Origin of the sequence: Tropicimonas marinistellae (assembly GCF_001509585.1) — a bacterium.
Classification (GTDB): domain Bacteria; phylum Pseudomonadota; class Alphaproteobacteria; order Rhodobacterales; family Rhodobacteraceae; genus Tropicimonas; species Tropicimonas marinistellae.
On the sequence record NZ_LNCI01000006.1, the window covers coordinates 1 to 54744 of the forward strand.

The 54744-nt window shown below is 64.1% G+C and carries 66 protein-coding genes and 2 tRNA genes (1 of these 68 only partly in view); 22 read left to right on the top strand and 46 right to left on the bottom strand.

Going from position 1 to position 54744, the window contains the following annotated elements; translation table 11 throughout:
* Positions 1-224: 224 nt before the first annotated feature.
* The gene (locus ARC39_RS13250; protein WP_068115214.1) at positions 225-689 is read left to right on the top strand and encodes a hypothetical protein; all 465 of its coding nucleotides are present in this window, start codon (positions 225-227) and stop codon (positions 687-689) included.
* A gap of 517 nt (positions 690-1206) precedes the next feature.
* On the opposite strand, the gene ARC39_RS13255 is transcribed toward ARC39_RS13250, so the two are convergent.
* From ARC39_RS13255 to ARC39_RS25865, 31 genes are all read right to left on the bottom strand, one after another.
* Positions 1207-2847, bottom strand: a complete 1641-nt coding sequence (locus ARC39_RS13255; RefSeq protein WP_068115216.1) for a hypothetical protein — start codon at positions 2845-2847, stop codon at positions 1207-1209.
* A 25-nt stretch (positions 2848-2872) separates the two neighbouring features.
* A complete protein-coding gene (locus ARC39_RS13260) occupies positions 2873-4144 on the bottom strand; it encodes a hypothetical protein (protein ID WP_068115219.1) in 1272 nt (423 codons plus the stop codon).
* A gap of 9 nt (positions 4145-4153) precedes the next feature.
* On the bottom strand, positions 4154-4432 hold the full coding sequence (locus ARC39_RS13265) for a hypothetical protein (protein ID WP_068115221.1): 279 nt from the start codon (positions 4430-4432) through the stop codon (positions 4154-4156).
* Between the two features lie 54 nt (positions 4433-4486).
* Entirely contained in the window at positions 4487-4636 is a 150-nt protein-coding gene (locus ARC39_RS25860) for a hypothetical protein (RefSeq protein WP_161470969.1), read from the bottom strand.
* A gap of 13 nt (positions 4637-4649) precedes the next feature.
* Complete coding sequence (locus ARC39_RS13270; RefSeq protein WP_068115223.1) at positions 4650-4970, bottom strand: hypothetical protein; 321 nt, start codon at positions 4968-4970, stop codon at positions 4650-4652.
* Positions 4967-5800, bottom strand: a complete 834-nt coding sequence (locus tag ARC39_RS25315) for a lysozyme (protein WP_078059248.1) — start codon at positions 5798-5800, stop codon at positions 4967-4969. Before ARC39_RS25315 ends, ARC39_RS13270 begins: the two co-directional genes overlap by 4 nt.
* A 24-nt stretch (positions 5801-5824) precedes the next feature.
* A complete protein-coding gene (locus tag ARC39_RS13280) occupies positions 5825-6484 on the bottom strand; it encodes a hypothetical protein (protein WP_068115225.1) in 660 nt (219 codons plus the stop codon).
* 39 nt (positions 6485-6523) lie between these two features.
* Positions 6524-7324: a hypothetical protein gene (locus ARC39_RS13285; RefSeq protein WP_068115226.1), complete on the bottom strand. Its 801-nt coding sequence runs from the start codon at positions 7322-7324 to the stop codon at positions 6524-6526.
* Positions 7324-10956 carry a phage tail tape measure protein gene (locus tag ARC39_RS25995; RefSeq protein ID WP_068115228.1) on the bottom strand — a complete coding sequence of 1211 codons (3633 nt, stop codon included), beginning with the start codon at positions 10954-10956 and terminating at the stop codon, positions 7324-7326. Before ARC39_RS25995 ends, ARC39_RS13285 begins: the two co-directional genes overlap by 1 nt.
* 6 nt (positions 10957-10962) lie before the next feature.
* Entirely contained in the window at positions 10963-11268 is a 306-nt protein-coding gene (locus ARC39_RS13295) for a hypothetical protein (protein WP_068115229.1), read from the bottom strand.
* Positions 11269-11312: 44 nt separating this feature from the next.
* Positions 11313-11675 carry a hypothetical protein gene (locus ARC39_RS13300; RefSeq protein ID WP_068115230.1) on the bottom strand — a complete coding sequence of 121 codons (363 nt, stop codon included), beginning with the start codon at positions 11673-11675 and terminating at the stop codon, positions 11313-11315.
* Between the two features lie 2 nt (positions 11676-11677).
* On the bottom strand, positions 11678-12112 hold the full coding sequence (locus ARC39_RS13305) for a hypothetical protein (protein ID WP_068115232.1): 435 nt from the start codon (positions 12110-12112) through the stop codon (positions 11678-11680).
* A gap of 40 nt (positions 12113-12152) precedes the next feature.
* The gene (locus ARC39_RS13310) at positions 12153-12509 is read right to left on the bottom strand and encodes a DUF3168 domain-containing protein (protein WP_068115233.1); all 357 of its coding nucleotides are present in this window, start codon (positions 12507-12509) and stop codon (positions 12153-12155) included.
* A 3-nt stretch (positions 12510-12512) separates the two neighbouring features.
* On the bottom strand, positions 12513-12695 hold the full coding sequence (locus tag ARC39_RS13315) for a hypothetical protein (protein ID WP_068115234.1): 183 nt from the start codon (positions 12693-12695) through the stop codon (positions 12513-12515).
* Between the two features lie 9 nt (positions 12696-12704).
* On the bottom strand, positions 12705-13424 hold the full coding sequence (locus tag ARC39_RS13320; protein WP_068115235.1) for a glycosyltransferase family protein: 720 nt from the start codon (positions 13422-13424) through the stop codon (positions 12705-12707).
* Positions 13414-13692 (bottom strand): hypothetical protein, encoded by a 279-nt coding sequence (locus tag ARC39_RS13325; protein WP_068115237.1) that lies wholly within the window; start codon positions 13690-13692, stop codon positions 13414-13416. The genes ARC39_RS13320 and ARC39_RS13325 overlap by 11 nt, the downstream gene beginning before the upstream one ends.
* A 5-nt stretch (positions 13693-13697) precedes the next feature.
* The gene (locus ARC39_RS13330) at positions 13698-14189 is read right to left on the bottom strand and encodes an HK97-gp10 family putative phage morphogenesis protein (protein WP_068115239.1); all 492 of its coding nucleotides are present in this window, start codon (positions 14187-14189) and stop codon (positions 13698-13700) included.
* Entirely contained in the window at positions 14186-14515 is a 330-nt protein-coding gene (locus ARC39_RS13335; protein WP_068115240.1) for a phage head closure protein, read from the bottom strand. The genes ARC39_RS13330 and ARC39_RS13335 overlap by 4 nt, the downstream gene beginning before the upstream one ends.
* The gene (locus ARC39_RS13340) at positions 14512-15084 is read right to left on the bottom strand and encodes a head-tail connector protein (RefSeq protein ID WP_068115241.1); all 573 of its coding nucleotides are present in this window, start codon (positions 15082-15084) and stop codon (positions 14512-14514) included. Before ARC39_RS13340 ends, ARC39_RS13335 begins: the two co-directional genes overlap by 4 nt.
* A gap of 5 nt (positions 15085-15089) precedes the next feature.
* Positions 15090-15530, bottom strand: coding sequence for a hypothetical protein (locus tag ARC39_RS13345; RefSeq protein WP_068115242.1), 441 nt, complete (start codon positions 15528-15530; stop codon positions 15090-15092).
* 75 nt (positions 15531-15605) lie between these two features.
* A complete protein-coding gene (locus ARC39_RS13350; protein ID WP_068115243.1) occupies positions 15606-16871 on the bottom strand; it encodes a phage major capsid protein in 1266 nt (421 codons plus the stop codon).
* Between the two features lie 11 nt (positions 16872-16882).
* Positions 16883-17746: a head maturation protease, ClpP-related gene (locus tag ARC39_RS13355; RefSeq protein WP_068115244.1), complete on the bottom strand. Its 864-nt coding sequence runs from the start codon at positions 17744-17746 to the stop codon at positions 16883-16885.
* Entirely contained in the window at positions 17743-18969 is a 1227-nt protein-coding gene (locus tag ARC39_RS13360) for a phage portal protein (protein ID WP_236545261.1), read from the bottom strand. Before ARC39_RS13360 ends, ARC39_RS13355 begins: the two co-directional genes overlap by 4 nt.
* Positions 18970-18995: 26 nt before the next feature.
* Positions 18996-20705: a terminase large subunit gene (locus ARC39_RS13365; protein ID WP_068115247.1), complete on the bottom strand. Its 1710-nt coding sequence runs from the start codon at positions 20703-20705 to the stop codon at positions 18996-18998.
* Positions 20705-21211, bottom strand: coding sequence for a resolvase (locus ARC39_RS13370; RefSeq protein ID WP_149866424.1), 507 nt, complete (start codon positions 21209-21211; stop codon positions 20705-20707). The genes ARC39_RS13365 and ARC39_RS13370 overlap by 1 nt, the downstream gene beginning before the upstream one ends.
* A 78-nt stretch (positions 21212-21289) precedes the next feature.
* Positions 21290-21676 (bottom strand): HNH endonuclease, encoded by a 387-nt coding sequence (locus ARC39_RS13375; protein ID WP_068115251.1) that lies wholly within the window; start codon positions 21674-21676, stop codon positions 21290-21292.
* A gap of 106 nt (positions 21677-21782) precedes the next feature.
* Positions 21783-22472 carry a hypothetical protein gene (locus ARC39_RS13380; RefSeq protein WP_149866425.1) on the bottom strand — a complete coding sequence of 230 codons (690 nt, stop codon included), beginning with the start codon at positions 22470-22472 and terminating at the stop codon, positions 21783-21785.
* A gap of 336 nt (positions 22473-22808) precedes the next feature.
* A complete protein-coding gene (locus ARC39_RS13385) occupies positions 22809-24626 on the bottom strand; it encodes a hypothetical protein (protein WP_068115255.1) in 1818 nt (605 codons plus the stop codon).
* Positions 24623-25069 (bottom strand): hypothetical protein, encoded by a 447-nt coding sequence (locus tag ARC39_RS25320; protein ID WP_078059250.1) that lies wholly within the window; start codon positions 25067-25069, stop codon positions 24623-24625. The genes ARC39_RS13385 and ARC39_RS25320 overlap by 4 nt, the downstream gene beginning before the upstream one ends.
* Positions 25066-25620 carry a winged helix-turn-helix domain-containing protein gene (locus ARC39_RS13395; RefSeq protein WP_068115256.1) on the bottom strand — a complete coding sequence of 185 codons (555 nt, stop codon included), beginning with the start codon at positions 25618-25620 and terminating at the stop codon, positions 25066-25068. Before ARC39_RS13395 ends, ARC39_RS25320 begins: the two co-directional genes overlap by 4 nt.
* 5 nt (positions 25621-25625) lie before the next feature.
* Positions 25626-25775 (bottom strand): hypothetical protein, encoded by a 150-nt coding sequence (locus tag ARC39_RS25865; RefSeq protein WP_161470970.1) that lies wholly within the window; start codon positions 25773-25775, stop codon positions 25626-25628.
* 335 nt (positions 25776-26110) lie between these two features.
* On the opposite strand from ARC39_RS25865, the gene ARC39_RS13400 reads away from it, so the two are divergent.
* Positions 26111-26440 carry a hypothetical protein gene (locus ARC39_RS13400; protein WP_068115257.1) on the top strand — a complete coding sequence of 110 codons (330 nt, stop codon included), beginning with the start codon at positions 26111-26113 and terminating at the stop codon, positions 26438-26440.
* Between the two features lie 9 nt (positions 26441-26449).
* Positions 26450-26902, top strand: coding sequence for a hypothetical protein (locus tag ARC39_RS13405; protein WP_068115260.1), 453 nt, complete (start codon positions 26450-26452; stop codon positions 26900-26902).
* A gap of 2 nt (positions 26903-26904) precedes the next feature.
* On the opposite strand, the gene ARC39_RS25870 is transcribed toward ARC39_RS13405, so the two are convergent.
* Complete coding sequence (locus tag ARC39_RS25870) at positions 26905-27042, bottom strand: hypothetical protein (RefSeq protein WP_161470971.1); 138 nt, start codon at positions 27040-27042, stop codon at positions 26905-26907.
* Positions 27039-27308 carry a helix-turn-helix domain-containing protein gene (locus ARC39_RS13410; RefSeq protein WP_068115262.1) on the bottom strand — a complete coding sequence of 90 codons (270 nt, stop codon included), beginning with the start codon at positions 27306-27308 and terminating at the stop codon, positions 27039-27041. Before ARC39_RS13410 ends, ARC39_RS25870 begins: the two co-directional genes overlap by 4 nt.
* Positions 27309-27719: 411 nt before the next feature.
* On the opposite strand from ARC39_RS13410, the gene ARC39_RS13415 reads away from it, so the two are divergent.
* The 12 genes from ARC39_RS13415 (at position 27720) to ARC39_RS13470 (ending at position 32931) form a co-directional block, all read left to right on the top strand.
* Positions 27720-28496: a S24 family peptidase gene (locus ARC39_RS13415; protein WP_068115264.1), complete on the top strand. Its 777-nt coding sequence runs from the start codon at positions 27720-27722 to the stop codon at positions 28494-28496.
* Between the two features lie 77 nt (positions 28497-28573).
* Entirely contained in the window at positions 28574-29053 is a 480-nt protein-coding gene (locus ARC39_RS25625; RefSeq protein WP_149866427.1) for a hypothetical protein, read from the top strand.
* A complete protein-coding gene (locus tag ARC39_RS13425) occupies positions 29040-29459 on the top strand; it encodes a helix-turn-helix domain-containing protein (protein ID WP_068115269.1) in 420 nt (139 codons plus the stop codon). The genes ARC39_RS25625 and ARC39_RS13425 overlap by 14 nt, the downstream gene beginning before the upstream one ends.
* Positions 29456-29842 (top strand): DUF6941 family protein, encoded by a 387-nt coding sequence (locus tag ARC39_RS13430; RefSeq protein WP_149866428.1) that lies wholly within the window; start codon positions 29456-29458, stop codon positions 29840-29842. Before ARC39_RS13425 ends, ARC39_RS13430 begins: the two co-directional genes overlap by 4 nt.
* Positions 29843-30009: 167 nt before the next feature.
* Complete coding sequence (locus tag ARC39_RS13435) at positions 30010-30207, top strand: hypothetical protein (protein WP_068115273.1); 198 nt, start codon at positions 30010-30012, stop codon at positions 30205-30207.
* Positions 30207-30536: a hypothetical protein gene (locus tag ARC39_RS13440; RefSeq protein ID WP_068115275.1), complete on the top strand. Its 330-nt coding sequence runs from the start codon at positions 30207-30209 to the stop codon at positions 30534-30536. Before ARC39_RS13435 ends, ARC39_RS13440 begins: the two co-directional genes overlap by 1 nt.
* Positions 30533-30712, top strand: a complete 180-nt coding sequence (locus ARC39_RS13445; RefSeq protein ID WP_068115277.1) for a hypothetical protein — start codon at positions 30533-30535, stop codon at positions 30710-30712. The genes ARC39_RS13440 and ARC39_RS13445 overlap by 4 nt, the downstream gene beginning before the upstream one ends.
* A complete protein-coding gene (locus tag ARC39_RS13450; protein WP_068115280.1) occupies positions 30709-30939 on the top strand; it encodes a hypothetical protein in 231 nt (76 codons plus the stop codon). The genes ARC39_RS13445 and ARC39_RS13450 overlap by 4 nt, the downstream gene beginning before the upstream one ends.
* Positions 30936-31259 carry a hypothetical protein gene (locus ARC39_RS13455; RefSeq protein WP_068115282.1) on the top strand — a complete coding sequence of 108 codons (324 nt, stop codon included), beginning with the start codon at positions 30936-30938 and terminating at the stop codon, positions 31257-31259. The genes ARC39_RS13450 and ARC39_RS13455 overlap by 4 nt, the downstream gene beginning before the upstream one ends.
* Positions 31256-31579: a hypothetical protein gene (locus ARC39_RS13460; RefSeq protein WP_068115284.1), complete on the top strand. Its 324-nt coding sequence runs from the start codon at positions 31256-31258 to the stop codon at positions 31577-31579. Before ARC39_RS13455 ends, ARC39_RS13460 begins: the two co-directional genes overlap by 4 nt.
* 57 nt (positions 31580-31636) lie before the next feature.
* On the top strand, positions 31637-31873 hold the full coding sequence (locus ARC39_RS13465) for a helix-turn-helix transcriptional regulator (protein ID WP_068115285.1): 237 nt from the start codon (positions 31637-31639) through the stop codon (positions 31871-31873).
* 215 nt (positions 31874-32088) lie between these two features.
* The gene (locus ARC39_RS13470) at positions 32089-32931 is read left to right on the top strand and encodes a tyrosine-type recombinase/integrase (protein ID WP_149866429.1); all 843 of its coding nucleotides are present in this window, start codon (positions 32089-32091) and stop codon (positions 32929-32931) included.
* Between the two features lie 23 nt (positions 32932-32954).
* Here ARC39_RS13470 and ARC39_RS13475 read toward each other — a convergent pair.
* The 3 genes from ARC39_RS13475 to ARC39_RS13485 form a co-directional block, all read right to left on the bottom strand.
* Positions 32955-33031: transfer RNA gene (locus ARC39_RS13475), tRNA-Arg, on the bottom strand.
* Positions 33032-33185: 154 nt separating this feature from the next.
* Positions 33186-33497 (bottom strand): ETC complex I subunit, encoded by a 312-nt coding sequence (locus ARC39_RS13480; RefSeq protein ID WP_068115289.1) that lies wholly within the window; start codon positions 33495-33497, stop codon positions 33186-33188.
* A gap of 229 nt (positions 33498-33726) precedes the next feature.
* On the bottom strand, positions 33727-34878 hold the full coding sequence (locus tag ARC39_RS13485; RefSeq protein WP_068115290.1) for a PepSY-associated TM helix domain-containing protein: 1152 nt from the start codon (positions 34876-34878) through the stop codon (positions 33727-33729).
* A gap of 144 nt (positions 34879-35022) precedes the next feature.
* Between ARC39_RS13485 and uvrB the strand changes: the two genes are divergently transcribed.
* Positions 35023-37221 carry an excinuclease ABC subunit UvrB gene (uvrB, locus tag ARC39_RS13490; protein ID WP_068115292.1) on the top strand — a complete coding sequence of 733 codons (2199 nt, stop codon included), beginning with the start codon at positions 35023-35025 and terminating at the stop codon, positions 37219-37221.
* Here the strand turns inward: uvrB and ARC39_RS13495 are convergent.
* The 6 genes from ARC39_RS13495 to ARC39_RS13525 form a co-directional block, all read right to left on the bottom strand.
* Entirely contained in the window at positions 37218-37943 is a 726-nt protein-coding gene (locus ARC39_RS13495) for a DUF2971 domain-containing protein (RefSeq protein ID WP_149866430.1), read from the bottom strand. The genes uvrB and ARC39_RS13495 overlap by 4 nt on opposite strands.
* Positions 37944-38455: 512 nt before the next feature.
* On the bottom strand, positions 38456-39418 hold the full coding sequence (gene fcl, locus ARC39_RS13500; RefSeq protein WP_068115295.1) for a GDP-L-fucose synthase: 963 nt from the start codon (positions 39416-39418) through the stop codon (positions 38456-38458).
* Between the two features lie 10 nt (positions 39419-39428).
* Positions 39429-40550, bottom strand: a complete 1122-nt coding sequence (gmd, locus tag ARC39_RS13505; protein WP_068115297.1) for a GDP-mannose 4,6-dehydratase — start codon at positions 40548-40550, stop codon at positions 39429-39431.
* Between the two features lie 718 nt (positions 40551-41268).
* Positions 41269-41344: transfer RNA gene (locus ARC39_RS13515), tRNA-Val, on the bottom strand.
* A gap of 139 nt (positions 41345-41483) precedes the next feature.
* On the bottom strand, positions 41484-42224 hold the full coding sequence (locus ARC39_RS13520) for a YebC/PmpR family DNA-binding transcriptional regulator (protein ID WP_068115301.1): 741 nt from the start codon (positions 42222-42224) through the stop codon (positions 41484-41486).
* Positions 42225-42403: 179 nt separating this feature from the next.
* The gene (locus tag ARC39_RS13525) at positions 42404-44182 is read right to left on the bottom strand and encodes an SLC13 family permease (protein WP_068115656.1); all 1779 of its coding nucleotides are present in this window, start codon (positions 44180-44182) and stop codon (positions 42404-42406) included.
* A gap of 263 nt (positions 44183-44445) precedes the next feature.
* On the opposite strand from ARC39_RS13525, the gene ARC39_RS13530 reads away from it, so the two are divergent.
* The 3 genes from ARC39_RS13530 to ARC39_RS13540 all read left to right on the top strand — a co-directional run bounded on the left by ARC39_RS13530 (position 44446) and on the right by ARC39_RS13540 (position 46271).
* Entirely contained in the window at positions 44446-44985 is a 540-nt protein-coding gene (locus ARC39_RS13530) for an adenine phosphoribosyltransferase (RefSeq protein ID WP_068115302.1), read from the top strand.
* A gap of 217 nt (positions 44986-45202) precedes the next feature.
* Positions 45203-45673 (top strand): cupin domain-containing protein, encoded by a 471-nt coding sequence (locus tag ARC39_RS13535; RefSeq protein ID WP_068115304.1) that lies wholly within the window; start codon positions 45203-45205, stop codon positions 45671-45673.
* 142 nt (positions 45674-45815) lie between these two features.
* On the top strand, positions 45816-46271 hold the full coding sequence (locus tag ARC39_RS13540; RefSeq protein ID WP_068115306.1) for a hypothetical protein: 456 nt from the start codon (positions 45816-45818) through the stop codon (positions 46269-46271).
* A 172-nt stretch (positions 46272-46443) separates the two neighbouring features.
* Here the strand turns inward: ARC39_RS13540 and ARC39_RS13545 are convergent, their stop codons facing one another.
* From ARC39_RS13545 to ARC39_RS13560, 3 genes are all read right to left on the bottom strand, one after another.
* Entirely contained in the window at positions 46444-48870 is a 2427-nt protein-coding gene (locus tag ARC39_RS13545; RefSeq protein ID WP_068115308.1) for a hybrid sensor histidine kinase/response regulator, read from the bottom strand.
* A gap of 13 nt (positions 48871-48883) precedes the next feature.
* Positions 48884-49774 carry a phosphate/phosphite/phosphonate ABC transporter substrate-binding protein gene (locus tag ARC39_RS13550; RefSeq protein WP_068115311.1) on the bottom strand — a complete coding sequence of 297 codons (891 nt, stop codon included), beginning with the start codon at positions 49772-49774 and terminating at the stop codon, positions 48884-48886.
* 672 nt (positions 49775-50446) lie between these two features.
* Complete coding sequence (locus ARC39_RS13560; RefSeq protein ID WP_078059256.1) at positions 50447-51244, bottom strand: class I SAM-dependent methyltransferase; 798 nt, start codon at positions 51242-51244, stop codon at positions 50447-50449.
* Between the two features lie 704 nt (positions 51245-51948).
* On the opposite strand from ARC39_RS13560, the gene ARC39_RS13565 reads away from it, so the two are divergent.
* From ARC39_RS13565 to ARC39_RS25330, 3 genes are all read left to right on the top strand, one after another.
* On the top strand, positions 51949-52662 hold the full coding sequence (locus ARC39_RS13565) for a hypothetical protein (RefSeq protein ID WP_068115317.1): 714 nt from the start codon (positions 51949-51951) through the stop codon (positions 52660-52662).
* Positions 52663-52772: 110 nt separating this feature from the next.
* On the top strand, positions 52773-53252 hold the full coding sequence (locus tag ARC39_RS13570; RefSeq protein ID WP_068115318.1) for a DUF1330 domain-containing protein: 480 nt from the start codon (positions 52773-52775) through the stop codon (positions 53250-53252).
* Positions 53253-53564: 312 nt separating this feature from the next.
* The gene (locus tag ARC39_RS25330; protein ID WP_078059258.1) at positions 53565-54188 is read left to right on the top strand and encodes an Lcl C-terminal domain-containing protein; all 624 of its coding nucleotides are present in this window, start codon (positions 53565-53567) and stop codon (positions 54186-54188) included.
* Positions 54189-54461: 273 nt separating this feature from the next.
* Here ARC39_RS25330 and ARC39_RS13575 read toward each other — a convergent pair whose 3' ends face one another.
* On the bottom strand, positions 54462-54744 hold the final stretch of the coding sequence (locus ARC39_RS13575) for a trans-3-hydroxy-L-proline dehydratase (protein ID WP_068115319.1). The gene runs 746 nt beyond the window's last position; 283 of the gene's 1029 nt are visible here — the last part of the coding sequence; its start codon lies off the right edge, out of view; it ends in the stop codon at positions 54462-54464.

Below are 54744 nucleotides of genomic sequence, written 5' to 3' on the forward strand. Positions count from 1 at the left end.
GGATCCGGCCGACACAGCCGCACCTGGTACAGGCCATCCGGTCGATCACCGCCTTCCGATCGAAGTTCGAGATATCGTCGACCTCGACGCTGCCGACGTGGCCACATTGACGCCAGACGTGGAGTTTGAGGGGCACGAGAGACCATCCCAAACTGAAGTGCGTCATGACGCTCTGACCGAAATGCTCTGGCAGTGCTATTGGTTTATGAAACCGGAGTGAGAAATTGAACCTACGACACGCGATCATCGCCACCGCGCCCGCGGCTCTCATGGGGCTTCTACCTGCCCCGACCATCGCTGGTAGATATGATTCTCCACCCTACGAGCTTTGCACCATCCAGTGGTCGCTCATTGCCGCTCAGCTTTTTAAGTCAGACGGGACCATCGGCGAGCTGGATGAGATGGATACAGCGTTTTACACGCGAACAGAAACGGTCGCCGTGTCTCGTCAACCGGAGGATACAATAATGATCTTTCTGGATGAAACCGACGGCGCAATAGGACCTCCGATCGTCCGGCTGGGCGATCAGGTACTCCTCGGCAACGAAGACGAGACCTGGAAGACGGAAATTTCGTGGCCTGAGCTGGACATTGTCCAAAGCACTGAAGTCGAGCTTTTCGACGACAAGAGCCTGAGATTCACAGGCCGCGCAATTGGCAAGGTAACCTGTGACGAGACGGAAGACTGAGAGGCCTGCGCGACCGCGACATCTTCGGTGTAAACGAGACGTGAACGCGGGAACCGATTGATCTAGCGAGAAATCGTGTTGCCCGCGGACGGCCGAAACAGCCGCATCTGACCGTGAACAAACAGGGAAACTGGCAACACTCTCGGCGACGTCAAACGTAGCTGGGACATTAGCTTCCCAAGCTTAAGACGAGGGTTCGATTCCCTTCACCCGCTCCAGCGCAAAGCCATTGTTTTATTGGAATTTTCAGGACGATGCGGGGGTGCCCGTGTCGGGCCAGGATGGGAAGAATCGGGAACATTCCGGCAGGTGTGGGAGAACGACTCCCACAGTTTCTCCCACAGTCATCTAACGCTCCTTTGAATCGAGATTGAAGGACGCGCGCCCTACTCGGCACCGCAGCGCGGTCGTCGGTCTACCAGGATTTCGCCCGACCCGTTCCCCGAGTGTCGCGTGTCCGCTTGCCCCGCGACAGGGCAGAGGCAGATCGTCCCGCGCGCCCATCAATCTAGATCTATTAAGGAGCCGCCGCGATCAGCACGGATGCCGAAGCCTTGCCGCCGCCGGTCGCGGAGGACGGGGAAACCGCTACGCGGATTCGGTCGCCCCGCACGACCCGGTGCGTCGCGTTGATGCTGGCGGGGGAATAGACGGCAACCGCATAGGCGCTGGCGTCCTGCCCGCTGGACAGGCTCGCAGCCATGCCGCCGGAGCCGACCGCGCTTCCGTTGATCATCGGGCGGAATGCGATAGACCCGGCCGTCACTGCCGCATCGCAGTAGACGTTGAGGCCGACAAGCCAGCCATCACACGGCGCTATCACGTCAAAGTAGTTGTTGGCCCCGTCGTAGGCGCTCTGCATCGGCGTGTAAGACGCCACGCCGGAAACGCCGTCCAGCACCCAGGGACCAAGCGCCACTGCAGAGGAATAGGTAATGTGGTCCGCGTCTGCCAGATCGTAGAGCCGCACGTCCGCGTCGCTGGTCTGCACGTCGAGCAGCGGCGGCAGGACGATCGTGCCCTGCCCGCTCGAAGCGTTCGGCTTGAACGCGAAGAAATCGCCCGTGCTGGACGCGGAGCAGTTGTTGACACTGACGGAGCCGGTGACGGCAAGCTGTGCCGCGACATCTACCTTGATGCCGAAGACATGGGCGCCCGCAGCCGTCGTGACGGTCTGGAATTCGACGTTTTCGATTGTCGCCCGACAACTGGACCCCGCGAACACGAACAGATCCTCTGCGTTCTCAAGGACGCAGCCCTCGAACCGCAGCATTCCGACGGAGAAATTCCGGCAGGACGTGATCTCGCCCACGCGGCCGAGCGCGCCGTTGATCTCGAACGAATTGACCCGAACGCCCGGTTGCGCGGTGACGACGAAACAGGGCTGCGCCGCGTTGGTGCCCTTCACATACACCTTGTCAATGATGCCCGCCGGCGCCCCGGCCGAGACGCCGGAGTTGAGGTTGAACACCCGGCCGGACGCTTGGGTCTGGTGAAAGAGAGTCCCGATCCGGTAGCCCCAGAACGGGCTCGTGTAGCCGGTGGCGGCGGGGTGCAGCCCGATCAGGTCATAGCCGTTCTCGTTGTGCAGCCCGGCAAATTGGAAGTGAAAGACGCCGTGCGAGACGTCGGCGGTGGGCTTGAACGCGACGCCGATGGAATTCGGTTCCGAGGACGTCTGGTCGTTCTCCCACTGACACCAGACCGTCTCGCCGGAGAAGCCAAAGCCGAACTTGTAATCATCGTACTCCATCACGAAGATCGGCGTGTTGTCGGTTTTCTGCGTGATCCGCGTCGGCAACGGGAAGTGCACGCACCATTCCGAGGCGTCCGGCAGGGTCAGCTCTCCGGCGATCTCCGCGTCGATCACGTCCCACACAAGCGTTCGGCCGCGCTCCCGCGCCAGCCAGTCGAGCGCCTTCTGCGCCCGGGCCGTGTCCGTCGTGGTGCCGTCGCCGGTGAAACCGAACGCGGACAGCTCCACGCAGGTTCCGATCACGTGAAACCGGACCCCGCCCTTGTTGATCACGTCGTAGTAGTTCGAGCTGGAAAAGGCCTGCCGGTACCGGAAGGCGCCCCCGAGCCAGGTTTGCTCGGGGTCACGCGCGCTGGCAACCGAGCTCAGGAAGTCCGCGACGGTGCGATACCATTTCGACATTGATTACCCCCGGGAGGCACAGCGGTCAGGCAAGCGCGGCCCCGGCGGACCCGGTTGCCGACCAGGTTTCGAGACGGTCGAGATCGATGCCGGACAGTGCCCGGCCGATGACGGTCCCGGCATAGGCGACACCCGCGACGGTGCCGGAGGGCTCGGAGAGCGTCAGCGTGCCGTCCTCGAACGTGCCGGTCTGCGTGCCCGCGCCGGTGTCCGCCTCGGTGCCGTCGACACGCAGCGAAATCGCGCCGTCCTGAATGACTGCGGTCACAACGTGCGGCACGGTCATGTCGACCCCGGTCGCCTCCGCGCTGTCACTGTCGGTCGTGATGGTGAACCCGCCCGAGGTGGCCGCCAGCTCGAAGGTCACGGTCGCCCCGTGGGCCACCAGCACGCCCGCTGCGTCGGCGGAGACAGCCAGGCAGATGGTCACCGCGTCCGTGCCGCTCAGGTCCAGCGAGCCGGAAAGGTGGTCATTCGCCCCGAGATAGAGGCCGTGGACGTCCGCGACGCCGGCTTCCGTGATGTCGTTGCGGTCAACACGCCGCTGCGCCGCGGTTCGGGTCGCGCCCTTCTCGAACTGGCCCCATTCGAGATAGACGCCGTGGTCGGAATTTCTCCCGTAGTCGGCATGTACCTGCATCGTCGCACCGGCGGTTGTGCTGGCCGTGAACGCGAAGGACGCAATCCAGCCGTCGCCATCGGCGGTATAGGTGATCGAGGGCGCATCGACGCCACCGTGCGCGAGCGTCGACGGCACGCCCTCGGCAGACCATTGCACGCGGATGTAGGCGCTCGCCCCGGCCCAGATGTAGATCACCGGAACGGCGCCCTGATCCAACATCTTGATCTTGGCAGAGACCCGGTAAGTGGTGCCGGACACGACGGACATCACCGCTGTATAGGCCCCTGCCGTGGTGGACGAACCATTGGTCAGGATTGCCCGGTAGTCGCCGTCGACGCTGCCGAAAGAGCCGCCGCTTTGCAGGATCCACGACGCCGGGGCGTGGCTGTTGTTCGCGGAGTTGCGTTCGCCGTTGGCAGGGTGCCGGACATAAGCGGGCTTGAGCCCTGCGGTCGCCTGCGTGACCGCCACGCCGTTGCCGCTCCGGTCGGCCGGATACCCCACGGCACCGCCGATGCTCGCCGCCGTGGCGCCGGCGGTGTCCTCGAAAACCTCTCCCGGCGCAAAGCCGGTCGAGAAGCCCGGGGCCTGGCCAAACACCTGCCACGGCGTCCAGGCCGGAAGGGGCGAACGCGTCATGTCCTCGGCGACGGGGCTCGTGATGCGGCGCAGCATGCTCACGGCTCAGCCCCCGTGCCGAGACCAGAGCACCATGAATTGCGCGTCGCTCGTCGGATTGATGCGCACCGCCGGCATGTTCCGCAACTCGATCACCCGCGTGGTGTCGATCGAGATTTCCTCGACAGTGGTCCAGCCGGTACCGGCCGCGTCGCGGCGCTGGATCTGGATCGTGCCGGATCCGACCTCGGTATGGATCGTCGCCGGCGGCACCCAGTGGCCGAAGTCGTCCTCGTCGTCGTTTGGAAGGATCACCGCGTCGGTGCCCCAGGAGCCAAGTCCCATTTCTCTTTCCTCTCAGGTTGGAAGGATCGTTGATGTCGTGCGGTGAGCCCGGGCTCACACCCCCTCGCCGTCGACGATCTCGGCAATCGCCTCGATCTTGCCGTTGGCCTCGGTCAGCGCCGCGCCGCGGGCCACGTAGCCTCGCGCGAGCTGCTTGGTCGTGACCGGCACATCCGGCGCCGGGTCTGCCACGGGCGTCAGCAACCCGGGCGGAATCTCAGTCCCGACAAACTCGGTCGGTCGGTTGCACGCTGCACAGAATAGCAATGACAGCAGGATCAAGTGCCGCATCTGGAATGTCCTCGTGTGAGAGCGCCGCCAACGCGGCACGGTGATCTGCAAGCTCGCGCTCCATGCGCCGGGCGTGCGCCTTGGCGACGTCGCGCGCGAGCGCGGCCTGGTCGGCGCGCCGCTGCAGGGCCTCCCTGTCGCGGTCCACAAGGGCGCGCTGCCCCTTCTCCGCCTGCCACAGGAATCCGAGCCCGCCCGCGACCAGCGCGAGCACGACACAGGCGATCAGCGCGGCGCGAACGATCATGCCACGCCGAACATGCAGAGGTGGTACTCGGCCGTCCTGCGGCGCACGAGGCCGCGGATCACGCGACCGCCCGCCTTGTTCCACCAGGTCAGCGCCTCGCAGCCGCCGGCGACGTCGCCCGCGTTGAGGCGCCGGGTTGCGGTAGATTTCCCAGCCGCGCCGATCCCAGCGTTGTACGCGAGCGAGGTGTAGGCCACGTCCCGGCCCACGGGGAGCCGCGTGGCCAGCGTCTCCGGCGTGAAGTACCTGTGCAGCCCGGCGCGGTACTCCAGCAGCTCGCGCGCCAGCATGGCGTCGCATTGCGCCTTGGTATAGCTGTCGCCCCGCTTCACGCCCTTGGTCTCTCCGTAGCAGACGGTCCAGACGCCCAAGATGTCCGGGTAGGCCTCGAGTCGCAGCCCTTCCCAATCGCCCACAAATGGCACGGCGACCGCGTTGAACGCCTCGTCGGAGACGGGGCCCGGCGCCCAGCCGCCCTTGCCGGCCGACGCGAGGACGGCACCCGGCAGGGAAACCTTCTGCGGCACGGTCTGCGGCACGAACAAGAACGCCGCCATGGCGATCGCCAGCACGCCGACGAACCACGGGCTGCGCAGGCTCACAGCGTCATCCGGGTTTTCGGGATTATCGATTCCCTGGTCGACGATGCGGCCCACGATGCCGTAGATCGTCAGCAGCAGCGCCACGCACCACCAGAAGCGCGGATTGGTGTCGACTTGCAGCGTGTAGTAAATCAGTTCCGGCGTTATCAGCGCGCCGGCGGCGAGATATTGCGCCCACACCGAATGAGCCCGGCGCACCAGCGCGGGCCAGTTGTCCACGAGTTTCATGGTCGTCTCCGTTGCTCGAAAGGTTCAGTGGGCCGAGGCCCGGATCGGGATACTGACGCCCTTGGACCGGTAGGCCAGCGGCGGGTCTCCCGGCAGCGTGCCGGGACAGCCGGTGTAATAGGCCGTGAACACCAGCTCCGCGTTCGGTTCCAGGCCGTAGGGGATCTTCAGCTCCACCTCGATAATGTCCCAGCCGGATTCCAGGTTACGCCCGGGCGCGCCATCGATGCGCAGCGCCGGCGCGTAGGTGTCCCGGCGCGGGTTGTAGAACCCCCATTCCGTTCGGGACGGCTGGATCTTGCAGGGCAACGCCTCCGGCAGCCGACGCACCTTCACACCGAGGCGGCAGCTCTCGCCCTCCACGCAATACGCGCGCCGGAGTGGACCGGTGTTGAAGACCGAGACCTCGAACACCGCCTCCGGCTGTTTCAGCCTGCGGATCTCGGCCGACAGGTCCTCGACCACCGCAACCACGCTCCCGATGTCCGAGCGCATCTCCGCGACCGCCTTAGGCGTTTCCCAGATCGCCTCCAGTCGCTCCTGCACGGGCTTGAACAGGAGCACGACCAGGAAGAGCAGCCCACCCATCAGCGTGGTGGACATCGCGAGGTCCACCACCTTCACCACCAGCCGCTCCTTCAGCCACGGCCGCAACGCCTTCTGGCGCCCGTCTTGTCCGGTCACAACAAGGTCACCTCTTTGATTGACACGACGCGCCCCGGATCAGGGCGCGGATTGCACGAATATCCGACCGTGCGATGTCGGGCCCGGGTCCACGCTGAAGCGGTTCCCCGGCACCAGCTTGCCGAACACCGTCGCGCCCAGTTCGGGCCGTGACGGCGCACCTGAAAACACGGCCCATTGCCCCTGCAGGTCCATCAACCGGCCCTTTGCGGATGCGACCTCGTCGCTGTCCACCGACACGGTGAACTCGTAATTCTGCACCATCTCCGCAATCGCGTCGTCCGTGTAGGTCGTCTCCCAGTCGAACTCGTGACAGGTGCCGATGTCGCGCATCGTCCCGAGGCAGATCTCGCCGACCCGCGCGTTCGCGCTGTGCACGGCGATGGAGATCGTCACGCGGTTCGTGGACGATGGCAGGTCGTCGAAGAGCAGATCGCGCTCGACCATCTGCTCGGTAACGGTCGAGCTGTAACCGCCGGAGGTCGAGACCGTGACAGACGACGCGGTCACGAAGCACACCGCGACACCGTCGATCGCTTCCGGCGGATCGATCACGTAGGTGATCGTGCTGCCCTCGACCACCTTTGGCGTCAGCCGGTTGTCAAATACCCGGTACCGCTCGGTCGCGCCCTGGTCGGCCCATTCGTCCGCCGAGTCCGAAGGCGTGTTGTCGAGGTTCCCGTCTGCCGCCGATTTCCAGACGCGGTGGTCGTACATCACCTCGTCGCCGACAGAATAGGTCGTAGCGTCGCTCCACGCCGTTGCATCGTTCTCTGTCACGGTCGAGGAGACGAGATCGCTCTCGGTGATCTCGACAAGTTCGAGGATCTTGAACCCCATCACTCGACCTCAAGCAGGCCCTTCACGGGCATTCCGTTCGCCTGGAAGGCACTCTCGATGCGGGCGATCCTGCGCGTGTTCCTCTCCGTTTCGAGACCAGACTTCCCGATCTTCTCAAGCTGCCGGACCACTGCCCGCACGTCTTTGCGCAGCTCGCGCAACTGCGCGATCTCGTCGTGGCCTTCCGATCGAACGTCCGACAACTGGTTGAGCGTCCGCTTGACCAGGAAGTTGTAGTCGGCGCGCGAGCCCGCCTCGATCGCCGTTTGCAGCCGCGCCTCGGCCAGGTCGGGCAGGCGCGCCGCCGCCGCCGGGTTCCCGTTCAGCGCCTTGAACAGGGCCCGGTTGTACTGCCGGTTCTGGAACGCGGCCGTGGCCGTGGCCCCCAACGCACCGCTGCCGCGCAGATCCCGGATGTATTCCGTGATGCCACCGATCGCGGAGGACCAGTCGCCGATCTTGTCGGTGATCCGGTCGATGCGGTTTTCCAGCGTGTCGGTGAGTTTCGTCAGCGCCGAGCCGGTCGACGCGACCGTGCTGTAATACTGCTCGAAGGCCGGGACATTCGCGACGATGGCCGCGTGGAGCGCGCGGCCCGCCTCGGTCGTCCGATCGATGCCGGAGACGAGCTGGCGAAAGCCCGCCTCGGTTTCCGGCAGGCTCTGGTTGAACTCGTTCAGCACGGACTCCAGCTTGCGGCCGAGGATCTTCCTCTGCCGCCCTTCGCCGAGGAACGCGCCCTGGTAGGCGTTGAGCGACACCGTGCGGATCGCGGCCGTCGCGTTCTCGGCGGCCGCGTAAATCTGGTCAAAGGCGCCCGCGTTGGCAATCAGCACCGACCAGAGCGCCCGCCCGCGCTCGGTGTTCAGATCCAGCGAGTCGACCAGCGCGCGGAATTCCTGCCGCGTCTCCGGCACCACCTCGCCGAGCGGTTTGAGCGCGCCGCGCATGTCGCGGGCCAGCAGCCTCAGCCGCTCGCCCTCGCTGTAGAACAGCTCCATGTAGCCGGTGAACGCGCCGGTGAGCGCGTCCTGCGAGCCGAAACGCCCCACCAGGTCGGAGGCGAAGGACGCGCCGCGCGCGGTGGCCTCCAGCAAGCTCGCCCCGGTGTAATCCAGCAGCCCGTTCACGGCCGAGAGGTCGCCCGCCAGCCGCGTCAGCGTCTCGCTTGCGGTCTCGCCGTCGCGCGCGAAGAGCTGCCATGCCTCGATGCCCAGCCGGTTCGCCCGGTTGATCTGGCGCCCGGTCGCCGCCGCCTCCAGCGCCGCGGCCGCCATTTCGTTCGACAGGCCGGCGAGCTTCTTCTCGACCTCCTGAAGACGTTGGGTCTTATTCTTGTCGGCGAAGTCGAACCGGATCTGGCGGTTGATGCCGGCGAAGGCCGCCTCGGTAATGCCGATCGCGGACGCCGTGCTGATCGCCTCCGCCTGCGTTGCCGCGATCGCCTCTCGCAGGACGTCGAACTTCGCCCCGGCCGAGCTGTAGCGCGTAGATTCCTCCACCGAGAGCCCATAGGCGCTGGACCGCTTCGTCCGCTCGAACGCGCGGTAGGTCACGTCGAGGCCGGACACCGTCGCCTGCAGCCCGCCCTGCAGCGTTTCGACCTTGGTCTGGAACGCGCCGAGGATCAGGCCGACACCGGCCAGCGGAAGGGCCAGGGCCCCGACGGCGGTCCCGAACCCGGCGATGCCGCTCGTTGCCCCGGACAGCGCAGACGAAATGTAGCCGGTCGTCCCTGACAGCCCGTTTGCCAGCGTATTGGTGAGCAGCCCCGATGCGCCACCGAGCACGCCGGTCCCTCCCCATGTCCCGATGAAGCTGCCCAGCCCGCCAAGCAGCCCCAACCCGCCGAGGCCGGAGGATTGCGCCCCGCCCGCCAGCGCCGCCGCGGTGCCGCCCGTGCTGCCGAACACGCCCTGGCCGGTCAGCGTGACCGGGTTCGTGAGCGCGGTGCGCACGAGGGTCTTGATCCAGGACGTAAACGCTTGCCGCATCGTGTCGAGCGCATCGCCCCAGGAGCGGATCGTTCCGTCCATCACCCCGTCGAATACATCGGCAAGGCTCTCCCCAAGCGATCCCATGGTCTGCTTGAAGTCCCCCATGACCCCACCGGCATTCTCCAACCGCTCTGCCAGTTCCGAGACCCCTGCGGCAGCGCCGCCGCCTCCACCGCCGCCACCTGACGCCGCCTTGCCAAGGTTGTCGGTCGCTTCGATCGTGACATCGAGCGTGTTTTTCAACTCCTGCCCCGCAGCCGTCTCCATCCGCATGGAAGACGTCACCGCCCGCGCAGCGCGGAGTTGCTGCGCCTTGGCGTCTGTCAGCCGGCCTTCCGCCTTTGCCAGACTGGCCGCCGCCGCCTCGATCGCGTTTAGCTCCCGAACCTCCACCGAGCGTAGATTCCGACCGCGCAGGTTCGTATTCGCCCGCGCCGCATCAAGCGCCGCCTGGTGCTTGGCTATCTCCGCTTCTGCCGCCGCGATGGCACTTTGAGCGAGTTTGTAATTCTCGTTGGCAAGCTCAATCGCCGACCTGGCAGCTGACGGCGCGGCTGTCTCGTAAAATGTACCGAGCGCCGCGTTTAGAGCATCTGTCCCAGCCTGAGCAGCCCGAAGCGCCTCCTCCGCCGGCGTGATATTTTCCTGAAAGGTCAGGAAGTACCCTGCGGATGCCGCGACAACAGCGGCGAGCACGCCCCACGGTCCTACCAGACCAACGATGCCGGTGGCGGCAGCCGCGATCAATGGCACCAAAGACGACAGGGCTGATACAATCAAGCCAAGCGCAATGGCCGCAGGACCGATGGCCGCAGCCATCGTGGCTGCGACCGCGACATACTTCTGGGTCTGCTCGCTGAGGCCGTTGAACCAGACCGCAGCGGACTGCAACCGCTCCGCGAACCCCTGTAACACGGGCGCGAGGGCCACCGTCAACTGGTTCGCCAGACCCCGGCTGACGAGCCCGAGCGCCGACATGGCGTCGTTGGCCGCCTCGATCTTGTCCGCGTCGATGTCGGAGACGGCGACACCGAAGCGGTCGACCTCCGACGTTGCCTGCGCCAGCACATCGGCATCGATGCGGGAAAACATCACCGCCGCCCGATCGCCGAAGATCTGCGAGGCGACGCCGGCGCGCTCGGCTTCCGGCACGAACTCCGAGAGCGCATCCTGAATGGCCGCGATCCGCTCGTCGACCGGCATCGCGATCAGGCCCTCGGCCGAGAGGTTGAGCCGATCGAGCGCATCCACGGCCGGGCCAGACCCGGCCGCCGCCTGGCTGAGCCGCTTGGTCATGGCGACCGTCGCCTGCTCGATCTGGCCCATGGACACGCCGGCAAGATCGCCCGCGCGGGAGAGTACCTGTATGCTCTTCGTCGTGGTGCCCAGCGACTGCGCCAGCTTCGCCTGCGAGTCGACCGTCGCAAGCGAGCTTTTCACCGCGACCGCCGCCATGGCCGCGAGCGGCGCGGTGACGCGCGTGCTCAGCGCCTTGCCCGTCGCATTGACCCGCGCGGCCGTCTTGTGCAGGGAGCGCTGCAGGCCATTCATGCTGGCCTGCGACCGCTTCACGCCCTTGTCGAAAGCCGCCGAATCGAGCGAGAGCACCGCCCGAAGCGCGCCGATCACTGCCATGTTCTACTACCTCTTTTCCCGACCCGGCCGCTTGGCCACGGTCTGGTTGTGCGCCATCGCGAAGGCGTGCATCGCGGCCCGGGCGGCATCGGCCGTCACCATCGGATCGGCCGGCTTCTCGGCCTTCTTCGTGGGATCGGGCATTTTCTTGGGATCGAAGATCGCGAAATGGACCATCGTCGCGAGCTCGTGGTTCAGCATCCGGTCCCGCTCGATCTCGCTTTCGCGCAGCCGCCGCAGGCCTCGCGTGGCGATCTCGTAATCACGCAGCGTCAGTGACCAGAAGTCGTCGTAGCGCTGGCCGAGGGCCATCCAGTCCTCGGCCAGCTGTTCGACCCAGTTGCGCGCGGCCGGATCTACCCGGCCGCCAGCGCGTTTCCCTCATCGCCCTCGTCGGTCTCGCTGCCGTCACCCGCGTCTTCCGCGTCCGGCAGGTAGTCGGCGATGGCCTCCATCATCATCTCGGCCCCACGCGTGATGCCGATCTCTTCCAGAACGGCGCCTGCGCGGACCTCCGGTGCACCGTTGCCCTTGTTCAGGCAGCTTGCGTAGAAATGCAGGACGATGCTGAATCCGATTTTCGTCGGGGAGTTCTGGACATCGTCCAGCACCGCAGCAAGCGTCGAGCCGACGCTCCTCTCGAATTTCGCGATCGACAGGAACGTCACCTTGATCGTCTGGACCTTGCCGAGCGCCTCGAACTGAATACCACCCGTCACGATCAGGATCCTTTCGTGAACCAGAACTGTCCGCTGACACGGATCTCTAGGTTCATGTCGAGCGCGGCGCCCTGCTGTCCATCCTGCGGTTGCGGCGAGATGTGTCCGGAATAGAGGTACACGTCGCCAACCGTGGTCTGGTCGCTCGCCTTGGTGAGCTCGCTCTCGAACCAGATCAGCGTGCCGTCATCGCTGTAGCTCTTGGCGAGCTCCATCGTGTCGGGCGTATAGCGCATCGGCAACGTGACCGTGCCGCCGTCCCGCAATCCCGGCTTGTACTCACGGAAGTTGCCGGGACTGTCGAGGTCCGTGGTCTCCACGTACTCCGTCTCCGTCACCGGGAGCACGACGGCGGTGCATCGCGGAATGGCCGTGAAGCTCGTGGAAGTCGTGCCCCAGCCCGTCGTGGCGCCGAGGATGATGATTGGATCCGGCATGGCGGATTCTCCTATATGGTGAGTGGCCGGGACCGGCCGGTTAGCTGCGGTAGGTCACCGCGAAATCCAGCGATTGACGCCGGATCACATCGCCGCCCTTCTCGTTGGAAAGGCCGCGAATACTGAGGAGCTGCGCGCCGAGGATCGGCCCGCCGTGGTAGCCCGAGAGGAGCTCGATCGCCGCGCGGCGGAGCGAGATCGCCGCCTCCGACGTCTCCGCGAAACAATCCACCTGGACGCGCCCCGTGGTCACGCCATCGCGGCCGTCGTTCGAGATCAGGTCGCGCCCCGAGACAGTCGTGAGCACGACGTAGGGCAGCGCCTTCGCACGGCGGAAGCCATCCCATGTCACCGGGCAGCCAAGCGCCAGGAGCAGGGTGCGCAGATGTTCTTCCACCGGTTACTCGACGCGCGTCCGCACGCCGCGCGTGACAAAGCTGGCGAGCCGTTCCGCGAGCGGATCGATCCAGTCCTCCCGCCACAGGCCGAGCCAGGCAAGCAGCGCACACGCCGCGACAACGCCCTGAGCGGTGCGCACACGCCACCGCGCGAACCGAAGTATCAAACGGTGTTTCTCCACCATGCCTGCCTCCTATTCCGCCGCCACCGGCGCCGCGCTGAGCGTCGGGATCGTGTCGGCCATCCGCCCGCGCCAGACCGACCGGCCGTAGTGGCGCAGGTCGAGCCCGGGCATCACCCAGACCTTGCCGCCAAGGTCGCGCCAGCGCTGGCAGAACCGGTAATCCTCGCCCACGCGGACACCGTCCTTCACGAAGAGCTCGAAGAACGCCCACAGCTCCTGGTCGGCGCCCTCGTCGCGATGGGCGAGCTCCGGCATCGCCTCGCGCATCCGCTCGAAGACCTCGCGCCGGATCAGCATGAACCCGGTGCCGACGCCATCCGCCTCGAAGGCCTGCGCATCCGCATCCCAGTTGGTCGTGCAATCGCCACCCGCCGACATGCGAAGCGCGTATCGCTCCCCGCCCCGGTCGCTCTTGACGCGGTAGGCCCCGGCCACCAGCGGCTTGTCCGCGGCGATCAGCGCCGCCACATCCCCCGGCTCAAAGGCGATGTCGGCGTCGATGAACAGCAAATGCGTGAACCCCTCGCGCAGCATCAGTGCCGCCGCCTTGTCCCGGCCCACCTCGACGAAGCACTCCTCGACGATCGCCACCGCGTGCTGGATCCCCCAGGCCGCCAGTTGCCCGGTGAGCTGCGCCAGGCTCTGCACATAGGCCGGCACGAAACTTCCGTGGGTATGCGTCGCCACCAGCAGCCGCATGTCTCTTGTCTTCGCCAGATCAAGCTTCATCGCGTTTCCGAACCTCATATCCCCAATGTTCCGCCGCGGCCTTCATGCTCGCTTCCGACAGCACCGGAAGCGCCCAGCACTCCTCGCAGTCCGTGATCACGTCCAGCTCGGCGCGGACAAACTCGTCAGGAACCAGGTGTATTTTCGCGGACCTGACAAATGGCACTTCTGTCCCGTCCGAGCAGAGTACCTGCCAGCCAATTGCTATCGAGGGGCCGCCATCCTCGGCTCGCTTCGGTGGTACGATCTTCACCGGTCCCATGCTCATCTCGCTCACTTCCCTGCGACCCTTGCCGCTTTTGCCGCGCGTCGCGCCACGGTCTTCTCAATCTCGGCCCACAAGTACCCACCCAGTAACTCAAGCGCCGTTGCACTCCACAGATCGTACGCCGGCCGCATGAACGGCTCCGGCGGGTTGATCCGGCCAACTGCCTTGCCGTCCTTGTGGAACCGCTCCGCCGTCCCGAACTCGATCAGATGCGCGTGCGGTGCGTGGCTGCCGTCCTCCTGGACGGGCCCGACGTACATGGCCACGACATGGCCCGCGAAATCCGCCCGCGCGAGGCCACGCTGGCGCGGCGACAGCTTCGAGGAAATCGCGATGTTGAACTGCTCGCTGTAGGAATCTGCGGTGTCCCTCATCGGCTCCAGCGTCTTCTTCAGTACACGCCGGACCACACTTCTCGCCGTGCTGCGCGGCAGGGCCGCAAGGGCCTTTTCCGCATCGCGGAAGCCCTGCGTCTCCACCTTGAGCGACGTCCTCACCCAGCCCGCTCCGCGCTGATTTCCAGCCACTGGTGCCGGACGATCTCTTTGACACCGGTAATGCTCCACGCGTTGCCGTCGAAGATCAGGCTGTTCTCGCCGTTTATTCCCGACACATCTGACGCGTACCGAATGGTGAACCTCGCCATTTCCCGGTATTCGACGATCCCGGCGCGCAGCTTCTCCCCATCGCTCACAGCACGGAAAGCCGCCCAGACCGTCGCGAGCGCTTCCCAGACGGGGATCTCATCGCCTGCGGCGTCCGTGGTGTAACTCGTCACCTCCCGGATCGTGATCCGCCGATCGAGGTCGCCCGCACCGATCACAGACAGATCCTCCGGTAAGGTCCGATCAGCGCCTCCGTCGCGAGTGGAACAACAGTGCCCTCCCCGACCGACTCCCGCTGGCAATACCAGGTCGCCGCGAGTTGCATGACCGCGACGCGGAGCGCCCACGGAACATCGTCGGCATCGTCGCCATACCCGGCGGTGAACGTCACGGTCACGGGTTCCGCTACATCGTCGGCGAGCGATGGCTCGGTGAAATCCGGACCGAACCAGATCATCGAACCGAGATCCGCCTCGATCACCTCGTAGAGCCCCGACGCGACGGTCTGTTCAACCCCGTCCGGATCGTCATAGGTCACCGCCACCTCGGAGACGTCCGGGAACGGCAGCCGGATCATCGAAGCCCAGGCAGTCCTTGAGACCTTCCACTCCTGGTTGATCAGGCAACGCCCCAGGATCCCGGCATGACCGTCGAGTTTCGACACAGCAGCATCGAGGTAGGCCTGCATGATCGTGTCGTCATCCGAATGGTCGACGCGGACATGTTCCTTGAACTCCTCCAGCGAGACCGGTCTGGTCGCCGGAGGAGTGACCCGAATGGGCTTCATCTAGGTTACGCCTGGTCCGCCTGCGGGTTATCGTGGCCATCGCCGGCCAGCACCACCGCCGCGATCGGCGTTCCGCTGCCGTGCGTGCCGCTGAAATCGGCAAGCAGCTTCAGGTATCGTTTGCCCCCGACATAGCCAAAGCGATACGCCGCGGCCGCAGCGTGGGCGGCCTCCAGCGACTTGATGATGCCGCCGGTATCCACGGTATCGATGCCGAGCACGTCGTCGGCCGTCACCGCGGTATAGGTTGCATCGTCGTCGCTGTGCGTGAGCTTGAACTCGATCTTGTTCGTGCCGTCGAACGTGATGCCGCCGACACCGATCGCCAGCACCAACTCGGCCTTGTTGTAGCCCTGCAGGTCCACGGCCGGAGGCGTGTTGTCCGCGGAGAGCGATGCCGCTCCGATGGCGACCAGGGCCGTCATCTCGGAATGGAAGTCTTTCATGGTTCTGTCCTCTGGAAAGGTTTGATGGCGGGCCGCTCGGCCCGCCAGGTGTCCGTCAATCCCGTGCCGTCAGGCTCAGGTGGTGACCTTCATCACCTTGATGGCCTCGAAGTTCGAGATCCCGCCGCCGACGCGCTTCGTGGTGTAGAAATGCACGTAAGGCTTGTTGGTGTAGGGATCTCGCAGCACCCGAATGCCGACGCGATCGACGATCAGGTACCCGCGATTGAAGTTGCCGAAGGCGATCGGGAACTTGTTCGCCGCGACGGTCGGCATGAAGTCATCCGTGCGGATCGGCTTTCCGAGCAACGACGGCAGCTCGCCCTTGGAGTCCGGGATCTTGAACAGGTAGGTGCCGTCGCCATCCTTCAGCTTCCGCACCTTCAGCATCGTGTCGTCGGACATCAACCAGGAGGCATCCATGCGGTACTTCTGCTTGAGCGCGCCGAAGAGATCGATGAAGGCATCTGCGTCGGTGACCGCTGCTGCCGCACCGGATGCGACGAAGCCGACCTTGCCCCAGGCATAGCTGGCGTTGGCGACCATGGGATAGGAAAGGATCCCGCGCGGTTTGCCGACACCATCACCGCTGATGAAGGCCTCGCCCTCCTGCTCGGAGAACTCGATCGCGACCTCGTCTGCCAGCCATTGCGCGATGTCGATCGCTCCATCGTCCAAGGCTTTCTGCGTCGCCGCCGGGTTGGCGTAGAGCTCCATCGTGTTGAAGACCAGCTCGCGCAGCGTCGGAGTGTCGGTTTGCGACCGGGATTCCTTTTCGCTAACCCAGCCGGAGCCGGTGCCGCCCATGCTCACCAGTTTCTTGTAGGTGTCGGTCGAGATGGGCATCACGTTCGAAACATCGCGCATCACCGACACGCTTCCGACCACGCGGTCGATGGTCTCCGACATTTGCTCGGGCACCAGGTAGCCGCCATCCGGATCGCTGTCGGTCGACAGCGCCGCCTTCACCTCCAGCTCGTGGAGGTCGGCGTCGATGGCGCGATCACCCTTGCGGAACCACTTGTTGAACACGGCAGCATGCTCGGCCTTGGCCGGATCAGCGTCGGAACCAGCACCGCCGGTCCGGAGTGCTGCGAGAGCGCGGTTGGTCTCATCGAGCGCCTTGGTCAGATCGGAGATCTCGGCGTTGATCTTGTCGACCTTCTCGGTCTGAACCACATCCGCGAAATTCGCCTTGATGCCCTTCAGCTCTTTCTCGTGCTCGTCCTTGAAGGCCGCGAAGGTCTTCTGCAGCTCTTCCAGGATTGCCGTGGGGTTGGACATGTCCGCGCGCACAGCGACGATCCCGCGCGCCTTGCGCGGGTTTTCCATTTTCGACATCGGTCTTCCTTTCAGGACTTGATGCTGTCGATGAGCTGCCTTGCGGCAGCACTCCAGTCGCCAGCGTCTCGCGTGGCGGTTCCGGCAGAGTCCGTCATGCCGGCAAGGGCCGCGTCAGGCATGCCCTTCAAATTCTTGATGATCTGGCGCGCGGCGGTTCGCGTGGCACCACCCTTTGTCATGCGCGCCTCGGCGATCCGCGCCGGGTTCACGAGGGAGGCGCGCGCCTCCGAACCGCCCTCGCCAACCGCGTCGCTCGAAAGCAGTGAGTCCGCGAGACCCGCCGCAATGGCGTCCTCGCCATTGAACCACGTCTCATCGTCCATCCAGCGCGCGGCCGCGCTCGCCTTCACGCCGGCCCGGTCGGAGTAGACGGAAGTCATGGCCTCGTCGAAGGTCTCGAGCGTGTCGGCAGCCTCGCGCATGTCGTGGCGATTCCCGATGGCAACCACCCAGGCATTGTGAACCATCACGAACCCGGCCTTGCCTATCTGGACGCTGTCGCCAGCCATCGAGATAACCGACGCCGCGCTCGCCGCCATGCCGAGGATCCGCACCGTCACCTTTGCAGGGTGAAGCCGCAGAAGGTTGTAGATCGCGACCCCCTCGAAAAAGTCGCCGCCGGGGCTGTTGATGTCGACGAACACCTCCTGCTCACCGATGGCGCGCAACGCGGAGGCAACCCGCTTCGAGGTAACGCCACCGCCGGTCCAGAAATCCTCGCCGATGACATCCAGAACGGAGATCGTATTCTCCGGTGTCTGCTCGGCATGGATCCCAGGTGACCAGCGTTCCAGCGCATCGGGATCCGCTTCGAAGGCGAAGGTTTCCGGAGGCCGCTTGGCGTCGATTTCCGGCAGGGCTCGCAGGCTCATGTCTCTGTGTCCTCTTTGCTCGTGCCGGCGGGCGTTCCGGCCGTGTTCGGCGGATCGTAGTAGCGCCCGCCCTCCCCATCTTCCCGGGGGTTCATGTCCTCGAGGCTCCGCACCTCGTCGGTGTTCATCCAGCCCCACTGCAGCGCCTTGGCGTATCCATCGACACGGCTCTTGAAATCGCCGCGTATCAGCGCCGACCGATTGAACCGTGTATAGACATTCGGCTCAGAGACGATGCTCCTGTCGAGGGACTCTTCCCAGGTCGTCAGGTGATCTTCGAGCGTGTAGGTGACGAAGCCGATCCCCTGCGACTCGATGCCCGTTCCCCAGCTCGATTGCTTGTCGACATCCCCGATCATGTGGGGAGGTACGCCGAAGAACATGGCAATGTCGCCCCGGCTGAATTTTCGGGCCTCAATCCATTGCGCGTCCTCGTTGGTCATCGAGATCTTTTCGATCGTCATCCCCTCTTCCAGCACCAGCGAATGACCTTCGGCCTCACCACCCGCGCGGTACTCGTCGAGGCTTGCCCGCAGCGTCGCAACGGCTTCGGCGCCGATTCTCTCAGGGTGCGTCAGCACCGTCGACGGCCGAGCCGAGTTCTTCATCGTCTTCGCGCCGTGTCGCTCCTGCGCGATCGAGAGGCCTATGGATTCACGCGCATAGGTGATCGGAGAGACCCCCCGAACGCCGTCAAGCGACAGCCCCACCAGGTGCAGCACATCATCCTGCGGCAAGACGATCTTGCTGCCGTTGCGCCGCGTGTAGGTGTAGGCCAGCGACAGGTCGTCGAGCTGGTCCACCCGCATCCGATCGGGATCGAGCGGATTGAGCCCGATGACACGCCGCCGGGATTTCACCTTCAGCGCGTAGCCGTTTCCACGCAACAGGAGGTGCGCCTGCAGCATCCGCTTCATCTGCGACGGAGTCTGCCAGTCGTTCGGCCTTCGACGCAGCCACTCCCAATCGTCGTCCCAGGTCAGATTGACCCGCGTCTTCGCGCCCTCCCGCCGCATGACCTGCAAGGGAAGGTTGGCGACGGCGCCCGAGATGAGGCGGACGCACGCAAAGACGGCCCCGACGCGCAACGCTGACTCAGGCGTCACCGATACCCCGGCTGCCGACCCGGCGAGGCTCACCCGCAACGCCTCCTCCAATTGCCGTGGAGAGGTGATCGCGCGACCGCCATCGTCCGACTGCACCGCGGCGGAAGTACGTCGCACAATCGGAACGTCCCAGAGATTGCCCGTCATACGACCAACGCTCCGCGCTCACCGTAGACGGATTTTCCTGCTGCTTCAGGTCCAAGGCTCATGAGCGTCACACCGTTAAAGAGTGACATGACCGGATCGATCTTTGCCGACCCGCTCACTGCCTTCGTCACGACAACGGCGTTGCCCCGCGCTTCCGTCTTGGCGTTTCCGACGCACCAGGTCATCAGCCCCTGGTCAGCATGTTTCAGCGACCCATCGAACAGCTTGCGCTCCGTTCCCTTGATCGCCCCATTCAGCCTGTAACCCTGGCTGACAGAGCGGAGCTGGTCTTCCGTCAGCCCGGCGTCGTAGAGCGCGTCGACGATCTGCGCGACGCCTTCCGGATCGAGCCCGACGGCCGCCTTCGCTGGAAGAAGCCCCGCGTCGTTCGCCTGTGCGATGAGCGCGACCAATTCCTCGATGTCCTGTGTTTCATAGCTGCACAACGTCAGCTCACCCGCGGACTCCAGATCACGCAGCTCCGGGGCGATCTCCTTGCGCCGCTCCAGCACGATCTCGTGTGCCCAGGCACGCGACCAGCTCAGCCACCCGGTGCGCCCCTTCAGACGCCCCACGAAACTCATGCCGAGAAGGTCGTCGAGCCCGCCGCCGTCGATGCCGGCCACCACCACCTCGCAGCGATCAAACAGCCTTTCGACTGTCAGGTCAGGCTCGATCGACTTGGGCCAGTACACCGCGCCAACCCACCGATCCTGCACCAGGCCCTCGCCGATCTCGACGTTCAGATGCTGGCTCGCGAAAAGCGCCAGCGCGTCCGGGCCATCTTCTTCAGCCGTGCGAAGCTCGTCACGCAGATAGCCGAGGCTCACCGACCGTTCGAGGTTCGGATTTACCAGGCCCCACAGGTTCTCATCCTTCCAGCCGTTGTCCTTCGCTACCTCGCGCGGCAGCTCGTAGAGCACGGCCAGAACGGGAAGCTGCAGCTCGCCGTCCCGCACCCTGCGCGCCTTGTCCAGTTCCTTCTTGAACTGCCCGGCCGGTCGCTTCTTGGACTGCGTTGTGATTTGAAGGATGAACCCCTCCGGCCGCGCCGACAGACCTCCGCGGATCTCGATGAAGATCTCGCGCGCTTTTTCCTTGGCAGCCAGGACGTGGGTCTCATCGACCACGATGTATGTCGCCTTCGATCCTGTCACCACGTCGCCATCGGCCGAGACGATCATGATCACAGCCTCGGTTTCCCGATGCACAATCTGCTTCACGTGATCCTTGATGTGGAAGACAGCCACGAGGTCCGGATCCAGTTTCACGATCCCTTTCGCCTGGTTGAACACGATCGCCGAGATCGCCTGCGTCGGCGCGATCAGCAACAGCTCGGCCATCGGGCGCTCGTTCATGATTGCCGCTGTCACGATGATCGCGGCCGCGATGGCAGACTTCCCGTTCTTTTTCGGAACCAGCAGGAAGAACTCGCGGATCATCCGCGCCTTCAGAACCGGATCGTAGCAACCGAAGATTGCGCGGACGAAGTCGAAAACCCAGTCCTCGCAGATCTCACCGTAGGTCGGTGTGCCGATCAGGTCCGGAACCCGGAGACGCTTAAAGATCCGAAGCGCCTTTTCCGCGACAACCTCATTCAGCGGCAGATCCGGAACCATGGATCGTCCTTGCAGGATCCGGTCCTTCCAGTCTGGAACTGCCGTCGACCACCGCTGGTCCGGCTGGTGTTGGGACGACAGATCCATCAGTTGTAGTTCCCCGGCTTCAGATCGCCGCCCCAGGCATCGCCCTCAATGGTCTCCGCAGCCGCCCGGCGTGCTAGTTCCTTTTTGCCCACCGGCTCGTCTGCCGGTTCGCTTCGCAGCCGCGCACCCGCCAGGGCCCGGTCGTTCTTCTCCACGAGCTGCTCGAAGAACCTCATGGCACCGACATTCCCACTCTCGAAAGCCGCAGCCGCGGCGGCCTCAAGCTGCTTGGCAAAGAGGAGATCCCGCGCCCGATCGCGAACGGCCAGCTCGGCTCTAAAATGCCGCTTCAGCGTCGGGAGCGAGATCGGCTTTCCCGTGCGCGGGTCCAGGATGCAGCCGGCAATGCGGTCGTTCTTCCAGCCCATCGCGAGCAACATGCTGACTTTACGTGAGTTTTCCTCGGTCCATTCGAACGGCGGCCGACCCTTCTTGCGAGCCACACGGTATACGGGTTCTCCCCAAAGGTTGCGGCCGATCACATCGTCCGGATTTTCTCTACTCACAGAAAAAAAATCCCTCGCTTAGGGGGCGGCTGGTTTCCGTTCCAGCGCGCTCCAGAGTTTCGACCACCCCCCCCATATTCAGGTCTGGTGGGTCAGTTTAAGCTTCTCGGCGGCGATCATTTCCGCGTCGCCAGCGAACCGCGCCTCGATCGACAGGCATACCGCGTGGCAGTCCCGGCAGACCAATCGCAGGTTGGACAACACGTACCGGAGCTCGGGCATGAGCCTCCAGGGCCGCACGTGGTCAACGATCGCGGCCCGCGGATCCGACCGGCCGGAGACGACGATGCAGCCGCACATCTGACACAGACACAGGTCCCGCTGGACCACCGCGTCACGAACCTTGCGGCCGCGCCGCGTCGAGAATGGATGCGCCACCCCAACGGTGGATGGCTTGATGCCGGACCCGGCCACGCGCGATGGCGCCTGCGCCAACCGTGGCTTCACCGCTTTCAGCCTGCCCATCCACACCCCCAAACGCAAAGCGCCCGGGGCGGGATCTCCGCTCCGGGCGCACTGGTGTTCTTGGCTTAATGTCAATAGATGTAGTTCCTGACGTTGTCAACGACCACTATCGGTCGTCGCGCCACGGCGTCATCGGCGGCATGACGGACGTCACCTTGAACCCGTCCAGGCCGACCGAGCGCAACGCGTCCTGCAGGTGCAGCAGCGCGCCCCACCAATCGAGGTAGAACCGCCGCGCGGCCGAGATCCTCTCGTTGCTTGGCGTCCATCTGCACGGGCAGAACCGGATCTCGTGCCGCTTGACCCGACGGATGCGCGTGGTCGGGTTCTTCGGATTGCGCAACCACTTCTCCTCGTCCCAATGCCCCGCAACATCAGTCCGCGCCATGGGACCGCCGTGGCGGCTGGCCCGCTTCCACTCCGCCGGCGCCAGGCGCGGCACCGCGCCGGGCATCCAGTCGGGCACCTGCCGCGCCCGTGCCAGCTCCGCGATCATCACCGCCATGCGCCGCCCGCCACGCTGGACCGGCATCCCGCAGACCACGGCCGCGACGATCTCCGCATCCGTTGCGCGCGGCGACCAGCCACCGCCATCGATCTTCGCCCCGAGCCTGGCCTGCTCCATCAGCACGGCCTCGATGCCGACGCAACGCCCGGGCGCGAACTCGTCGAAGTCGAGCGACGCGCATTCCACCGCGAAGGCCCACTCCAGCAGCTCCTGCACCGCAATGGGCTCCCGCTGCCGCCCGGGCCGGACCGGAGCGTTCCGGCCGTCTGCCGTAATCAATCTTGCCATGTTCATCCGCTCGCTTCCCCTTGCGCCTGCCCCGGGACGCTTTGCGCCCTACCGTCCCGCAAACGTCCCACCGACCGTCCCGCCTCTATCTCTTTCTATTCATTTGATAATTGTATTGATTGGAAGGGTTTGGGACGGTGGGACGGTCAAAACATACCCCCATCCCCGCGCCTGTGCGCAGGTATGTACGGTTTTCAGCGTCCCACCGTCCCACCCCGTCCGGCGGGCCGAATATCCTGCGCAAATTCAAGGGCTTGAGAGTGGGACACTTGGCGGGACGTTTGCGGGACGCTTCCCTGCAAAACGTCCCGGCTTCTGTGTATCCGTGCACGAACATCACGAGACAGCCCCCGGAAGGTGCGAAACCGGGATCAGCACGCCCCGCACTTTGCGGTCGCCGCAGCGCAAGGGTCCGGGCGCCGGGCGGGCACCATCGAGGGTCAGCAGCGCCGCCCTGTGGCCGCCGCCGCGCCACCTGGTGCCCCCGAAGGCGCGGTTCAGTTGCGGATGCTCCCCGTTGATCACGAAGAGCTCGCGCTTGCCCACGTCGCCATCGACCACCCGCAGCCCCAGCCGCGCCAGCAGCTTCACGTCCGCCGGCGCATCGAGCGGCATGTCCTTGAAGCCCTGCAGGGAGGCGACCAGCTCGCTCACCTGCACCACGCCGCCGTGGTCCTTCTGCAGCAGGTAGGCGAGCAGCGTGCGCAGGCAGCGCTCGCCCTCGCCCTCCGTCTGCGCCTCCTTGGCCTCCATCAGCAGCGGCCGCGCGATTGCCTGCGCCTCCACCAGCCGGTCGTCGTCGAGCGGCGTGTCGTGCAGCATCAGGTCCCACCCGGCGAGGACGGCGCCAATGGTGTCGCCTGCCCGGCTGTCGCCGCCCATGGTCTGCACCAGCGCCGCGTAGCGCCTGTGTGCATCGTCCCACCGCTGCGGCGCCAGGTCGAGCATGCGGCGCCAGACGGCGGGCCCGAGGTTCAGCGCGTCCTCCTCCAGGTCCGCCAGCCGCGCCGCCGCGTCGGTGGCGTCCGACGCATCGGGACGCGCCTGCATCGAAAGCATGACGAACCGCGACCGGTCCTGCGGCTGCATGATGCCCGGCACGATCGAGGCGAGCAGCCCGGCGCCGAACAGCGCGAAGCGGATCGCCGCGTGTTGCGCCGTGCCGCGCTCCACCTGGGCGCCATCGGCATCGCTCATCAGCCGGAAAAGCGCGATGATCGCCTCCACCTGCCCGGCCTCGCCCGTCGTCTCCGCCTCGTCGAAGATCCGCACGATGGCCTGCCGGTTGGTCGCCTGCCGGACGGCCGCCTCGCTGGCGCCCTTCTTGACGCCGCCGGACATGCCGCCCAGCAGGGAGGACAGGATGCGCACCAGCGTCGACTTGCCCGACCCCAGCTTGCCCTGGATCCACATATGCGTGCGCCAGCGCGGGAACTGCCCCAGCACCGCCTGCCCGACCCAGCCCATGGCCACGTCGGCATCGATCGGGCGGCCCCATGCCCAGGTATCGCGAATCCGGTCGCGCACGAAGGCCAGTTCCAAGGCCGCCGCCGGCACCGACCCCGGCGTCGGGCAGCCGGGCGCGGCCGGGTAGATCGCCCGCTCAAGGAAGGCACCGGCCGGCTGTGCGCCATCGGGCAACAGCAGCGTGTCGCCCACGTGGGCCAGCGGCGCCCCGCCGGGGCCGCGCCAGGTTCCCAGCGACCGGACCTGCGTGTTCGGCGCGTAGAGCGGCAGCTCAGAACAGGCGGTGATCAGGAATTCCGCCGCGTGGTTGGTGTTGAAATCCTTGTCGCCTTTCAGGGGCTTCGCGATCCACCGCAGCCACCGGAGCGGGTCCGCCACGCCGGCGAACAGCGAGAACAGGCGCGTCCGGTTCGACAGGTCGCGCGCCGTCAGCGGCACCAGCTCGCCCCGCGCGGACAGGAAGTAGAACACGCCATCGGCAGCGCCAACGGGCCGCACAGGGAACGCCGGCGGCAGGTCGCGCGCGTCCGCCGCCCCGCGGGGCGGGAGAGCCTCTTTGCCCCGGCCACCCCGCGGAATCGGGGGGGAGGAGGCATGGACGCCGCCCGCGTCGTCTTCGTTCGGATCGGGGCCGACTTCGTCTTGCTCCCCGACCGGCTGCAATCTGTCGAATGGATCGTCTGTCATGTCTTGCGGAACGCCCCGTCCGGATCGACCTTTCGCAGGAAGGCCGCGCGATCTGCCTCGGGCATCGCCTCCCACAGCGCGACAAGCAGGCGCTTTAGCGCGCCCGTGTTCAGCCGGCCGCGATCTGCCATCAGGCGCCGGGCAAGGGCCGCGAAATAGACCTCCACCTCGCGCGGGCTGGCGAGATCGGCCCAGAACGCCGCATCGGCGCGTATGTCGTCGAACGACGCGGGCGGCCCGGCCGTCTCCAGCTCCGCCAAGGCGCGATCGAGCATCCAGGCCATCGCCTCGCGCGGGCATCGGTCGCCCTGCCCGAACAGCGTCTGCAGCACGTCGAACAGCAAGAGCTCCGGCGACAGCCGGTAGAGCGTCACCTTTTGCAACAGGATGTCGGTGCGGGACCCTACGGCCGCCCCTGCCTCGATCGGCCTCTGCTCGGTCATGCCGCGTCCTCCCATGGAAACCGGTATCCAGGCGCGCGGGTCAGGCGGTAGCCCTCCCGCGTCATCGTTTCGATCTCGAAGCCGGTCAGGTGGCGCAGCCGCTTGCGCATGCGGGCCACGCACCATTGCGGCGCGCGGGCCGAAAACTCGTCGCTCTCCGGGGTGTCGCCGTAGAGCAGGTAGAACATCCGCCGGTAGGTGACGATCCGGCCCTCGGCCGCGTAGAGCGCGCAGAACGCCTGCCGCAGGCGCGGCTCCAGCTTCACGCCCGGAAACCGGCCGATCTCCGGCGTGTCGCCGTAGAACTGGTCGATGATGTCGAGCAGGAAATCCACCGCCACGTCGCGCGGCAGGGCGTAGGTGATCTCGCGGAGCGATTCCATCCGGCCGCCGTAAGCGCCATGCCGCTCGACGATCGCGCGCAGCGCGGCGGGATCGAGCCCCGCGGCGGCGGCGATCCGGCCAATCCGGCGCGCGACGCTCTCGCGCGGCGGCACGGCCGGTGCCAGCGCCGCCCCGCCGTCTCCTGCTGCACGTATCGACCGGAACACGGGCCCTACCCCTCCATCGCGGCGACAGAGGTCCGCGACAGGATCAGCCTCGGCGCCGCCGGAACGGGCGGCATCTTGGCCTCGCGCTCCTCGCGGACGGCGAGGCCCTGCATTTTCTCGGCATAGAGCTCCTCGAAGGACCGCCCGCCCGCCATCACGCGCGCACCTCGTACCCGGCAGGACGGACAGCGCGCGGCCGGGCCACGTGAGTGGTGGATGTCAAGCCGGTCCGGGCCCGCTCGCCGCGCGCTGATTCCGGCGCGGCCCCTGCCCGCCGGGATCTCGAAAGAAGGTTACCCGCGCCACCCAGGGAGGAGCAAGAGTGGCGCGGGCCCAGTTCCGCACCGCCCAGGGAGGAGGACGGGCGATACGGATTCTTGGACACACCCGCCGCGAGCAGCGCTTCGGCGTGCCGGAAAACTGTCACATTGACCTGTCCTTTTAGACAGGGTTTGGGTTGCAAAGACGAACCATGACCGGAGCCAAAGAGATGACCACCGCGACCTGCCCAGTCTGTGATTCTGCGGTTTCGCCCAAGGCATTCGACTGCCCCAATTGTGGCCACCCGCTTCGGAAACTGCGGCGCGGTTTTTTCGGCATCCTTTTCAAGTGGCTCTTTATCGGATGGAACCTTCTGATGCTCGCATGGCTCGTGCTTGGCCTCGGAGACGTGGGCAGCCAAATGGATGGTCTTAGTGAAGCAGAACAGGCTGGCGCAGCCATTGGCGCCACCATCGGCATAGGGATGGTCATCACCGTTTGGGCTCTCGGCGACATCGTACTGGGACTGCTCGTCCTTTTTACCAGACCCCGCAAATAGGGTGCGACCATGAGAATCGACGCCACAATCCTCGCTGTACTGGTACTTCTTGGCGCCACTCAGGTTCATGCCGAGGGCCCAGCCTATAACGAGCCAGCTGCCAAGGAGCGCTGCGAAACCGAATGGCCAGGGAATTTCCAGATGACGAAGTTCTGCCTCGACCAGGACGCCGCCGGCTACCGCGAGTTCACCGCCTTGCGGCAAAGCCTCGACGCCGATCTCTTCGTTCAAAGCGTCGACGAGTGCGTTGCGGAGTGGCCAGCCAACTTCCAGATGGCGAACTTCTGCGCACAGGAGCGCATCAAGTCGCTGCTCAGCATCGAGGCCCTTCAGGAAGATGTGCCAGAAGCCGTTGGAACGGAAATTCTCGGCAAATGCTATGCCGATTGGGGCCTCAACTTCCAGATGGTGGCGTTTTGCATGGAGCAACAAGTCACGGCATGGAAGGAACTGCAGGAGTAGCCTCACGCCCGGTCCCTCCGCAGGAAAAATTTTTCCGCCCGCTGCACCAGCCAGCGATGCCGCTTGAGCGCGCGCGTCGCGCCGTCCTGCGCGATCCGTCCGCGGATGTGCCAATAGGCACGAAAGAGCGTCCCCCTCATGCGGCCCTCCCCATGGGCCCGCGCCGGCGGCCCAGGCGCATCTCGACCTGGGCAATGGCGGCGACGGCAAAGAAATACGTCAGGCTGGCGTCGTTTTCACAGCGCAGCCAGTTGCGGACGGTGCGCTCGCTGCACCCGAGCGCCCGTGCGGCCTTCGCCGCAACCTCCGCCTCCGACCGCGCCGGAAAGGCGCACCAGAGCAGATCGGCGAACCGCTGTCGCGGCGAACGTCTTTCGTCCTCGAACGAATTGGAAAGATTTTTCACGCGGCATGCTCCATCTTGTTCCTGTGAGAGGGAACATCTGGAGCCAACAGCGAGAGAGGGGGATGCGGCGGTCAAGCGGCGTCCCCCTCGGGAGTTTCGGCGCTGAAGAAGTGCTCTGGCCGAAGATCAATCCCCTCACGACGCGCAGCGGAAAGCAATTGTTGCTGAACCTCGGAAGGTATCACACCTCCCGTTCCACCGCGTTCTTTTGGATACGTCCACCGTCGAACGCGGGTTTCATGCCGGCCCGTCAAAGCAGCGACGGCCGCGAAGCCGCCACACACATCGATCACTTGTTTCGCAGAGCTTTTCATCGCGCACCATGAATTGCGTATTTCGCAATTTATGGCAACACAAAAGTTGCGATATTCGCGATTTCCTTACCTTCACCCAGAAGGTGATAAGTCACCCATGACTGAAGATACCCCCATCGACGAAATGTCTGGCGAGGACATCCGGAAGCTGGTCAAGGACCTCGGTGGAACTCAAGCCATGCTCGCTCAATCCCTCGACATTTCAGCCGACAAGCTGAGCAAGACGTTGAGCGGCAAACGCCAATTCAAAGGCGCGGAACTTGTTAAGGCGCAAGAGTTTATCAGGCGCCTGCGCGTGCTTAGAGATCGAGAAGAGCGAGGTCTCCCCCTACCGCCTCCAGGTTCTGGTTACTTTTCCGTTCAGAACGCTGCGGACGTTCTGTATACCCTTGATCGACAACTTGGAACGGGACGATTTGCTGACCAAGCAACACGCTCGGAGTACTCTGACAGCGCGCTACGTGGACAGGATCTTGTGCCAGTGTATGACGTCGAGGCGTCGGCCGGGAATGGCACGGTCGTAGAATCCGAGGCACCAGTATTCAGCTTAGCATTTCCGCCAGCCTATCTGAGGCGCCTTACAGGTAGCGACCCCCGCAACTTGGCCATCATCAGCGTGAAGGGTGACAGCATGGAGCCGACCCTTCTGGACGATGACATCGTCCTCCTGGACTCCAGCAAGACCAACCTCAGCTTCGACGGGCTTTTCGTTCTTAAGTTCGACGATACCCTTCATGTCAAACGGGTGACCCGCTCCCCGAAGAAAGGGCACATCACGATAATCTCTGACAACAGGCAATACCCCACACAGGAGTACTTAACAGCGGAAGTAACCGCCGTTGGTAAAGTGCTCTGGTACGGAAGGAAGGTGTAGCACCTTTGCCCCGTGCAGGTCGCGCACCTCATCAACGAATTGTTAAATCCATTGCACGAATCTCGGAGTTGACATAAATGTCAACCGCAGAGCAACTGGCCCGACAGGGAAAACTTCGCAAGATGGGCGGAAACCTGCGGCCTGACCAGCAGAAGCTCAGACTGATGTACGCAACGCCGACGGCAATAGGAACAATACAAACAACGGTGCGCGATCTTGAGACCGACGGATTTGTCGAAGGCGCCATTCGCCCACTCGAACAAGCCATGCAGCAGGTTTCGAGCTTCATCCGGGGGGATGACTACGGAACATGGATGGAACCACACAAGATCCGACCGCACGAGGAATGCGTATGGGAGTTGAAAACGGCGGACCTACGTCTATTCGGGTGGTTCCACCGCCCCCTGCAGTTCATACTGTCCGACATCGGGATAAAAAGCCAATGCACCGATCTGGGCCTGTACCACGGCTACCTGAAGCAATGCGTGCAGCATCGCGACGAGTTAGATCTGGACCCGCCGAAATACGTGGATGGAGACTTGGATGACCTATTCTGAACATCAGGACGCGGTCGAGGAGTTCAACTTTGAGATCGACCACAAGGACACCGGGTCGAGCGAATACATGTGGCACCTCCACACCGCCCTTGCGAAAGTGGCGCTCGAAGCCATGCGACGAGACGGCCTGACGCGCAAGAAGATCGCCGACAAGCTGGGCGTCGACAAGGCCGTCGTCACGCGGATACTGAATGGCGGCGCGAATCCCACAGCCCGAACCGTCGGGGAACTGCTGTGGGCGATCGGCGCGAAACCGGCCGTCGACTTCACTCTAATCCCGAAGAGCAGCAACGGCTATGCCACCACCGATAGGCCGAACGTCATTCGCATATCGCCCGACATCACTACCGGCACCTCTGTCCGGAGCAACTTCGCGCCAAAACCAGTAGTCGCCACGACCGGATGAAACCCTCATTTCAAACCGTGTTTTGCGATGACATTCGGCAGGAGGACAACGGGAAGTTCCTCCTGATTGGTGCGTATGCAGGCGACATTCGCTTACCGCAACCAGGACAAATCAAGATCAGCTTTTGGATTCGCTCGACCGGCATCCCCGCGGGCGAGCACCAGTTGAGGATAGAGTTTTCTGCACCCGGGCAGCCGCCACCAGCATACGAAACGAAGATTTCAGTTGATAAATCCGTCGATATCGGAACTTTCTCAGTCGTCGGCGTGCCCTTTGAGATAAAGAAAACTGGAGAGCTATCGGTCATTGTCGAGCTTGACGGGGATCGCGAAATAGCTGGGCGTATGGACGTCGTTGTGGGCCCTCCACCAGACCCTGAGTAGCACATCTCATTCATGTCACCGAACCCCGTCATCGCGCGGGGTTCATTCATATTTGCGAATCGACAATCCAAGTTTGCGTTGAAGGTGTTGCGCTATCCGCATTTTATAGTTGCGATAATATTGCGAATATCGCAACAATAGCTCCATCGACACCGATGGAGTCTCCGATGAACACCTGCCCGACGCGGATTTCTCTCCCGCTCGCCACGCGCGCCGAGGCGCTGGCGGTCGTCACCCGCCCCGAGCGCCACCATGATCGCCCCGGCCTGCGCCTGGTCGCATGGGCGCACCTGATGCGCGAACGCGGCCACCGGATGCACCAGCTCCGCGTCCGCACCGAGCAACGCGCCCGGGGGATGATCTGATGGGGGAGCTTCAGGACACGCCCTTCGTCGTCGCCTGCCAGGACGTCCACGAACAGGCGCGCGCGGCGATCTCCTCGCAGGCGCAGATCCGCGACGTGCCGGGTATCGCGCTCACCCTTGACCTGACGGAGCGACTTGTCGACGGCCTCGCCACGCTCGACCCCGACGCCGCGCTCACGCTGCTGGCCTGCTGGTCGGACACGATCACCCACCGCTACGGCGACCCCGACGAGGGCTGCCTGATCGACCTCGCGACAGTCCAGAACGACATGAACGCTGCCGTCGCCGCCCTGCGGGACGCCTGCAAGGCAAGCGAGGTGGCGGCATGAACAGCTACCAGCACCAGGCCAGCCTGCGCGCGGCCCGCGACCGGGGCTATCGCCACGGCCGGATGATCGCAACGTTCCTGCTGCGCGCCGGCGCCGTTGGCACCGCCGCCGTCCTCGCCTTCGAGGCGCACCGCTGGGTCGCCTACTGGCAGGCCAATCCGCCGGTGTGGCCATGAGCGACCCGCACGAGACCGAGGCCGCCTATAGCCGCGCTGTCTCGAAGGCCGCGCAGGATCTGCAGGACCTGCTGAACGCGCCGCCCGAGGGCGTGGTTGTCCGGTTTGAATATTGGGAAATCGACCGAAGCGAGATCAGCGGCCCGATCCGGCTCCACCACCGAATTGCCGCGCGCTGCTACCGCCAGCTTCCCGATTTCCTGTCCGCACCGGAGGCATCCGAATGACCCTTACCGCCGAAACCGTGACCGCAGCGGCGGCCGCGCTGAACCGTGTCGAAACCATCGACCGCATTGTGGTCGATATATCCAACCGGATTGGACGCGAAGAACGGAACATCGGCGAAGAGCTGATCTCCACACTTGGCAGAAACATGCTTCGCGGCCCGAGCGCGGACCTCATCGGCCGCTCCGCGCTCTGCGGCATCGTCAACGGCCTGATCGACGAGCGCGAGGCCGTTGCCGAGAAATACGCCGAGGTGGTCGAGTTTCCGCCCGCACCGCCCCGCGTCGACCCATCCCGCGCCAACAGGAAGGCAGCCACATGACCGACAGAACCCATGCCACGATTCTCGCCCGCGCCGACTGGCTCGAAACTGAACTGCAGCGAACCGATGGGCTTTCCCACGCGACGCCCGATGACGCGGAGAAGATCCGCAACGTCATCGAGGAGATCGCCGACAAGATCGCCCGCATGGACGGCACGAGCCTCGCGCTCGGCCGCGGCACCGAGCGGCTGCGCATGCACGGCATCACCGTCACCAGCACCGCCGGCCCCCTGAACCTGTTCCGCGCATGGGTCCGAAAGGCGCGCGCGGTGACGGGCGTGCCGGAGGACGCCGCGCAACCGTCGGAGGGCGAGGCATGAGCGTCGTTGCGATCCTCGCCCGCCGCGACGAACGGGCGACGGCAGGATGACCCTCACATGACAGCGCCAGCCTTCCTTCTGCCACGCCTCATGAAAGCGCCGTCCGCGGCCGCTTATCTCGGCATGTCGGAGTCGAAGTTGCTGACCCTGCCGATTCCGCGCAAGGTGGACGGCAGGAATCGCCTCTACGACCGGTACGACCTGGACGCCTACGCCGACAGCCTGCCAACCGAAGGCGAGACGGAAGGAAACGAGGGCAACGGGTGCGACGACATCTTCGGAGTGAGCGGGTGAAATTGCCACGGGTCCAGCGCGTCACGCGGAACGGCAAGTCGTACAAGTATCACCGCATCACAGGTGGCAGGCTCCCTGCCGACGTTCCGGAAGATGACCCGGCTTTTATTTCGGCATGGACCGCAGAGGAGGGGCGCAAGCGGGCACCGAAGACCAGGCACGGAACCGGGACCATCGGAGCGGCGTGCACGGCGTATCTTTCCTCGAAGAAGTTCATGGAACTCTCGGAAGGCTACAGGCGTCCGACCCGCCGGCATATCAGCACCATTGTGGAAGAATACGGCACCGCGCCTATCAAGGATCTCCGGCCCTACCACATCCAATCCGATCTTGCGAAACTACCCGCGAACCCGGCCCGCGCCCGCCGCAAAGCATGGCGACTGCTCTGCGCATTCGCATTGGCGTCCCGATTCATTGCCGAAGACCCGAGCGACGCCACAAAGGCACCGAAGGCACCGAAGACCGACGGACACGAACCGTGGTCGGTCGAGGAAATCGCCGCGTTTCGAGACCACTGGCCAATCGAGGATCCGCGCCGCCTCGCATTCGAATTGACCTACTGGACGGGTGCTCGCATCTCCGACGCATGCCGGCTGACGCTTGGCATGGTCGGAAAGGGCGACGGGGTTCTCACCTTCACGCAGAAGAAGACCAAGGGGAAGGCGCATGTTCCGTGGACCTGCGCCATGCAGCCATTTGCCGACTTGGAGACACACGGGTACCTGATGGCCTGCATCGAGGCGCAGCGCCCCGGTATGGCACTGATCGTGACGATACACGGGAAACCGCGATCAGAGAAAGCACTCGGGAATTGGATGGCGGAATCGGCCCGCCTCGCCGGCGTCCAGAAGAGCGCCCACGGATTGCGGAAGTCTCGCCTCATCCAGCTTGCTGAGAATGGCGCACCGGCCCTCGCAATGATGGCTTGGAGCGGCCACAAAACGCTGGACGAGGTTCAGCACTACATCATCGCCGCGGAGCGGAAGCGGGCCATTTTGGGAACGGAACAAGACCAGAACCCTGTAAACAAGGTCGGACCCACCCGCAAAAAGTCATAAAAAAAAGGGGAAAGGAGGCTATGTGGCGATCCCACGAGGACTCGAACCCCGAACCTGCTGATTAGAAGTCAGCTGCTCTATCCAGTTGAGCTATGGGACCGCTGCTCCCTTTTGGGCAGCCCGGCGCCCAATTTCAAGCCATGTCGCGCGACCAACGGGCCGAAACGCTGTTTCGAGGGCGATTGCGCGTCCCTCAACCGCCCCGCCGGCCGAGGCAGGGTCAGGTAACCCCTGCGCGCATGCGATGAGTCGTGTCAGTGCGTCCAGACCGTCCGCCTGTTGGTCGCGAAGTTCTCGCCGTAGCCATTCGGGCGAATGACCGGCTTGCGCTTCTTCGGTTCGATCACCACCGCATCGAGCCCCTTCTCGCGGGCATAATCCAGCGCGGCTTCCTTGGTATCGAAGCGCAACTTGATCTGGCTGTGCACGTCGGTGCCGCCCGGCCACCCCATCAGCGGGTCCACGTCTGTCCCGCCTTCCGGAACGATATCGACGACCCAATGTTTCGTCTTTCCGGTGCCGGACTGCATGGGATTTTTCGCAGGCTGATAGATGCGCGCACGCATGGGCGAACTCCTTGGCTACTGACTGCGGTTATCGCGAAGGCCGCCGGTTGCCGCAAGGGGCGATCTGTCTCGCCCATGACGCCCCGGGCATGGCACCGGGGGTGGCTGCCGGTCGGCCACGAGGGAGCGAGATGGGGATGTTCACCGACCGGCAGCCTGTCTGCTGCGTAACTTTACGTTGCGGCAAGCCAGCCGATTCCGCAATCCATTCTCCGCGAATTCGGCGCGATTACGCCGAGGCCCGACGCCTGAACAGCGGCCGGATGAGGCGGCGGTAGCTGAGCGCCAACCCAGTATACACCATTACAAGCGACGCAACGGAGGCGATCGCGGCAATCGTCTGACCGAGAAGCCCGTAGTATTCGCCGGTGTGAACGAACCGCATCCAGAGCCGCACGCGGGACGCCGGGGAGCGATCCTCGATGCCCTGCGTCTCCACCAGCGCGCCGTCGTCCCGGCTGAAAACGAGCGTTGTCTGGCGCGCCGGCTGCCGCCCGGTTCCGGTGTCCACCATGGCCGCGACCGTCTCGGCGCCCTCGCGTGGCAGCGTCAGCGTGATCCGGTTCCAGCCCGCGTCGGTCTCTGCCGCGCTGTCCACCACCTGCTGTAGCGTGACGCCCTGCGGAGCGAGGTCCACATCTCCAGACGACCCGCCGGCTCCGCGCATGCCGCTGCCGTCACGCGGGCCGCGGCGCGCAGGCGCTTCCTCGCCGTAGGCGGAATAGATGAGATTGGACGCCCACGGGTAAGAGATCACCGTCCCGGAGATGACGATCACGAGCAGCGGGATCAATGCCCAGACGCCGAAAACGTGGTGCCAGTTGAAGTCCCGCGCGCGCGCCGTCGGCAGATCGCGCCGGAAGAACAGGTTGTTGCGGAACATCCGCCATTTCCAGACACGCGGAAGCCATAGGTAGGCGCCGGAGGCGATCAGGAAGAGAAAGACGAGGTTCGACACCCCGGTAACGGCCCCGCCCACCTCGCGCGAGAAAACCGGGACGAGCCAGCGGTGCACTTGCATGACCGCGCCGAAAAACGCCTGCGCGCCAGCGGTGTCGCTGCTCAGCGCGGCGCCCGTCGTCGGGTCCAGCAGGATCGTGTCGGACCGGCCCCAGCCCGCGGCAACGGGTATTGCCGGGTCGCTGGAAAAGGTAACGGAGGTCGCACGCCCGCCGCTTTGCTCCACGGCCAGAATCGCGATCTCGTCGGCACTCAACGGCGGCGCGCCAGAGGTCTCCGTCGCGACCCGCGTCTCCATCAACCGCGTGATCTGAAGCTCGTAGGCGAGGAGAATTCCGGTGATCGACATCACCGCCACAACCAATCCAACGGCAACCCCGCATACGAGGTGGCTCCAGAATACGACCTTTCGGACAGTCATCGCTTGCTCCCGGCTCGCTGCGCGTCGATGGCTTCTACGGCGCGCAACCACTTTTCCGTTGCCCGGACGAAAAAGAATTGCACTTGCCGCGCCGGCAGCCGAAAAGAACAAAAGCAGACCGCGCCCCAGCCGAACGAGTGGCCCATGCCCTATGCCAATTCCGACCAGTCCCCGCCGATCCTCCACAGCCCTGCCCCGGATGTCCGCACCCGCGAGAAGCTGGAAGGCGGCCGGCGCTTCATCATGCAGTCCGAATTCGACCCGGCGGGTGACCAGCCCACCGCGATAACGGAGCTTTCGCAGGGCGTGCGCGACGGCGAGCGCGACCAGGTCCTGCTCGGTGCCACCGGCACCGGCAAGACCTTCACCATGGCAAAGGTGATCGAGGAGACGCAGCGCCCTGCGATCATCCTCGCGCCGAACAAGACGCTCGCGGCCCAGCTCTACGGCGAGTTCAAGGGCTTCTTTCCGGAAAACTCGGTCGAGTATTTCGTCAGCTATTACGATTACTACCAGCCCGAGGCCTATGTCCCCCGCTCGGACACCTACATAGAAAAAGAAAGCCAGATCAACGAACAGATCGACCGGATGCGCCACTCCGCCACCCGGGCACTGCTGGAACGCGACGACGTGATCATCGTCGCCTCGGTCTCCTGCATCTATGGCATCGGCTCGGTGGAGACCTACGGGGCGATGACGCAGGACCTGCACACGGGGCGCGAATACGATCAGCGCAAGGTCATCGCCGATCTGGTCGCCCAGCAATACCGCCGCAACGATCAGGCGTTTCAGCGCGGCTCCTTCCGGGTCCGTGGCGACGTGCTGGAGATCTGGCCCGCCCACCTCGAAGACCGCGCCTGGCGCGCCTCCTTCTTCGGCGAGGAGCTGGAAACGCTGACGGAATTCGACCCGCTGACCGGCGAGAAGACGGATACGTTCGACCGTATCCGCGTCTACGCCAATTCACACTACGTCACGCCCAAACCGACGATGAAACAGGCCATCGAGGGCATCAAGAAGGAGCTGAAGAGCCGCCTCACCCAGCTCGTCGACGACGGCAAGTTGCTGGAGGCGCAGCGGTTGGAGCAGCGCACCAATTTCGACCTCGAAATGCTGGAGGCCACCGGCGTCTGCAACGGCATCGAGAACTATTCCCGCTACCTCACGGGCCGCGCGCCGGGCGAGCCGCCCCCCACCCTTTTCGAATTCATCCCCGATCACGCCATCGTCTTCGCCGACGAAAGCCACGTGAGCGTGCCGCAGATCGGCGGCATGTATCGCGGCGACTACCGGCGCAAGTTCACGCTGGCCGAACACGGCTTCCGCCTGCCGTCGTGCATGGACAACCGCCCCCTCAAGTTCGAGGAATGGGACGCCATGCGCCCGCAATCGGTCTTCGTCTCCGCCACCCCGCAATCCTGGGAGCTGGAACAGACCGGCGGTGTCTTCACCGAACAGGTGATCCGCCCCACCGGGCTCCTGGACCCGCAGGTGGAGATCCGACCCGTGGAGATGCAGGTGGACGACCTGCTCGACGAGGTCCGCAAGGTGACGGCCAGGGGCTTCCGCACCCTCGTCACGACGCTCACCAAGCGCATGGCCGAGGACCTGACGGAATACCTGCATGAACAGGGGATCAAGGTCCGCTACATGCATTCGGACATCGACACCATCGAACGCATCGAGATCCTGCGGGACCTCCGCCTTGGCGCCTTCGACGTGCTGGTGGGCATCAACCTGCTGCGCGAGGGGCTCGACATCCCCGAATGCGGGCTGGTGGCGATACTCGATGCTGACAAGGAGGGCTTCCTGCGCTCCGAAACCTCGCTGATCCAGACCATCGGCCGGGCGGCGCGGAACGCCGAGGGCCGGGTCATCATGTACGCCGACCGCATCACCGGCTCCATGGAGCGCGCGCTTAAGGAAACCGACCGCCGCCGCGCCAAGCAGATCGCCTATAACGAGGAACACGGCATCACGCCGGAGACGGTGAAAAAGAACGTGGAAGACATCCTCGCCGGCCTCTACCAGGGCGACACCGACATGTCCCGCGTGACCGCCACGGTGGAAAAACCGCTCCACGGCGCCAACCTGGAGGCCCACCTCGACGGGTTAAGAACCCAGATGCGCAAGGCCGCCGAGGACCTGGAATTCGAAGAAGCCGCCCGCCTGCGGGACGAGATCAAACGGCTGGAAGCGGTGGATTTGGCCGTCGCCGACGACCCGCTGGCACGGCAATCGGCGGTGGAAGCGGCGAGTGAGGCGGCGGTGAAGGGAAGAGGGCGCTCAACGGCCGGGCGGCCGGGGCAGCGCGGGGGGAATGTGAAGAGGCGGAAGCGTTAGCCGTCAGCTAGCGACTGCCAATCCCTATAATCTATCAAAGTTGATCGGTAGATCTTGAGGCGCTGACATTTGTCAATTTTCGCTATTAGGCTTTTCATCGGATCCACGAGCGGCTTTGTAAGCCACGGGCTTAACGTTATTCGTTCGATTGCGCTGATCGGAAATGGGTAAGTTGGATACTGGCCGTTTGTTTTCCCGGTATACACTATGCGCGTCTCTTCTTCAGGCTCATAGCGCTTGTGCTTCAAAAATTTTAGGTTTTCATCGGAAAGAGGCTTCATTGCCCTAGCATCGCCAATTGAACGGTACTTCACGTTTCCAATCTCGACGTTTGAGTTAAGAGAAAACACTTCACGCAGCTTGGCCTCATAAAACGCGATACAGACTCCATCCGGCCCGGGCGCGAACACTCGCCAGTGGTGGTAAGTTTGATCAGAGCGCGAAAAACATAGGGCAAACACCTGCTTGTTTTGGTTTCGCGACCGGTATTTTTGAATGAAGTGAACATCGTTACGATCATCCCAAGTGTCGGGATCTAGGAGTGTGATTTGCTTCTTGGTCAGCATATGGATGGCAGACGCAAGTGATGTATATCGGTTGATCGTATTCAGAGAGTTACTTCCCATTTCGTCGCTCTTATAGACTGATTTCAGCAAAGACTGCCACGCCACGGGTCGCAGAGCAACAAATGTCGCGTATTTCGATTTTGCGATTTCTGCCAATCATGAAACTGCCTTCGAACCACGTCCGACAGCCCGGGCGTCCAGCCCGGGCCGCGCCCGACCCTCCCCCCGGGAGGGCGCATTGGCGATGGCCCGCACCGCACACCCCGAGTCCGGGGCTTCAAAGATAAATCGCTGACCACAGGCGCCCCAAAGCGCCCACCCAGGGTCGGGCGCCGCCCTCCGCGAACCTGGACTACCGGCATCCGCGCCCTGGGCTCCGCCCGTTCTCGCCTGAAATGGTCCCCCGGACCATTTCCGGGACGGCTCGAACTCCCCCCGGGAGGACACATTGGCGATGGCCCGCACCGCACAGTGCGAATCCGGGGCTTTCGGGAGAATCCGCCCACCACAGGCGCCCGAAAGCGCCCACCGAGGGTCGGGCGCCGCCCTCTGCGCTGGCATCCCTTCCGGAGCCGAGCACGGATAGGCCGCCGCAGTGCCCGCCGGAACACACACCCCGCCCCTCACCGGATAGGCATCGCGCTCACCTCCGGCGTCGGGGCAAAACCTCAGCCACGCAAATCGGCGGCGTTCTCGAGGAACCATTCGTAGGTTTGCGCGACCCCGTCACGGAGCGGGATCTGCGCCGTCCACCCCATTTCCGCAAGCCGCGAGACGTCCATCAGCTTGCGCGGCGTGCCGTCCGGCTTGGTGCGATCGTAGGCGATGCGCCCCGTGTAGCCGGTCACCTCGGCAATCATCGCCGCGAGTTCGGCAATGCTGATATCCGTCCCCGTCCCCACGTTGATGTGCGACAGCATCGGCTCCGTGGACCGGTCATAGGCCGCCCGATCAAGTTCGAGCACGAAGAGCGATGCCTCCGCCATGTCATCGACGTGGAGGAACTCGCGCCGCGGCGTGCCGCTGCCCCAGATCGCCACCTCCTCCGCGCCCGATCTTGCCGCCTCGTGGAACCGCCGCAGAAGCGCCGGCAGCACATGACTGTTCTCCGGGTGGAAGTTGTCGCCGGTCCCGTAAAGGTTCGTCGGCATCACGCTGCGGTAGTCGACGCCATACTGGCGGTTGTAGCTCTCGCACAGCTTGATCCCGGCGATCTTCGCAATCGCATATGGCTCGTTGGTGGGCTCAAGCGTCCCGGTCAGCAGCGCGCTTTCCGCCATGGGCTGCGGCGCGAGCTTCGGATAGATGCAGGAACTCCCCAGGAAGAGCAGCTTGCGAACGCCCGCCTCGAAAGCCTGGTGGATGACATTCGTCTCCATCATCAGGTTCTCGTAGATGAACTCCGCCGGATAGGTGTTGTTGGCGTGAATACCGCCCACCTTGGCGGCGGCAAGGATCACCCGCTCCGGCCGTTCCGCCTGCATGAACGCGCGCACGGCGGATTGATCCGTCAGGTCGAGCTCCGCATGGGTCCGTGTGACGATCGAATCCGCAGAAGCGCCCCGGGCCTGCATTTGGCGATGGATGGCCGAGCCGACCATGCCACGGTGTCCGGCAATGTAGGTCTTCATCGTCGCCCCCTCAGAGCTCGAGCGAAACCGGCAATTCCATCCCGTGCTCCTTGAGCAAGGCGTGGCGGCGCGCAACGCGAAGATCCTGCTCGACCATTTCCGCGCACATCTCCTGCACGGTGATCTGCGGCTCCCACCCCAGCCGTTCCTTTGCGCGCGCCGGGTCCCCAAGCAGCGTTTCCACCTCGGCCGGCCGGAAGTACCGGGGATCGATCCGCACGATCACATCGCCGGCCTTGACCGCCGGTGCCATGTCGCTCGTCACCGCCGCCACGACACCGGTCTCTTCCGTGCCCGTCCCGGTAAACTCGAGCTCGATACCCAGTTCGGCCGCCGACCAGCGGATGAACTCGCGGACCGAGAACTGCTTGCCCGTCGCGATGACGAAATCCTCGGCCGCATCCTGTTGCAGCATCATCCACTGCATGCGCACGTAGTCCTTCGCATGCCCCCAGTCGCGCAGCGCGTCGATGTTGCCCATGAAGATGCAGTCCTCGAGACCCTGGGCGATATTGGCCAGCCCGCGCGTAATCTTGCGCGTCACGAAGGTTTCCCCCCGACGCGGGCTCTCGTGATTGAAGAGGATGCCGTTACACGCGTACATCCCGTAGGCCTCCCGGTAGTTCACCGTGATCCAGTAGGAATAGAGCTTGGCCACGGCATAGGGGGAGCGCGGATAGAACGGCGTCGTTTCCTTCTGGGGCGTTTCCTGCACGAGCCCGTAGAGTTCCGAGGTCGAGGCCTGGTAGAACCGCGTCTTCTTCTCCAGCCCGAGGAAACGGATTCCCTCCAGCAGACGCAGCGTGCCAATGGCATCGACATCGGCCGTATACTCCGGCGCCTCGAAGCTGACCGCGACATGGCTCTGGGCGCCAAGGTTATAGACCTCGTCCGGCTCCACCTCGCGCAGGATCCGGGTCAGGTTCGACGTGTCGCTGAGATCCCCGTAATGCAGCTTCATCCGCGGGTCCGGCGCGTGCGGATCCTGGTAGATGTGGTCGATCCGCTGCGTATTGAAGAGCGAGGCCCGGCGCTTGATGCCGTGCACCTCATAGCCCTTTTCCAAAAGAAATTCAGCAAGATAAGAACCATCCTGCCCCGTGATTCCCGTTATCAGTGCGCGCTTCGTCATGTCCTGATCCAATCCTTCACAAAGAACTGCTCAACCTTGCTGTTGTTTTTCCGGGCAGCGTTCCGACGCCGCCGATGAGGTTTTGCCGCAAGGCGTGAAATTCCTCGCGGCACCTGCGCATGATCCGCCCGCCGGACCGGTCGCTCTTGCCGACCGCCCGCGCCGTCACCAAGGCAGGTGTTGCGGGAACGGCCCTGACCCCACGAGATCGAGCCTTCTGACCGGCGAACGCATTCGCGTCTGCGGACGCGCGATGGAACGTGGCGGTGACAACAGAAAACTTCATGATCTGGGAAATCGGCTCGCGCAATTCTGGTCAGGGCGACGCCACCGGGCGCCGGGCGTGATCTGTCGCCAAGGGTTGACTAGCCTTCAAAGGCACCGGCATCCACGCTTTCTCGACACAATTTGCGAAAATGTCGCGTCACCGCATCGGAAACGATCTAGATGCCGCAGAAGGCGGCTCTGACGGAACGAGCCCGGCAGGCCGGCTTCCCCGCTACCGCCTGCAACGTGCCGGACGCCCCGCGCCAATGCGCGGCTCTCCACGGGCACAGCCAATTGCCGGCGATCCTGTCGAGGATTGCCCCGAGGCAAGCCCCCCCGCATACCCACAAGGCCACACTCTCGCGCGCGCCATTCGCAGCGCCTCAACCCAGCGGCCAAAGCGGCGGATTTCGCAATTCCGCCAGCGCGTTAGATCGTTCACGATGGAAGGTGGTGGGTGATGAGAGACTCGAACTCCCGACATCTTCGGTGTAAACGAAGCGCTCTACCAACTGAGCTAATCACCCGCCGCCCGGTCTGATAGCCTGTCGGCCACAGTGAAGGCAAGAGAGGATCGGTGTTCCCGGCACAGATACCTGCGCCGGGACGAATTCCCAGGGGCCGACGGGCCAAGGCGCCTGTCTCCACGGCCCTGCGCGCCCCAAATCAGAGCTGCGCGGCAACCTCGTCGGAGATTTCGAGGTTCGCCGTCACCCGTTGCACGTCGTCGTCGTCTTCCAGCACGTCGATCAGGCGCATCAGTTTCTGCGCGCCGTCAAGGTCAAGCTCGGTCGTCGTCGTGGGCTTCCAGATCAGCTTGGTGTGCTCGGCCTCGCCAAGCACGTCCTCCAGCGCGGTGGAAACATCGTTGAGGTCGGTGTCGGCCGTGTAGATGACATGCGTCTCCTCATCGGACTCCACGTCTTCCGCCCCGGCCTCGATGGCCGCCAGCATGATATCGTCCTCGGAGCCGGCGGAGACCGGATAGGTGATCTCGCCCTTGCGCTCGAACATGAAGCCGACAGAACCGGTCTCGCCGAGGTTGCCGCCATGCTTGGCGAAGGTCGAGCGCACGGTGGAGGCGGTGCGGTTGCGGTTGTCGGTCATCGCCTCGACGATCACCGCCACGCCACCCGGGCCGTAGCCTTCGTAGCGGATTTCTTCGTAGTCATCGCCCTCGCCCGCCACGGACTTCTTGATCGCGCGGTCGATGACGTCCTTCGGCACCGAGTTCGATTTCGCTTCCTTCACCGCCAGCCGCAGGCGCGGGTTCTTGTCCGGGTCCGGATCGCCCATCTTCGCGGCGACGGTGATTTCTTTCGACAGTTTGGAAAACAGTTTGGAGCGCGCAGCATCCTGCCGCCCCTTGCGGTGCTGAATATTCGCCCATTTTGAATGGCCGGCCATGGGTCTTCTCCGTTTCGGGTCGAGACTTGCGTGATTGGCGCGTCAATATCCCAAAGCAACTGCCGGGGGCAATCCCATCGCCGACCGCGATACGCACCGCGGCGTCGATACGCGGATTTCCGGTCAACAGGGGGCGGCGGCCACGACACGGGCGGGGTGGCGCGCCGACGAGCCCATCCTCACAAGGGCCAGAGAATTGGGATCAAGGCCGACGCCAGGACGCCGATGGAGAGGTTGAGCGGAATGCCGACTTTCAGAAAGTCCGAGAAACGGTAGCCGCCGGGGCCGTAGACCATCATGTTCGTCTGGTAGCCGATCGGGGTCGCGAAGCTGGCCGAGGCCGCGACCATCACGGCGATGACGAAGGGACGTGGGTCGTAGCCGAGCGCCGTCGCCATCCCGATCGCGATGGGTGTCACGACAACCGCCACGGCATTGTTCGACACAAGCTCCGTCAGCACGGATGTCAGCAGGTAGATCGCCCAGACCACCAGGAACGGCGGCAGGGTCATGAGCGCCGGCGACACCGCGTTGACGACAAGCTCGACAGCGCCCGAGGCCTCGAGCGCCGCGCCAATCGTCAGCATGGAGAAGATCAGGGCGAGGAGACGACCGTCGACAAAGGAAAACGCCTCGTCGGCGTCGATGCATCGCGTGATGAGCACGAGCGCCACCGCGACGAAGGACAGAAACAGGATCGGCGCGACCCCGATCGCCGCGAGGAGCACGATCCCGACCAGCGCGGCGATTGCAATCGGGGCGCGGTCGCGGCGGAAAGCGCGGGCCGACGGCCGCGCGATATCCACCAATCCCATGTCGAGGGCCAATCGCCGAATGTCCTCCGGCGCCCCTTCCAGCAGCAAGGTATCGCCCACCCGGACGACCAGATCGTCCAGCTGACGCCCGATGTTCTGGTTTCGCCGGTGCACGGCAAGCGGATAGACACCGTAGCGGCGGCGGAGGCGCAGCTGCCCAAGCGTCCGCCCCACCATGCGGGCACCGGGGGAGATCAGCACCTCCACGGTTTCCGTGCGAACCGAACTCAGCTTGTCCACGGTACGCAGGTTCTTGTTCCCTTGCAGGCTCAGCAACTCGCTCATCTGCGTGCGCAGAACCACCCGGTCGCCGGCCTCCAGAACCACGGACGGCAGGTCGCGCCGGAGCGACGCATCGCCCCTGAGCACGTCGATCACCCGCACGCCCTCGCGCTTGAAGAGGTCCACGTCCAGCGCGCGCTGCCCGATCAGCCCGCTGTCCTCCGGCACCGCGAGCTCGGTGAAGAACTTCATCTTCGCCTTGTCGGAAAGCACGTCGGCCATGCTGTCCCGGTCCGGAAGCAGGCGCGGCGCAATGAAGCGCAGGTAGATCATCCCCCAGGCGACCACGAAAATCGCCAGCGGCGTCACTTCGAGGATGCCAAAGGCCTCCATCCCGTTGGCGCGGGCGACACCGTCGACCAACAGGTTTGTCGATGTCCCGATCAGCGTCAGCGTGCCGCCAAGGATTGCCGCGTAGGACAATGGGATCAGCATCTTGGACGCGGGCCGATTGATCGTTCGGGCGATCTGCACGACCACCGGGATCATCACCACGACAACCGGCGTGTTCGACACCACGGCAGAGGCCAGCACAACGAAGGCCATCAGCGTCGCTATCGCAAGGCTGGGGTTCTGCTCCGCCTGGCGCTGCGCGATCTGGGTGAACCAGTCCAGCGCGCCGGTGCGAACCAGCGCGCCCATGATCAGGAACATCATCGCGATCGTCCAGGGCGCCGGGTTGGACAACACGTCCAGCGCCGCATCGTACGGCAGAATGCCGGTGACCAGCATGACCGCGGCCCCCAGAATCGCCACGACCTCGGCCGGAAAGACCTCGCGTGCGAAAAGCACGAACATCACGGCGACTGCGACAAGTGAAAGTACCGCCTGCCCCGTCTCTCCGAGGATGAATAGATCCATGAACCGCCCTGCGATTGCCCCGTTGCACATCCTTATCCGGCACAGTGGGTGGCGCAAGGGATCATTCTGGATACCAGCCGCCTCCGTCCTGCAACGCGCGCGCCGCCTTCATGGGCAGTGCCTCGCCCAGCAGGGGCACTCCGCGGCGGCATGACAGCACACTCCGCCGTTTTTCCCTCCGCCGCCCTTGCCCGCGGCACGTCCTCTGGGTTCAGTTGTCGCGCCGTGCCAGCCAAGGCACCCAGCCAAAAGGAACGCGGATCATGGCGAACCACAAGACGGTCAAGGACTACATCCGCACCATCGCGGATTTCCCCCACGAGGGCATCATGTTCCGCGATGTCACGACGCTCTTCGCCGATCCGCGCGGCCTGCGCATCGCGGTCGACCAGTTGCTGCACCCCTACGCCGGCGTGCCCATCGACTGCGTTGTCGGCCTGGAGGCGCGCGGCTTCATCCTCGGCGGCGCCGTGGCCCACCAGCTCTCCATCGGTTTCGTGCCGATCCGCAAGAAGGGCAAGCTCCCCGGCCCGGTCATCTCGGAGGCCTATACGCTGGAATACGGCGAGGCGGTGGTGGAGGTCCACGACGACGCGATCTCCGAGGGCGACCGCATCCTCGTGGTGGACGACCTGCTCGCCACCGGCGGCACGGCAGAGGCCGGGATCAAGCTCGTCCAGCGCCTCGGCGGCGAAGTCGTCGGCTGCGCCTTCGTCATCGACCTGCCCGAGCTCGGCGGCCGCGGGCGGCTGGAAGCCATGGGCATGGACGTCCACGCGCTCTGCGAATTCGAAGGCGCGTGAAGCGCCCTTGCCCGCGCCGGAACCCGGGTCACACCAACGGTCGTTTCCGCCACCCGTCGCCGGGCTGCCGCTGCCTTCTTTCGAGGGATGTCCGGTTTGCGCTGTCGATCCGTCTGACGATCGCCCTTTTTGAACCCGCGCCCCCCCTGTCGCGCATTCGCGCCCAAGTCCAAGTGTGTTAACGTCGACAGATTGGAGCAACCTGGGGGGACGTCCAATGTCGGAGGACACGCCGCAAGATGGCTGGAGACAATCTGGTGTCCGGGTGATCAAGGCAGACAGCCTGGATGGAAACACGCCACAAACGCCCGGAATGAGCCGTGCTGCGGCAATCAACTTCGCACGCGTCGGGGCAAAGAAGATCTGGGCCGGAACGGTCGACGTGCAGCCCAACGCCAAGACGGGTGCCCACCATCACGGTCACCTCGAAAGCGTGATCTACGTCGTGCGGGGAAAGGCGCGAATGCGGTGGGGAGAGCGGCTCGAATTCACGGCCGAAGCGGACCCGGGTGATTTCATCTACGTGCCCCCCTACGTGCCCCATCAGGAAATCAATGCCTCGCCCGATGAACCGCTGGAATGCGTTCTGGTGCGGTCCGATCAAGACCCTGTGGTGGTCAACCTCGACATCGAACCAGCCGAAGCAGTCGAAGAAGTCCTTTGGGTTGATCCGAACCACCCGGCGTGACCCAATCCCCGCAACGACGTAAACGCCGCGACCTGCGCCTTCCCGGCCTTGAACTGTCTTTGGACGTTGGCTGTTTTGAGGAAACAAGCGACATCAACGCCGGCGCTGGCAATGGTTGCGCAGACCAATGACGGAGTTAACGATGAGAATCTCGCTCGCTGCCGCAGTTCTAGTGGTGTCCGCTGTCGTCGCACACTCTCAGGATGCACAGACGCTCATTGATCAAGCGGCTGCCGATTGCCGTTCGTTCGAGAACGGTGAGTTCGATCCGGGCGATGCTGTTCAAGAAATCGAATTGCGGTCACAGTTCGGGTCGGTCACGGCCACCCTCGTCGACGAAAGTGAATACTCATGCTCAACGGCGGCGTCCCTTTACTGCGGGTCGGGCGGTTGCATGCTCAATCTCGTTGTGGATGGGGCCGTCATGGCGTGGCAGGCCACGGGATGGCGACTGGTGGACTGGGGGCCCGACACCATACTGCTGATCGGTCGTGACGGCGGTTGGTGTGGAGGTGCAGGCGCAGAAGTTTGCTACGAGGCTTTGGTCTGGAGCAACGGAAAAATCCTGACCGTCGGACCTGCTCCGGAAGCGCGCTGAGGGCGAAGACCGCTGCCTGCGCAAAGGCGCCATTCGCACGTCAGCCCATGGATGCGACTTCCTTGATCGTCCGGTCGATCCGCAGACTTCCCCGCCCACGATCGTCATCTTCGTCGCGCTCCGGTCACATTTGTCCCGCCCCTGCGCAGCCAAACCTGGCGGGCTGGCGGCGTCAGCAGTGTAGCGGATGGTGCATACTGGCGACCTCGCCTCGGATTGCCGCCAGTTTCACGGGTTTGGTCATGTGGTCGTCCATGCCGCTATCCAGGCAGGCCCGGCGATCCTGCGGGGTGGAATGAGCGGTCAGGCCAATGATCCGGCAGCGAGCCGCGACGTCCGGCGCAGCGACCTCGATGGCGCGGATTCGCTGGGCCGCCTCCAGCCCGTTCATCACCGGCATGCTGATGTCCATGAAGACCAGGTCCGGGCGATATTCCTCGAACTGCTCGACAGCCTCGGCGCCATTCGCGGCCGTGACAAAGGAAACGTCCTGCTTCTTCAGGATCAACTCCAGCAGTTTGGAATTCGTCCGGTTGTCGTCGACCACGAGCACCATGCCGGGTGCGGCGGCGCTTTGCGGCGCGGTCCGGTCGTGCTTGCCCCGCCTACCCGGGCTGCTGTCCTTGGCCCGTGCCGGGCTCTGGATCAGGGCCTCGATCAGTTGGCTTGCAATGAGGGGTTTGAGCAGGCGGCCGCTTGCCATCCCGTCCGGCAAGGCGCCCGGACGGGCCAGCTGGCAAATCCGCTCGAAGACAATGACCCGCCGCCCCGCCGCTCCGGGCAAGGTGCCGATCTGTGTGCTGAGCGCCTGGCCGCCGATGTCCGGCAATCTGTCGTCGACCAGTATCTGCGTGAACGGGGTGCATCGACGGTGCGCGACCGCCAGCAGTTTCAGGGCCATCTGGCCCGTCCGGCAGGGTGTGACCTGCAGGCCCACGGCTTCCAGCCGTTCGCGCACGCTGTCGCGCAACGTTGCATGTGAAGTGACCAGCAGTGCCCGCGCGCCCTTCAGCCCCGTCAGGCCGGGCGCGGACTCATCCTGTCCGTCTACAGCGATCAGCGGCACGGTGAAGGAAAACACCGAGCCCTTGCCGGGCTTCGAGCGAACGTCGATCCGCCCGCCCATGAGACCGACGAACCCCTTGCTGATGGCCAGCCCCAGCCCGGTGCCTTCGTACTTGCGGCTGTAGGAACCGTCGATCTGGGTGAAACGGCCAAAAACAAGGTCGATCTTGTTCTCGGGAATGCCGCAGCCGGTATCCTGCACGTCGATGCGCAGCAGCTTGCGCCTGTCTGCATCCCGGACCAGCCGGGCCCGGATCAGCACATGGCCGTGATCGGTGAACTTGACCGCATTGCTGGCGAAGTTCATCACCACCTGCTTCATCCGGGCGAAATCGCCGTTCATGAAAACGGGAAGCCTGGGGTCGCAACGCGTGACCAGTTCCACGTCCTTTTGGGCGGCCTGCAGGGCAAGGATGCGCCCGGTATCCTCGACAAGATCGCTGACCCGGAACGGTTCGTTCCGGATGGCCATGTGGCCGGCCTCGATCTTGGAGAAATCGAGGATGTCGTTGATGATATTGAGAAGGGACCGGCCCGACGAGGTGATTGTATCCAGCAGCCTGGCCTGGTGCTGGTCCAGCCGGGTTTCCGCCAGCAGCTCCGCCATGCCCAGCACACCGTTCATCGGAGTGCGGATCTCGTGGCTCATGCTGGCGAGGAATTCTGTCTTGGCGGCCTCGGCCGAGCGGGCCTGTTGCAGAGCCGTGGCAAGCTGTCCGTTCTTGGAGTTGAGGTTGCGGCTGAACTCCTCCAGCCGCTCCTGCGCATCCTCCAGCGCGTTCCAGCGCGCGCGGAGATTGCTGAGCATCGTGTTGAAGGATCTGGAGAGGCTCTCGACCTCGTCATTGGTCCGAATGTCGATGAACTGGTCGAGGTCGCCGCTGGCAGCTTTCCGGGTGGCGCGGTTCAGCCGTTCGAGCGGGCTGGCAAGGCGTTTCGCGATCGCCATGCTCATGAGGATGCTGCCCGCCGTGAAGACCAGCCCGAACAGCGCGTTGCGAAACAGAACCACGGAGACACCGCTCCGGTACATCCGGGTTTCGAGCGTGTAGCGGATCGTGCCGTAATTCTGCAGTCCGTAAAGCGCGGGAACGGCAGCGTGAAGCAGGCCGCCGCCGGTCTGCAACTGGCGTGTCCGGGTGGCCTGCGCCAGCTCCACGAGCGGGTCGTCGACCACGGCCAGAAACAGGGATCCGCCCTCGGATTCGCTGGTGACAAGCAGCATGCCGTCGGGGTCGATGAACGACAGCGAATGCACATCCGGCTGGCGTGCCAGTTCCTCGAAGATGATGTCGAGCTCGGCCGGGCGATCCTCCAGCAGATAGGGAAGCGTGACCTCGCGGATGAGCGCGCCCAGGGAGTCGGTCTTCTCCGTGACGCGTTCGCGCACGAGCTGCAGCTGGGTCAGGGTATTGATCGCAATCAGGGTGACGACGATGGCCGCCGTCGTCATCCCGAAATAGAGCGAAATCCTTCGGCGGACGCCGCGGGTGGCCGCGCGCCGGAGTGCCCTGATGCGTTCGAGTCCCCGCAAGGCCGAGCCGGCGTCAATAGAGCGCCAGGATCTCGAGCCGGTCGAGCAGCCCGTACATCGGAGCGAAGGTTGCATCGACGCCGTTCGGGAAGGCATCGAACTTCGTGGTCTTGTGGAATTTCTTCATGACCTTCCGGCCCTCTTCGGTGGCCTCCATTCCGATCAGCACATCCTTGATGCGCCGGGACAGCTCCACCTCCAGACCGGCGCGTCGGACCACCACCTGGCGCGGCACGTCCATGCTTTTCTCGATCACCCGGAAACGGTCCGGCTGTGACTTGTCCAGCATCGCGAAGCCGCGGGGATCGGTTGCGGCAGCGTCGATCCAGCCCTTGGCGAGCCACAGGAGCGTGTTCTTGTCGTCCCCGGTGAACACATAGCCGACGGCATCGCCCTCGGGCCTGGCATGACGGCTCGCCAGTTCCTGCAACGTCAGCCCGGCGCTGTCGATCAGTCCGACCGGCAACAGGAAACCGGAGGTGGAATCGGGCTCCTGAAAGCCGATCTTGCGGCCGGCGAGATCCCCGATCGTTTGCAGCGGGCTGTCCATCGGCACCACGATGACGGAATGATAGGTGCTCACCCCGCGTTTCCACCGGCGCAGCATCGGCACCGCGCCGGACTCCTGCGCCACCCTGGCCGCGATCAGCGGACTGTCGAAGTACAGATCGACACGGCCATCGCGCAGGGCCGCGGCCATATCGGTCGACGAGGGCAAGACAGAGATCTGGATATCGTCAACCCCGTCGGCGGCCAGTTCCTGTGCAAGGTAGAGTGCCAGCGGGGTGAAGCGATCCAGGTGTTTTCGGACATTGTCGTTCACGCTGCCGAGCACCAGTGTCTCCGCTCCGGCAGAGAGGCTGGACATCAGCAGGCAAAGGACTGCAACGAGAGCGCGGCACATAGGAATCTCCAGTTACCCAGGAAGCTTCCTGTGGCTATCGCCAACTGCTTAATTCCCGCTTAAATCCAAATGCATACCAGCCCATCGGGCCGTACTTTCGTGCCAACGCGTCGATGACGTGCGCCGCCCTGCCGTCGCCACGACAGGGGTGACAGCTTCCCCATCGGGCGCCGGTGCAGGTTGTCAGGCGCGATGGCGGCAGGGCACAATGACGAAATGTCGAGACAGGTATCGACGATCATTGCGGCCATTCTGCTGTCGCTGCCGGGTTCCGATGCGGCGGCTTCGACGATTGTGTGCACGCGTCCCGATGACCCGAACCACACGTTCACGGTCGCCGGGGATCAAGGTGCCTACACCTGGAATGACCACGGGCTTGTGCGCTCCTGGGCTCTGAGCTGCAGAACACAACGAGGCGGTTCCACGTCATGTCACAGGTGGGAGCAAACCGGTGCGAACGGGCGGAGCGTGATCATTTTCAGGATGATGCCTGACGGAACTCTGATCGAAGCCGGGTCCTGGGCGTTGCTCGACACGAGCACGGTCAATGTCACGACCGGCTTCCAGTGCACGACTGGCGCCGAGTGACCTCTTTGCATTTCACCACTCAGTCGGAAGCCGCGCATTCTGGACTTTGCGTCGTTTCCGGGCGACCTCGCACTGCAAGAATTCTCAGGGAGAATTGGGTACGCGCCCCTGCGTGGCGTTGATCGCGGCGGTATAGCTGACGGTGCCATCTGGCCCAGTTGCCAAGGTTTCCCTCAGACCTTCCTTAAGACGGCTTTGATCGCTCTCGGACAAGGATTTGACCACGTTCGCCACGGAATTGGGAATGCCGGTACTGGAACTCCAGAAATCCTCGAAATCCGCGTAGATCAGCGGCACATCCATGCGCGTCGAGGAAATCTCCTCGAGGCCGAAGCTCTCCCACACCTGTTCCATGTAGTCCCGCCGGGCCTTGTCGGGTCCGGTGACCGGAGCCTCGATGCCAAGCCCACTCAGCGCGACCCTGATCGGCTCCATCGTGAAGCCGCCGCCTTCTATGTCCCAGATATAACTGGACAACGTTCCGCCGGGCCGGACGACCCTCACCATCTCCGATACGGCTTTCGGCGGGTCCGGCAGGAAGTTGATGACCAGCGCCATCACCGCCGCATCAAACTGCTGGTCCGCGAACGGCAAGCTTTGCGCGTCGCCGACAATCAGGTCGGTATCGTGCGCCTGCAATCGTACCCGTGCGGTCTCTATCAGCCCGTCCGAGGGATCGATTCCGGTCACTTTGGCAGCGCCCGCCTGACTGAACAGCAATTCCGTGAAAGCCCCGTTGCCGCAGCCGACGTCCAACCAGTGCAAACCCCGTGCAGGCGCAAGGAAGTCGAGAAACAACTGCCCAGCGACTTGGCTCCATCGCCCCATCATTTTCTCGTATCCCCCACCATCAGTGAACTTCGGGGGGCTATGCTGCGGCATATCCTGTTCCTCCACGCGCAGGCACTTCGACGGCTACAACGAAATCTACCGGAAATCCCCCACACTTGAAACGACCTCAAGTGAATGACGAGATCTGCCCAAGGTGGGGCTCCGGACGACTGGGCCATTTCCTTCGATGCGTCCAAAGTCGGCATTGCCGCCGCACATCACCCGCGCCGGTCGCGACAGCGCACTCCTCGCCCCTGTGGGTCCGCTTTCTGCGCATGGCTTCCGACAGGGACGGATCAGCTATGATCCGATAGGCGGACAAAGCGACCTTACCAGTTACGAATTTGGAGCCCGGTGTGCGCCGGCCCGTGGGGAAGCGCAGCGACAGCTGTCGTCTGCGGTCACTCTTATCCATATCCGACGAAGATCAAACGGTTGCGGGCGGGTAAAAAAGCGCCTGCCCACCGGGACGGGGTGGCCGAAAGGCCGGCGGTGGAGGCGGCCAGACACGGGCCAAGGGAGGGGCATTGACCGAAATCATTGCCATGCAAAGCACAATGGGTTTCGCTTCTCCCAGGACAAAGCAATCGAAAACGAAGCCACCAAGGACGTTGCCTCGCCCCGGCAGAGAACAAATCATACGAAGTCGGACCCGGGCCAGTTGGGATGCCCGTGCCCGCATCCCCTTCCCCGGCACGTGTCGTTGGTGAATGCCGAAGCAAGGCAATGTACAATTTGAACCCGAAGGAGCGGACATGACATTCAAGGATCACCTCTCACCCAGCATCGGTGGAGCGCTGCTCGGCATTGGGACCGGGGCGCTGCTGACCGTCGGCGCCGCCCTTGCCGAGCAGGCTCTGGAGCCGGTCGAACTGAGCGACATGCGCGGGATGCGGTATTGCGAGGTCCTCCTGATCTACGAGGAGGACGTCGTCATCTACAATACATCCGCCTCCGACGGCTGCCCCGAGGACAGGTGGCAGGCGATGGATACCGCGGCGCTTGCGTCCGAGAACGGCGCCAAGGCCGCGCAACTCAATGGCCCGAAGTTCTGGGCGACGGATGGCCAGACCTTGTTGTTCGGGGACACGAAGAGCTTTGGCGGGATCGAGGCGCGCTACGCCGCCACGCTGCCGATCTCGGCACTTGGCACAGGCGAAGGCGCCGACCCCTATGTCGGCTTCACGAGTTCGAAGAAACAGACCATGGTCTTCAACGCGGACCGCCCGATCTACGAACTGATCGACCCGGATGGAAATGCCTATATCCTCAACGCCTACGGGCCCAAGGTGAAGGATGGCGATCCGGCGAACCTCGCCGACCAGCTGTCGCCAGCGGAAGGCTGGAGCTTCCGCATCTCGACACCAACCGAGGATCTCGTGATCGCGGCGCCTGAAGATGAACCGACCCACATGGTCGGCGACGACCTGCGCCAGTACTACACGCGATACGACGCCGGGACGAACTGAGACTACCCGGTTCGACAGGCCCGTTCTCGCCCACGGGGGACCCCCGGGGGGTGAGCCGACCGGGGCGGCACGCGCGCCGCCTTGGACCAAACTGCAAAGGGAGGAAACACGTGGAACGGCAGGAATTCGTGGGAGAGGAGTTCAACGCAGACGCTCGGGAAGCGCTCGCGGCAATCCCGGACGACCAGCCCTTCGGGGTGATCAACTTGCTGCGCTACAAGACATGGGCGGAGTACCCGCCCGGCGTGGTATCGGAGCGGCTCACCGGCCAACAGGCCTACGAGAAATACGCGGAACTCTCCATACCCTTCGTGAACAAGGTCGGCGGCGTTCCGATGTGGCGCGGCGATTTCGCGGTCACGCTGATCGGGCCAGAGCCCGTTCCTTGGGACGAAATCGTCATCATGCAATACCCTGCCCGCAGCGCGTTCGAGACCATGCTCGACGATCCGGAATACCGGAAGACGCTTGTGCACCGCACGGCAGCTGTTCGCGACTCGCGGCTGGTCGGTGCGACGTCCGCGCAGGGTATCGGCCCGATGAAATGGAAGCTTTTCAACCTTACCCGGCGGCTCGGCCTCTCGGATTAGACATAGAGGCGACAGATCCCGCCGCGCCGCCCCAGGTCGCCCGCTTCCCAAACGGCGGGCAATACCGTTTCGAATGCCCCCTGTGGAGACATGCACGCAACCCGGCTCATTGGATCAGGAAGCAGACCCTGAGATGGGGCCGCCGCACAACGCCCGCGCCGGTCGCGACAGCGCACTTCTCGCCCCTACCGGGCCGGAATCTGCGCTTTGCAGATATTGGACCGGTTTGAGCAACCTCCGCTTTGCCGAACGCCATCATTGTTGATGTGTCTCCCGGCGTACGCCGAGGACGTTGACGACAGAATTTGACCGATGGGAGAGGTGTGTCAGGATGACGATAATGCTGCCAGCCACGGTTCCAAAGTGGTGCCTAGTCGGTTGCCATCGCGGGGATTTGGAAATCATCTGGGGACTATCGGTTATAACACCAAACTGCACATTGAGGATATTATGAAGTGCTTTTCGCTAGCTTTACTTTGCGTTTTTGCATTCTGTGACCATGCTCAAGCAGAACAGCTTTCAGAAGACCTTCGCTATATCAGCTCAGTTGACAGCGTTGTCGAAGACACAAAAACTGGTTTGATGTGGACACAGAAAGACAGTTATGCCGATTTAGGTCACTCTTTAAACTGGAACGAATCCAGGGATTACGTTGATAGCCTCTCGACGGGCGGCCACAGTGACTGGCGTTTGCCTACAGTGAACGAGTTGAAAACCATCTACGAGCCGTCAAAATCGAACACGGATCTTTATGGAGGAAAATTAGGACTTGATCCGGTTTTTGCGAAAAGCGGTTCCTATAATTTCTGGACATCGGAAACAGCTGGAGACTGCTGTGCTGTTACCATGACCTTCGACTACGGTCATGTGACAGAAAATCACCGAGATTTCAGCGGTAGTTTCGGAGTTCGTGCCGTAAGGAAAATGGATGATTAATTCATCATGGCATTTTTCAGACGGTCGGTACACTTGCTTCAAACGTGTCTTTGGTCCCGCTGACACACCGGACATCCGATCAAAACCGTCAGATGCCAGCCAAGTCGGCACTGCTGACGATCACGCCCGCGCCGGTCGCGACAGCGCATTCTTCGACGCTACGGGCGAGGTATCTGCGCTTTGCAGCCGTTGCGCTGCGTGGGCCGTTTTGCGGGCGCAACCATCGGCCGGAGGTTGCGTTGCATCATTCCTGCGCATTCCGGGCAGCTCAGCCTACCGCGCTCCCCATGTATCGGAGAGCCGGTAACCTTCCGGCCACGGATCGGATGGATCAAGCATGTGCTGATGGATGCCAGTGATCCAGCCGCGTCCAGAAATCTCGGGACGAATGGCAGGGCGCCTGCCGACGGTCGTTTCGGCGAGGATGCCCCCTGAGAAGGTCGATCCGATGAGCGAGCGCACAGTCAGGCGGTCGCCGACCGCCATCAGTCCCCGGGCGTGCAGGACGGCCATGCGTGCCGACAGTGCCGTGCCTGTGGGCGAACGGTCGACCTTG

Bases quoted from the DNA above. Each gene is read 5' to 3' on its own strand.
- ARC39_RS13255 (WP_068115216.1), bottom strand. From the start codon at position 2,847: ATGTCGAAATGGTATCGCACCGTCGCGGACTTCCTGAGCTCGGTTGCC.
- ARC39_RS13260 (WP_068115219.1), bottom strand. From the start codon at position 4,144: ATGCTGCGCCGCATCACGAGCCCCGTCGCCGAGGACATGACGCGTTCG.
- ARC39_RS13265 (WP_068115221.1), bottom strand. From the start codon at position 4,432: ATGGGACTTGGCTCCTGGGGCACCGACGCGGTGATCCTTCCAAACGAC.
- ARC39_RS13270 (WP_068115223.1), bottom strand. From the start codon at position 4,970: ATGATCGTTCGCGCCGCGCTGATCGCCTGTGTCGTGCTCGCGCTGGTC.
- ARC39_RS25315 (WP_078059248.1), bottom strand. From the start codon at position 5,800: ATGAAACTCGTGGACAACTGGCCCGCGCTGGTGCGCCGGGCTCATTCG.
- ARC39_RS13285 (WP_068115226.1), bottom strand. From the start codon at position 7,324: ATGGGGTTCAAGATCCTCGAACTTGTCGAGATCACCGAGAGCGATCTC.
- ARC39_RS25995 (WP_068115228.1), bottom strand. From the start codon at position 10,956: ATGGCAGTGATCGGCGCGCTTCGGGCGGTGCTCTCGCTCGATTCGGCG.
- ARC39_RS13295 (WP_068115229.1), bottom strand. From the start codon at position 11,268: ATGGCCCTCGGCCAGCGCTACGACGACTTCTGGTCACTGACGCTGCGT.
- ARC39_RS13305 (WP_068115232.1), bottom strand. From the start codon at position 12,112: ATGCCGGATCCAATCATCATCCTCGGCGCCACGACGGGCTGGGGCACG.
- ARC39_RS13315 (WP_068115234.1), bottom strand. From the start codon at position 12,695: ATGGTGGAGAAACACCGTTTGATACTTCGGTTCGCGCGGTGGCGTGTG.
- ARC39_RS13320 (WP_068115235.1), bottom strand. From the start codon at position 13,424: ATGAAGCTTGATCTGGCGAAGACAAGAGACATGCGGCTGCTGGTGGCG.
- ARC39_RS13325 (WP_068115237.1), bottom strand. From the start codon at position 13,692: ATGAGCATGGGACCGGTGAAGATCGTACCACCGAAGCGAGCCGAGGAT.
- ARC39_RS13340 (WP_068115241.1), bottom strand. From the start codon at position 15,084: ATGAAGCCCATTCGGGTCACTCCTCCGGCGACCAGACCGGTCTCGCTG.
- ARC39_RS13345 (WP_068115242.1), bottom strand. From the start codon at position 15,530: ATGAAAGACTTCCATTCCGAGATGACGGCCCTGGTCGCCATCGGAGCG.
- ARC39_RS13350 (WP_068115243.1), bottom strand. From the start codon at position 16,871: ATGTCGAAAATGGAAAACCCGCGCAAGGCGCGCGGGATCGTCGCTGTG.
- ARC39_RS13355 (WP_068115244.1), bottom strand. From the start codon at position 17,746: ATGAGCCTGCGAGCCCTGCCGGAAATCGACGCCAAGCGGCCTCCGGAA.
- ARC39_RS13365 (WP_068115247.1), bottom strand. From the start codon at position 20,705: ATGGATCTGTCGTCCCAACACCAGCCGGACCAGCGGTGGTCGACGGCA.
- ARC39_RS13375 (WP_068115251.1), bottom strand. From the start codon at position 21,676: ATGGGCAGGCTGAAAGCGGTGAAGCCACGGTTGGCGCAGGCGCCATCG.
- ARC39_RS13380 (WP_149866425.1), bottom strand. From the start codon at position 22,472: ATGGCAAGATTGATTACGGCAGACGGCCGGAACGCTCCGGTCCGGCCC.
- ARC39_RS13385 (WP_068115255.1), bottom strand. From the start codon at position 24,626: ATGACAGACGATCCATTCGACAGATTGCAGCCGGTCGGGGAGCAAGAC.
- ARC39_RS25320 (WP_078059250.1), bottom strand. From the start codon at position 25,069: ATGACCGAGCAGAGGCCGATCGAGGCAGGGGCGGCCGTAGGGTCCCGC.
- ARC39_RS25865 (WP_161470970.1), bottom strand. From the start codon at position 25,775: ATGGCGGGCGGGCGGTCCTTCGAGGAGCTCTATGCCGAGAAAATGCAG.
- ARC39_RS13400 (WP_068115257.1), top strand. From the start codon at position 26,111: ATGACCACCGCGACCTGCCCAGTCTGTGATTCTGCGGTTTCGCCCAAG.
- ARC39_RS13405 (WP_068115260.1), top strand. From the start codon at position 26,450: ATGAGAATCGACGCCACAATCCTCGCTGTACTGGTACTTCTTGGCGCC.
- ARC39_RS25870 (WP_161470971.1), bottom strand. From the start codon at position 27,042: ATGAGGGGGACGCTCTTTCGTGCCTATTGGCACATCCGCGGACGGATC.
- ARC39_RS13415 (WP_068115264.1), top strand. From the start codon at position 27,720: ATGACTGAAGATACCCCCATCGACGAAATGTCTGGCGAGGACATCCGG.
- ARC39_RS25625 (WP_149866427.1), top strand. From the start codon at position 28,574: ATGTCAACCGCAGAGCAACTGGCCCGACAGGGAAAACTTCGCAAGATG.
- ARC39_RS13425 (WP_068115269.1), top strand. From the start codon at position 29,040: ATGACCTATTCTGAACATCAGGACGCGGTCGAGGAGTTCAACTTTGAG.
- ARC39_RS13430 (WP_149866428.1), top strand. From the start codon at position 29,456: ATGAAACCCTCATTTCAAACCGTGTTTTGCGATGACATTCGGCAGGAG.
- ARC39_RS13435 (WP_068115273.1), top strand. From the start codon at position 30,010: ATGAACACCTGCCCGACGCGGATTTCTCTCCCGCTCGCCACGCGCGCC.
- ARC39_RS13440 (WP_068115275.1), top strand. From the start codon at position 30,207: ATGGGGGAGCTTCAGGACACGCCCTTCGTCGTCGCCTGCCAGGACGTC.
- ARC39_RS13445 (WP_068115277.1), top strand. From the start codon at position 30,533: ATGAACAGCTACCAGCACCAGGCCAGCCTGCGCGCGGCCCGCGACCGG.
- ARC39_RS13450 (WP_068115280.1), top strand. From the start codon at position 30,709: ATGAGCGACCCGCACGAGACCGAGGCCGCCTATAGCCGCGCTGTCTCG.
- ARC39_RS13455 (WP_068115282.1), top strand. From the start codon at position 30,936: ATGACCCTTACCGCCGAAACCGTGACCGCAGCGGCGGCCGCGCTGAAC.
- ARC39_RS13460 (WP_068115284.1), top strand. From the start codon at position 31,256: ATGACCGACAGAACCCATGCCACGATTCTCGCCCGCGCCGACTGGCTC.
- ARC39_RS13465 (WP_068115285.1), top strand. From the start codon at position 31,637: ATGACAGCGCCAGCCTTCCTTCTGCCACGCCTCATGAAAGCGCCGTCC.
- ARC39_RS13470 (WP_149866429.1), top strand. From the start codon at position 32,089: ATGGAACTCTCGGAAGGCTACAGGCGTCCGACCCGCCGGCATATCAGC.
- ARC39_RS13480 (WP_068115289.1), bottom strand. From the start codon at position 33,497: ATGCGTGCGCGCATCTATCAGCCTGCGAAAAATCCCATGCAGTCCGGC.
- ARC39_RS13485 (WP_068115290.1), bottom strand. From the start codon at position 34,878: ATGACTGTCCGAAAGGTCGTATTCTGGAGCCACCTCGTATGCGGGGTT.
- uvrB (WP_068115292.1), top strand. From the start codon at position 35,023: ATGCCCTATGCCAATTCCGACCAGTCCCCGCCGATCCTCCACAGCCCT.
- fcl (WP_068115295.1), bottom strand. From the start codon at position 39,418: ATGAAGACCTACATTGCCGGACACCGTGGCATGGTCGGCTCGGCCATC.
- gmd (WP_068115297.1), bottom strand. From the start codon at position 40,550: ATGACGAAGCGCGCACTGATAACGGGAATCACGGGGCAGGATGGTTCT.
- ARC39_RS13520 (WP_068115301.1), bottom strand. From the start codon at position 42,224: ATGGCCGGCCATTCAAAATGGGCGAATATTCAGCACCGCAAGGGGCGG.
- ARC39_RS13525 (WP_068115656.1), bottom strand. From the start codon at position 44,182: ATGGATCTATTCATCCTCGGAGAGACGGGGCAGGCGGTACTTTCACTT.
- ARC39_RS13530 (WP_068115302.1), top strand. From the start codon at position 44,446: ATGGCGAACCACAAGACGGTCAAGGACTACATCCGCACCATCGCGGAT.
- ARC39_RS13535 (WP_068115304.1), top strand. From the start codon at position 45,203: ATGTCGGAGGACACGCCGCAAGATGGCTGGAGACAATCTGGTGTCCGG.
- ARC39_RS13540 (WP_068115306.1), top strand. From the start codon at position 45,816: ATGAGAATCTCGCTCGCTGCCGCAGTTCTAGTGGTGTCCGCTGTCGTC.
- ARC39_RS13550 (WP_068115311.1), bottom strand. From the start codon at position 49,774: ATGTGCCGCGCTCTCGTTGCAGTCCTTTGCCTGCTGATGTCCAGCCTC.
- ARC39_RS13560 (WP_078059256.1), bottom strand. From the start codon at position 51,244: ATGCCGCAGCATAGCCCCCCGAAGTTCACTGATGGTGGGGGATACGAG.
- ARC39_RS13565 (WP_068115317.1), top strand. From the start codon at position 51,949: ATGACATTCAAGGATCACCTCTCACCCAGCATCGGTGGAGCGCTGCTC.
- ARC39_RS25330 (WP_078059258.1), top strand. From the start codon at position 53,565: ATGGGAGAGGTGTGTCAGGATGACGATAATGCTGCCAGCCACGGTTCC.